52 protein-coding genes, 2 tRNA genes and 2 pseudogenes (1 of these 56 only partly in view) are annotated in these 56,803 nt (G+C 60.9%); 33 read left to right on the forward strand and 23 right to left on the reverse strand.

The features are described 5' to 3' along the window. Together B3C1_RS00815 and B3C1_RS00820 are read left to right on the forward strand one after the other, a co-directional pair. Positions 1-447, forward strand: the 3' portion of a protein-coding gene (locus B3C1_RS00815) for a hypothetical protein (RefSeq protein ID WP_008482253.1). The gene continues 78 nt to the left of window position 1, outside the view; only the last 447 of its 525 coding nucleotides appear in the window; its start codon lies beyond the left edge, outside the window; it ends in the stop codon at positions 445-447. A gap of 251 nt (positions 448-698) precedes the next feature. Continuing rightward, a complete protein-coding gene (locus tag B3C1_RS00820; protein WP_008482254.1) occupies positions 699-2,024 on the forward strand; it encodes an SLC13 family permease in 1,326 nt (441 codons plus the stop codon). Here the strand turns inward: B3C1_RS00820 and B3C1_RS00825 are convergent. From B3C1_RS00825 to B3C1_RS00835, 3 genes are all read right to left on the reverse strand, one after another. Continuing rightward, positions 2,021-2,962, reverse strand: coding sequence for a DUF3187 family protein (locus B3C1_RS00825; protein ID WP_008482255.1), 942 nt, complete (start codon positions 2,960-2,962; stop codon positions 2,021-2,023). The two genes, B3C1_RS00820 and B3C1_RS00825, sit on opposite strands and share 4 nt — an antisense overlap. Positions 2,963-3,049: 87 nt before the next feature. Continuing rightward, the gene (locus tag B3C1_RS00830; RefSeq protein ID WP_008482258.1) at positions 3,050-3,550 is read right to left on the reverse strand and encodes a hypothetical protein; all 501 of its coding nucleotides are present in this window, start codon (positions 3,548-3,550) and stop codon (positions 3,050-3,052) included. Positions 3,551-3,580: 30 nt separating this feature from the next. Then, a complete protein-coding gene (locus tag B3C1_RS00835) occupies positions 3,581-4,621 on the reverse strand; it encodes a 3-deoxy-7-phosphoheptulonate synthase (RefSeq protein ID WP_008482259.1) in 1,041 nt (346 codons plus the stop codon). Between the two features lie 66 nt (positions 4,622-4,687). On the opposite strand from B3C1_RS00835, the gene B3C1_RS00840 reads away from it, so the two are divergent. After that, positions 4,688-5,653, forward strand: a complete 966-nt coding sequence (locus B3C1_RS00840) for a 2-dehydropantoate 2-reductase (RefSeq protein ID WP_192813326.1) — start codon at positions 4,688-4,690, stop codon at positions 5,651-5,653. Between the two features lie 32 nt (positions 5,654-5,685). Here B3C1_RS00840 and ppsR read toward each other — a convergent pair whose 3' ends face one another. Next, complete coding sequence (gene ppsR / locus B3C1_RS00845) at positions 5,686-6,498, reverse strand: posphoenolpyruvate synthetase regulatory kinase/phosphorylase PpsR (protein ID WP_008482261.1); 813 nt, start codon at positions 6,496-6,498, stop codon at positions 5,686-5,688. A gap of 123 nt (positions 6,499-6,621) precedes the next feature. On the opposite strand from ppsR, the gene ppsA reads away from it, so the two are divergent. Next, on the forward strand, positions 6,622-9,003 hold the full coding sequence (gene ppsA / locus B3C1_RS00850; RefSeq protein WP_336391099.1) for a phosphoenolpyruvate synthase: 2,382 nt from the start codon (positions 6,622-6,624) through the stop codon (positions 9,001-9,003). A gap of 101 nt (positions 9,004-9,104) precedes the next feature. Here the strand turns inward: ppsA and B3C1_RS00855 are convergent, their stop codons facing one another. Further along, complete coding sequence (locus B3C1_RS00855) at positions 9,105-10,856, reverse strand: cation:proton antiporter domain-containing protein (RefSeq protein WP_008482263.1); 1,752 nt, start codon at positions 10,854-10,856, stop codon at positions 9,105-9,107. 159 nt (positions 10,857-11,015) lie between these two features. On the opposite strand from B3C1_RS00855, the gene B3C1_RS00860 reads away from it, so the two are divergent. The 10 genes from B3C1_RS00860 to ilvC all read left to right on the forward strand — a co-directional run bounded on the left by B3C1_RS00860 (position 11,016) and on the right by ilvC (position 25,736). After that, positions 11,016-12,284, forward strand: coding sequence for a dicarboxylate/amino acid:cation symporter (locus B3C1_RS00860; protein ID WP_008482264.1), 1,269 nt, complete (start codon positions 11,016-11,018; stop codon positions 12,282-12,284). A gap of 112 nt (positions 12,285-12,396) precedes the next feature. Beyond that, positions 12,397-14,367, forward strand: a complete 1,971-nt coding sequence (locus tag B3C1_RS00865; RefSeq protein ID WP_008482265.1) for a methyl-accepting chemotaxis protein — start codon at positions 12,397-12,399, stop codon at positions 14,365-14,367. 110 nt (positions 14,368-14,477) lie between these two features. After that, entirely contained in the window at positions 14,478-17,474 is a 2,997-nt protein-coding gene (gene ydiJ, locus B3C1_RS00870; protein ID WP_008482267.1) for a D-2-hydroxyglutarate dehydrogenase YdiJ, read from the forward strand. Further along, the gene (locus B3C1_RS00875; protein ID WP_008482269.1) at positions 17,471-17,830 is read left to right on the forward strand and encodes a hypothetical protein; all 360 of its coding nucleotides are present in this window, start codon (positions 17,471-17,473) and stop codon (positions 17,828-17,830) included. Before ydiJ ends, B3C1_RS00875 begins: the two co-directional genes overlap by 4 nt. A gap of 351 nt (positions 17,831-18,181) precedes the next feature. Continuing rightward, positions 18,182-19,822 carry an acetolactate synthase 2 catalytic subunit gene (gene ilvG, locus B3C1_RS00880; protein WP_035480710.1) on the forward strand — a complete coding sequence of 547 codons (1,641 nt, stop codon included), beginning with the start codon at positions 18,182-18,184 and terminating at the stop codon, positions 19,820-19,822. A gap of 3 nt (positions 19,823-19,825) precedes the next feature. Continuing rightward, on the forward strand, positions 19,826-20,044 hold the full coding sequence (locus B3C1_RS00885; RefSeq protein WP_008482272.1) for an ACT domain-containing protein: 219 nt from the start codon (positions 19,826-19,828) through the stop codon (positions 20,042-20,044). Further along, entirely contained in the window at positions 20,041-20,976 is a 936-nt protein-coding gene (locus B3C1_RS00890; protein ID WP_008482273.1) for a branched-chain amino acid transaminase, read from the forward strand. Before B3C1_RS00885 ends, B3C1_RS00890 begins: the two co-directional genes overlap by 4 nt. Continuing rightward, positions 20,963-22,789 (forward strand): dihydroxy-acid dehydratase, encoded by a 1,827-nt coding sequence (ilvD, locus tag B3C1_RS00895; RefSeq protein WP_008482274.1) that lies wholly within the window; start codon positions 20,963-20,965, stop codon positions 22,787-22,789. The genes B3C1_RS00890 and ilvD overlap by 14 nt, the downstream gene beginning before the upstream one ends. Further along, complete coding sequence (ilvA, locus tag B3C1_RS00900) at positions 22,783-24,285, forward strand: threonine ammonia-lyase, biosynthetic (RefSeq protein WP_008482275.1); 1,503 nt, start codon at positions 22,783-22,785, stop codon at positions 24,283-24,285. The genes ilvD and ilvA overlap by 7 nt, the downstream gene beginning before the upstream one ends. 14 nt (positions 24,286-24,299) lie before the next feature. Continuing rightward, complete coding sequence (gene ilvC / locus B3C1_RS00905; RefSeq protein WP_008482276.1) at positions 24,300-25,736, forward strand: ketol-acid reductoisomerase; 1,437 nt, start codon at positions 24,300-24,302, stop codon at positions 25,734-25,736. 72 nt (positions 25,737-25,808) lie between these two features. Here the strand turns inward: ilvC and B3C1_RS00910 are convergent, their stop codons facing one another. Next, the gene (locus B3C1_RS00910) at positions 25,809-26,843 is read right to left on the reverse strand and encodes a Glu/Leu/Phe/Val dehydrogenase dimerization domain-containing protein (RefSeq protein WP_008482277.1); all 1,035 of its coding nucleotides are present in this window, start codon (positions 26,841-26,843) and stop codon (positions 25,809-25,811) included. Between the two features lie 251 nt (positions 26,844-27,094). Between B3C1_RS00910 and B3C1_RS00915 the strand changes: the two genes are divergently transcribed. After that, positions 27,095-27,562: a DUF4826 family protein gene (locus B3C1_RS00915; protein WP_008482278.1), complete on the forward strand. Its 468-nt coding sequence runs from the start codon at positions 27,095-27,097 to the stop codon at positions 27,560-27,562. 30 nt (positions 27,563-27,592) lie between these two features. Here B3C1_RS00915 and B3C1_RS00920 read toward each other — a convergent pair whose 3' ends face one another. From B3C1_RS00920 to B3C1_RS00945, 6 genes are all read right to left on the reverse strand, one after another. Continuing rightward, positions 27,593-28,714 (reverse strand): ribosomal protein uL16 3-hydroxylase, encoded by a 1,122-nt coding sequence (locus B3C1_RS00920; RefSeq protein ID WP_008482281.1) that lies wholly within the window; start codon positions 28,712-28,714, stop codon positions 27,593-27,595. Positions 28,715-28,813: 99 nt separating this feature from the next. After that, positions 28,814-30,181, reverse strand: a complete 1,368-nt coding sequence (purB, locus tag B3C1_RS00925) for an adenylosuccinate lyase (protein ID WP_008482282.1) — start codon at positions 30,179-30,181, stop codon at positions 28,814-28,816. Then, a complete protein-coding gene (gene hflD / locus B3C1_RS00930; protein ID WP_008482284.1) occupies positions 30,181-30,777 on the reverse strand; it encodes a high frequency lysogenization protein HflD in 597 nt (198 codons plus the stop codon). The genes purB and hflD overlap by 1 nt, the downstream gene beginning before the upstream one ends. A gap of 8 nt (positions 30,778-30,785) precedes the next feature. Next, positions 30,786-31,901: a tRNA 2-thiouridine(34) synthase MnmA gene (gene mnmA / locus B3C1_RS00935; RefSeq protein WP_008482286.1), complete on the reverse strand. Its 1,116-nt coding sequence runs from the start codon at positions 31,899-31,901 to the stop codon at positions 30,786-30,788. Positions 31,902-31,958: 57 nt separating this feature from the next. Further along, positions 31,959-32,378: an NUDIX domain-containing protein gene (locus B3C1_RS00940; protein ID WP_008482287.1), complete on the reverse strand. Its 420-nt coding sequence runs from the start codon at positions 32,376-32,378 to the stop codon at positions 31,959-31,961. Further along, complete coding sequence (locus tag B3C1_RS00945) at positions 32,375-32,989, reverse strand: pseudouridine synthase (protein ID WP_008482288.1); 615 nt, start codon at positions 32,987-32,989, stop codon at positions 32,375-32,377. Before B3C1_RS00945 ends, B3C1_RS00940 begins: the two co-directional genes overlap by 4 nt. 256 nt (positions 32,990-33,245) lie before the next feature. Here B3C1_RS00945 and B3C1_RS00950 point away from each other — a divergent pair, with 256 nt between their 5' ends. Then, entirely contained in the window at positions 33,246-35,474 is a 2,229-nt protein-coding gene (locus B3C1_RS00950) for an NADP-dependent isocitrate dehydrogenase (RefSeq protein WP_008482289.1), read from the forward strand. Between the two features lie 98 nt (positions 35,475-35,572). On the opposite strand, the gene cspD is transcribed toward B3C1_RS00950, so the two are convergent. Continuing rightward, positions 35,573-35,782 carry a cold shock domain-containing protein CspD gene (cspD, locus tag B3C1_RS00955; RefSeq protein WP_008482290.1) on the reverse strand — a complete coding sequence of 70 codons (210 nt, stop codon included), beginning with the start codon at positions 35,780-35,782 and terminating at the stop codon, positions 35,573-35,575. Positions 35,783-35,969: 187 nt separating this feature from the next. On the opposite strand from cspD, the gene clpS reads away from it, so the two are divergent. Both clpS and clpA read left to right on the forward strand, forming a co-directional pair. Beyond that, entirely contained in the window at positions 35,970-36,284 is a 315-nt protein-coding gene (gene clpS, locus B3C1_RS00960) for an ATP-dependent Clp protease adapter ClpS (RefSeq protein ID WP_008482291.1), read from the forward strand. A gap of 27 nt (positions 36,285-36,311) precedes the next feature. Next, positions 36,312-38,573: an ATP-dependent Clp protease ATP-binding subunit ClpA gene (gene clpA, locus B3C1_RS00965; RefSeq protein WP_008482293.1), complete on the forward strand. Its 2,262-nt coding sequence runs from the start codon at positions 36,312-36,314 to the stop codon at positions 38,571-38,573. Positions 38,574-38,615: 42 nt separating this feature from the next. On the opposite strand, the gene infA is transcribed toward clpA, so the two are convergent. The 5 genes from infA to ald all read right to left on the reverse strand — a co-directional run bounded on the left by infA (position 38,616) and on the right by ald (position 42,538). Further along, positions 38,616-38,834 (reverse strand): translation initiation factor IF-1, encoded by a 219-nt coding sequence (gene infA, locus B3C1_RS00970; protein WP_008482294.1) that lies wholly within the window; start codon positions 38,832-38,834, stop codon positions 38,616-38,618. Positions 38,835-38,881: 47 nt separating this feature from the next. After that, the gene (locus B3C1_RS00975; RefSeq protein ID WP_008482295.1) at positions 38,882-39,601 is read right to left on the reverse strand and encodes an arginyltransferase; all 720 of its coding nucleotides are present in this window, start codon (positions 39,599-39,601) and stop codon (positions 38,882-38,884) included. Beyond that, on the reverse strand, positions 39,592-40,293 hold the full coding sequence (gene aat, locus B3C1_RS00980; protein WP_419177186.1) for a leucyl/phenylalanyl-tRNA--protein transferase: 702 nt from the start codon (positions 40,291-40,293) through the stop codon (positions 39,592-39,594). The genes B3C1_RS00975 and aat overlap by 10 nt, the downstream gene beginning before the upstream one ends. An 80-nt stretch (positions 40,294-40,373) precedes the next feature. Beyond that, the gene (gene trxB / locus B3C1_RS00985) at positions 40,374-41,321 is read right to left on the reverse strand and encodes a thioredoxin-disulfide reductase (RefSeq protein ID WP_008482297.1); all 948 of its coding nucleotides are present in this window, start codon (positions 41,319-41,321) and stop codon (positions 40,374-40,376) included. Between the two features lie 98 nt (positions 41,322-41,419). Continuing rightward, a complete protein-coding gene (gene ald, locus B3C1_RS00990) occupies positions 41,420-42,538 on the reverse strand; it encodes an alanine dehydrogenase (protein ID WP_008482298.1) in 1,119 nt (372 codons plus the stop codon). Positions 42,539-42,672: 134 nt separating this feature from the next. Here ald and lrp point away from each other — a divergent pair, with 134 nt between their 5' ends. From lrp to B3C1_RS01035, 10 genes and pseudogenes are all read left to right on the forward strand, one after another. Further along, positions 42,673-43,164, forward strand: coding sequence for a leucine-responsive transcriptional regulator Lrp (gene lrp / locus B3C1_RS00995; protein ID WP_008482299.1), 492 nt, complete (start codon positions 42,673-42,675; stop codon positions 43,162-43,164). Between the two features lie 55 nt (positions 43,165-43,219). After that, positions 43,220-43,750: pseudogene (locus B3C1_RS20825) on the forward strand (DNA translocase FtsK 4TM domain-containing protein); the annotation flags it as partial. Positions 43,751-43,912: 162 nt separating this feature from the next. Then, positions 43,913-45,649, forward strand: a pseudogene (locus tag B3C1_RS01000) (DNA translocase FtsK); the annotation flags it as partial. A gap of 1 nt (position 45,650) precedes the next feature. Beyond that, complete coding sequence (gene lolA, locus B3C1_RS01005; protein WP_008482302.1) at positions 45,651-46,253, forward strand: outer membrane lipoprotein periplasmic chaperone LolA; 603 nt, start codon at positions 45,651-45,653, stop codon at positions 46,251-46,253. Continuing rightward, a complete protein-coding gene (locus tag B3C1_RS01010; protein WP_008482303.1) occupies positions 46,250-47,593 on the forward strand; it encodes a replication-associated recombination protein A in 1,344 nt (447 codons plus the stop codon). The genes lolA and B3C1_RS01010 overlap by 4 nt, the downstream gene beginning before the upstream one ends. A gap of 19 nt (positions 47,594-47,612) precedes the next feature. Further along, positions 47,613-48,899, forward strand: a complete 1,287-nt coding sequence (gene serS, locus B3C1_RS01015; RefSeq protein WP_008482304.1) for a serine--tRNA ligase — start codon at positions 47,613-47,615, stop codon at positions 48,897-48,899. Between the two features lie 55 nt (positions 48,900-48,954). Beyond that, entirely contained in the window at positions 48,955-49,794 is an 840-nt protein-coding gene (nadE, locus tag B3C1_RS01020) for an ammonia-dependent NAD(+) synthetase (protein WP_008482305.1), read from the forward strand. Between the two features lie 58 nt (positions 49,795-49,852). Further along, a complete protein-coding gene (locus B3C1_RS01025) occupies positions 49,853-50,140 on the forward strand; it encodes a GIY-YIG nuclease family protein (protein ID WP_051012862.1) in 288 nt (95 codons plus the stop codon). Positions 50,141-50,169: 29 nt separating this feature from the next. Next, a complete protein-coding gene (locus B3C1_RS01030) occupies positions 50,170-50,628 on the forward strand; it encodes a hypothetical protein (RefSeq protein WP_008482307.1) in 459 nt (152 codons plus the stop codon). A 105-nt stretch (positions 50,629-50,733) separates the two neighbouring features. Next, positions 50,734-50,907: a rubredoxin gene (locus B3C1_RS01035; protein WP_008482308.1), complete on the forward strand. Its 174-nt coding sequence runs from the start codon at positions 50,734-50,736 to the stop codon at positions 50,905-50,907. A gap of 156 nt (positions 50,908-51,063) precedes the next feature. Here B3C1_RS01035 and B3C1_RS01040 read toward each other — a convergent pair whose 3' ends face one another. From B3C1_RS01040 to B3C1_RS01060, 5 genes are read right to left on the reverse strand one after another with little or no spacing between them, the layout of a single operon-like run. Beyond that, the gene (locus B3C1_RS01040; RefSeq protein ID WP_008482309.1) at positions 51,064-51,381 is read right to left on the reverse strand and encodes a TusE/DsrC/DsvC family sulfur relay protein; all 318 of its coding nucleotides are present in this window, start codon (positions 51,379-51,381) and stop codon (positions 51,064-51,066) included. After that, positions 51,382-51,642: a DsrH/TusB family sulfur metabolism protein gene (locus B3C1_RS01045; protein ID WP_008482311.1), complete on the reverse strand. Its 261-nt coding sequence runs from the start codon at positions 51,640-51,642 to the stop codon at positions 51,382-51,384. A gap of 2 nt (positions 51,643-51,644) precedes the next feature. Further along, positions 51,645-52,007 (reverse strand): sulfurtransferase complex subunit TusC, encoded by a 363-nt coding sequence (gene tusC / locus B3C1_RS01050; RefSeq protein WP_008482313.1) that lies wholly within the window; start codon positions 52,005-52,007, stop codon positions 51,645-51,647. After that, on the reverse strand, positions 52,001-52,369 hold the full coding sequence (gene tusD, locus B3C1_RS01055) for a sulfurtransferase complex subunit TusD (RefSeq protein ID WP_035480654.1): 369 nt from the start codon (positions 52,367-52,369) through the stop codon (positions 52,001-52,003). The genes tusC and tusD overlap by 7 nt, the downstream gene beginning before the upstream one ends. Before the next feature lie 49 nt (positions 52,370-52,418). Next, a complete protein-coding gene (locus tag B3C1_RS01060; protein WP_008482316.1) occupies positions 52,419-53,078 on the reverse strand; it encodes a Bax inhibitor-1/YccA family protein in 660 nt (219 codons plus the stop codon). A 179-nt stretch (positions 53,079-53,257) separates the two neighbouring features. Here B3C1_RS01060 and B3C1_RS01065 point away from each other — a divergent pair. The 5 genes from B3C1_RS01065 to B3C1_RS01085 all read left to right on the forward strand — a co-directional run bounded on the left by B3C1_RS01065 (position 53,258) and on the right by B3C1_RS01085 (position 56,749). Next, positions 53,258-53,347, forward strand: a tRNA-Ser gene (locus B3C1_RS01065). A 173-nt stretch (positions 53,348-53,520) separates the two neighbouring features. Next, positions 53,521-54,165 carry a UvrY/SirA/GacA family response regulator transcription factor gene (uvrY, locus tag B3C1_RS01070; RefSeq protein ID WP_008482319.1) on the forward strand — a complete coding sequence of 215 codons (645 nt, stop codon included), beginning with the start codon at positions 53,521-53,523 and terminating at the stop codon, positions 54,163-54,165. Between the two features lies 1 nt (position 54,166). Further along, a complete protein-coding gene (gene uvrC, locus B3C1_RS01075) occupies positions 54,167-55,975 on the forward strand; it encodes an excinuclease ABC subunit UvrC (protein WP_035480657.1) in 1,809 nt (602 codons plus the stop codon). A 19-nt stretch (positions 55,976-55,994) separates the two neighbouring features. After that, positions 55,995-56,543, forward strand: coding sequence for a CDP-diacylglycerol--glycerol-3-phosphate 3-phosphatidyltransferase (gene pgsA / locus B3C1_RS01080; protein ID WP_008482321.1), 549 nt, complete (start codon positions 55,995-55,997; stop codon positions 56,541-56,543). Positions 56,544-56,674: 131 nt separating this feature from the next. Further along, positions 56,675-56,749: transfer RNA gene (locus B3C1_RS01085), tRNA-Gly, on the forward strand. Positions 56,750-56,803 lie beyond the last annotated feature (54 nt).

Genomic DNA, 56,803 nt, shown 5'->3' on the forward strand with positions numbered 1-56,803 from the left:
CAGATCAAAGACGCCCTGATGGCGGGCCCGGCCGCCATCACCGGCGATGCCACCATCATGGCGTGGTCCGGTGAGGTGCTGCGCCAAGGGCATAACGGCTGGGTCTGTTACCCCGGCCCCCATGTCAACGGCAAAAGCAGCATGTGCCTGGACGGGCTCTGGCAGCGCTGGGCCAAGGCCTGGATGGGCAAGACCGACTTTAAACCCGACGCCATGGGCATGGCCTACATGCTGGCCGGGGATGAAGGGTCCAGCAATACCGATCCCTTTGCCGAGTCGGCCACTGCCGACAACCAATGGGTGGTGGAAGGGCCGCACCTGATGATACTGGTACCGGATCCGGCCCTGCTGGAGGGGATAAGCACCGATCCCAACCAGGGTGGGCCCTATGTGATGTGGAAGGGCACCCCCTATGCCCACATCATGGTGCCGGTCGGCCCCAGGTAAGAAAAAGGCCAGTTACAGCGACCGTTTAGCCACAGGAGCTGGGCATTTTTGGCCCGCCCCTGTGGCAATCGCAAATTCCTCAGAAAGACACCGAACCGGCCTTGCTGACCACTCAGGGCTGTTTTGGCGCCACTGAGGCGGCAAAGGCCAGTCAAAAGACCACCAAGGGCCAGTGGGCAACAACTGGTCAGGCTCGATCCCCGGGGGGATCTTTGCCACTATTAGGCCCCCAATAATCATCTCCTACGCTTATGGTTTCTCGTCTTATCCAGTTGCTGGCCCTGCTGGTCAGCGCTTATCTGGTGGTGGCTACGCCACTTGCCGGGCAGGTCAATGCGGGCCTTGCCATCCTGATCCTGGCCGGTGTGCTGTGGATGACCGAAGCCTTGCCGGTCACCATCACCGCCTTGCTGATCCCGGTCCTAGCGGCCCTTTTGCATATTCTGGATGTCAAAACGGCTTTGGCCAGTTTTGCCGATCCCATCATCTTCCTGTTCCTGGGCGGTTTTGCCCTGGCCTCTGCCCTTAAAGAGCAGGGCCTGGATAAAGCCATGGCCTCGGCGGTGATGCGCCTGGCAGGCGGCCGCTTCTGGTTGTCGGTGCTGCTGCTGTTCGCCACTGCCGCCTTCCTGTCCATGTGGATAAGCAATACCGCCACGGCGGCCATGATGCTGCCCTTGGTGCTGGGCCTCCTTAAAAGGCTGGATGAAGAGCCGTCTCCCGGTACCAAGGTGTTCGTGCTGCTGGGGGTGGCCTACTCGGCGAGCCTGGGCGGTATGGGTACCTTGGTCGGCAGCCCCCCCAATGCCATTGCCGCTGCCTACCTGCACCAGGGCTTTGATGACTGGCTGAAGGTGGGCATGCCCATGGTGGCCCTGCTGTTGCCGGTGGCCTGGCTGCTGCTTTACTGGCAACTCAAGCCCAGCCTCAACCAGAGGGTTGAAGCCAAGCGTGAAGATTTCGTGTGGACCCGTGCCCGGGTGCTGACCCTGGTGGTCTTTGCCGTCACCGTGGTGTGCTGGATTGGTTCTTCACCCCTGAGCAAGGCCTTGGGCGGTATCAAGGGCCTAGATAGCCTGGTGGCCCTGGGCGCGACCGTGTTGGTAGGCGCCCTTGGCCTGTCTTCCTGGAAGGCCATAGAGCGGGACGTGGACTGGGGTGTATTGCTGCTGTTTGGCGGTGGCCTAACCCTGTCGACCATCCTCAAGGTGACCGGCACCAGTGCCTGGCTGGCCCAGGGCCTGTCTGAGGTGACCCAAGGGGCGCCGGTCTGGCTGCTGTATGGCCTTATCGCCCTGTTCGTGGTGTTCCTGACCGAACTGGCGTCCAACACCGCCAGTGCTGCCTTGTTGGTACCGCTCTTTGGCGGCATTGCCGCCGAGCTGGGCCTGCCGGTTGAGAACATGGCGGTGCTGATTGCCATTGCGGCGTCCTGCGCCTTCATGCTGCCGGTGGCCACGCCACCTAATGCCATCGTCTTCGGTACCGGCCTGGTACCCCAGAAGACCATGATGCGCACCGGCCTGTGGCTGAACCTGGCGGCGGTGGTGATCCTGACCCTGGTGTTTGGGACTTAAAGCTGCCAGCGGTAGGCCAGGGTAAAGGCAATATCGGCACTGTTGTCATGGGAGACGGCGTTTTCCGTCATCGTCAGCTCCAGTGCCGAATCCTGCCATTGGTAGCGATAGCCCAGCATCAGCTCGTGGACTTCGTCACTCAGTTGCCCCATGTCCTTGGCCAGCCCCTGGGATAAGTGGTATTCCACCAATACGCTGTGGGCCTGGGCCAACTGGTAGCGATAGCCCACAGCGGCGTTCCAGTTGGTGTCCCTTAGGGGGATCCCCAGGTAATCGTCGTCATTCCTGTGGCTGACCCCTGCCATCAGATGCAGCCTGTGCCCTGCCAGGGGGGTCAGGCTGTAGTTAAGCTGCAGGCCCTGCTCGAAGCGGCTCTGGGAAAAAGGTCCACCTACGTCATTCCAAAAGAGGCTGCCCCCCAGGCTCAGGGCCTGGCGCTCGTACCCCCAGAGATAATGTTCCAGGTACAGATCCAAGGTGCGGTCCAGGCTTTCGCCGTTAAAGCCGCGCCATTCCCTGTCGCCGATACGCAGGTGGCTGTCGTGGCGGGGAACATCGTCACGGCCGTTCTGGCTTATGCCCAGGGTGCGGTGGAAGGCCTTGGTCAGGCTATCGAGATGGTTGTTACCCACCCAGTGATAGGCGGCGCTGCCGTGCAGGCGCCAGTCCTCGGCCAGGTTGGTAGCCGCGCTCAGGGCCACTTCGTTCTGGTAATAGTCGAAAAAGTAACTGCCATCCTGGGCATCGTCCCAGATGGAGGCGATGGCGGCCCGGGCCGAAAAACGGCTGGGGCCCTGGTGGGCGTCGGCTGCTTCGTGGAGCTTGGGTACCAGGGTGCTTGACAGTATGGGAGATTGGCTGGCGACGTCCAGAGGACCAAAGTCGGCGGCCATGGCGGGGCTCAGCAGTAAGGCGAGACAGCAATAGGCTTTCTTCATAGTACAACTCCCTGTGAAACCGTTGTGGCTATTTTCCCACCCTGAAGTAGGGCTAGAAAGGCTTTTCAAACAAACAGTTAGTTTCCGTTAAAAACGTCTACGGAAAGACAGGGACAAGGCAACCTCCTTGTCGGCGGGCAGGGACTGGTCGCTGAGGTTCAGTTCCAGACTGTTGCCTTGCCAAAGGTAGCGATAGCCCAGGGTGCGTTGCACCAGGGGAAGGGGGGTGGGACTGGCAGGGTCGAGCTGGCGCCTTTTGTATTCGGCCAGCCATTCCTGGCTGGTACCGGCTCGGTAGCGGTATTGCACCCCTTCGTTTTCAAAAGGCTGACCCAGCAGCAGCACCAGTTTGTGGCGAAGGGGGCGGACCGGTTCAGGGGTCACGTGGTTGCTGGCAGCCAGGCCAAAACCCAGACCTTCTTGCACCCCTTGGGTGCGGGCCTGCCAGAGGAAGACCAGGCTGGTTTCCCGGCTGTGCAGGGGTTGTGACAAGCTATAAACGCCACCCGAGGGTGGCGCCAGGGGCGCATCGTCCATGGCGCAGACTGGCAGGGCCAGGGTCCAGAGCAAGCAGCAAGCAGCGCGCATGGGGCTGCCCCTTTTTTGTTATGACCTTATTTATGCTTTAGCACATTGGCGCCGCCCTTGGACGGCTTTTGCCAGTCCGTCGAGCAATACCAGACTTTCGTCCCAGCCCAGGCAGGCGTCGGTAATGGACTTGCCGTAACTCAGGCTGGCCTTGGGGCCTTCAGGCTGGCTGCCCGCTTCCAAAAAGCTCTCCACCATTACCCCAAAGATCCGGTGCTCACCGGCGGCCAACTGGGCGCCGATGTCGGCAGCCACCTGGTGCTGGCGCTGGTATTCCTTGCGGCTGTTGCCGTGGGAGCAGTCCACCATCAGCCGCTCGGGCAGGGCGGCGTGACGAAGGGCTGCGCAGGCCGCCTCTATCGCCTGTGCCTGGTAGTTGGGTTGCAGGCCACCGCGCAGAATCAGGTGGGTCTGGGCATTGCCGGCGCTGGCCAGGGCCTGGAGTTGGCCCTGGTCGTTGGGGCCGAACAGCAGGTGGCTATCGGCGGCTGCGCGAATGGCGTCGATGGCGATACGCACGTTACCGTCGGTACCGTTCTTAAAGCCCACAGGGCAGGGCAGGGCCGAGGCCAGGGCCCGGTGTACCTGGGATTCGGTGGTGCGGGCGCCGATAGCGCCCCAGCTCACCAGATCGGCCAGGTAATGGCCTGTGGTGAGGTCCAAAAATTCGGTAGCCAGGGGCAGGCCCAATTGGTGCAGGTCCAGCAGCAACTGGCGGGCTTGGGTCAGGCCCTGGTTGACGTCAAACTGCCCGCAAAGCTCCGGGTCGTACACCAGGCCTTTCCAGCCGTGGCGGGTACGGGGCTTTTCAAAATAGACCCGCATCACCAGCAGCAGTTGCTTCTGGTAGCGGGCTTGGATGGCGGCCAGGCGCTGGCCGTATTCCAAAGCGGCCTTGGGGTCGTGGACGGAGCAGGGGCCTATGACCACCATCAACCTGTCGTCCTTGCCGGTGAGAATATCGCTAATGGCCTGGCGTTTGGCGGCCACGGCCGCCGGGTCGGTCAGCGCCAGGGACGCTTTGAGTGCCCCAGGGCTGACCAGGGGCAGGGGGGTTCCGAGGAACGTCATGAAAATCCTGTTCTTTCCCCGGCGCCACTTGTACGCTGGGGCAAATATTTGTACGGCATTATATGCGTGATCATCGATAAGACGAATGTTCTGGTGGCCGGTGCCGGCTGTATCGGTACCTGGTTGGGTGCCAGGCTGCAGGCAGCGGGGGTGGATGTCACCTATCTGGGCCGCGCCGCCACCCAGGCGCGCCTGGCCAAAGGGCTGACCATCAGTGGCCTAGGGGACCCCTTGTCCCTTGCCGAGCTCAAGGTGGTGCAGCAGGCCGATGGGCCCTTCGATTGGGTGATCGTGGCCTGCAAGCGCACCGACACCGAGGCCCTGCTTGGCGCCATAGCCCCGGCGTTGGCCTCGCAGCCCACCCTTATCGTGGCGCAAAACGGTCTGGGAGCCGCCGAGCGGGTGGCGGCGCTATCTGGCTGCAATGCCCAGCCCATCATGGTGCCTTTTAACCTGGTCTGGCGCGGCCAGGGCCAGCTGCACCAGGGCACCGGCGGCCAGGTGATGGTGCCCAAGGCCTTGGGGGCCTTTGCCCACGCCTGGGGCGCCCAGGCGGTGGAGGATATCCAAGGGGTATTGGCCGGAAAGCTGCTTTTAAACCTCAATAACGCCATTAACGGCCTCTGTGGCTTGCCGCTGGTGGAAGAGTTGTCCCAGCGAGGCTATCGCCAGGTGTTGGCCGGCGCCCAGAAAGAAGCCTTAAAGGTGTTTAAGGCCATGGGGGTTAAGCCGGCCAAGCTCACCGGGGCACCACCGGCGCTGCTCCCTTATGTGCTGGCTTTACCGGACGGCGCCTTTAGCCGCCTGGCCAAGGAGCTGCTGGCCATGGACAGCCAGGCCCGCTCTTCCCTTTATGACGATCTGGCCGCCGGCCGGGCTACCGAAATTGCCTTTCTCAACGGCTATGTGGTGGCCCAAGGGGAAAAACTCGGTGTTGAGACCCCCATCAACCGCCATCTGCAGGCCCTGGTCAGGGAGGCGGAAAGGGCAGGGCAATGCCCCGGCCTTGGGGCCGACGCCTTGCTGCCTTGATAAAAAAGCCCGCGTAAGCGGGCTTTTTCGTGTCAGTACTTGTGCCGTTCCAGGCCGGTGTCCTGAAGGATATGGGCGCTGATCTCTTCCACCGAATGGCGGGTGGTGTTGAGGTAGGGGATCCGTTCCTTTTGGAACATCAACTCCACTTCCTTGGTTTCCAGCCGGCATTGGCGCAAGGACGCATAACGGGTACCGGGGGCCCTTTCGTTGCGGATCTGCGCCAGGCGATCCGGGTCTATCACCAGGCCATAGAGCTTGTGCTTGTGGTCTTTGAGGGCGCTGGGCAGCTTGAGGTGATCCATGTCCTCTTCGGTGAAGGGGTAGTTGGCCGCCTTGATGCCGTATTGCAGAGCCAGATAGAGGCTGGTGGGGGTCTTGCCGCAGCGGGAGACGCCAATCAGGATGATGTCGGCGTCGCTGTAATACTTGGTGACGGCGCCGTCGTCGTTGGCCATGGCGTAGTTCACCGCCTCGATGCGGTGATGGTAGGCGTCGTCCATCATGCCGTGGGAGCGGCCTATCTTGGGTTCGGCCTTGACCCCCAGTTGCGCCTCAAGGGGGGTGACGAAGGTGGAAAGGATGTCATAACAGATGCCATCACCTTCGTCGAACAGGGCGCGCAGCCGGGTATCCACCACAGTGTGGAACACCAGGGGCCGCTGTCCTGTTGTAATAAAACTACGGCTTATTTTATCGAGAACGCGGCTGACCTGGCGCTCATTGTCCACGAAAGGTTCGGTAAATTGTTTAAATTTAACAGGGAATTGCGAAAGGAGTGCGTGACCGAACACTTCGGTGGTAATGGCTGTTCCATCTGAAACAAAATAAACGTGCCTTTCCATTCAAACGCCTTTTTGTAGACTGTTAACAACGCGCAAGACAAACGTTTTACCGCTTGCCGGACGGCAGTGTAGAATGGCCGCGCTCTAATGCACAAACCCTTCTGCTGGAAAATCTAGGGAGTCCTGACAGTGCAAGAATATGTACTCTGGTATCAAGACCTTGGCATGAACGATGTCAATCGTGTAGGTGGCAAAAACGCCTCGCTGGGCGAAATGATCAGCCACCTTTCAGGCCTGGGTGTACAGGTGCCGGGAGGCTTTGCCACCACTGCCCACGCCTTTAACGAATTCCTGGAGCAAAGCGGTGTCAACGCCAAAATTTATGAGCTCCTCGACAAACTGGACGTCGACGATGTCAGCGCCCTGACCAAGGCTGGCGCGCAAATCCGCCAGTGGGTCATCGACACTCCTTTCCAGCCGGAGTTGGACAAGGCCATTCGTGAGGCCTACGCCGCCCTTACCGGTGAACATGGCGACGCCGTGTCCTTTGCGGTTCGTTCCTCCGCCACTGCCGAAGACATGCCCGACGCCTCTTTCGCCGGCCAGCAGGAAACCTTCCTGAACGTGCGCGGCATCGATGCGGTGATGGAAGCCATCAAGCACGTTTTTGCCTCTCTCTTTAACGACCGCGCCATCTCCTACCGTGTGCACCAGGGTTATGACCACAAAGGCGTGGCCCTGTCTGCCGGTATCCAGCGCATGGTGCGCTCCGACATCGCCTCTAGCGGCGTGATGTTCACCATCGACACCGAGTCCGGCTTTGACAAGGTAGTCTTTATCACCTCCGCCTACGGCTTGGGTGAAATGGTGGTGCAAGGGGCCGTCAACCCCGACGAATTCTACGTGCACAAGCCGACCCTGGCCGCCGGCCGCCCGGCTATCTTGCGCCGCACTCTGGGCTCCAAAGCCGAGCGCATGATTTACTCCGGCGACGAAGCCCACGGCAAACAGGTCAAGGTTGAGAAGGTAGAGGCCAGCGATCGCCTGCGCTTCTCCGTCACCGACGCCGAAGTCGAAGACTTGGCCAAACAGGCGATGATCATCGAGAAGCACTACGGCCGCCCCATGGACATCGAGTGGGCCAAAGACGGCCTGGACGGCAATCTCTACATCGTCCAAGCCCGCCCCGAAACCGTGCGCTCCAACGAGTCCGGCCAGGTGCTGGAGCGTTTCAGCCTCAAGGGTAAATCCCAGGTGATCGCCGAAGGCCGTGCCATCGGCCACAAAATTGGTGCCGGCACTGCCCGGGTGCTGGCATCCATCAAGGACATGGATCTCGTCAAGCCCGGCGACGTGCTGGTGACCGACATGACCGACCCCGATTGGGAGCCGATCATGAAGCGCGCCAGCGCCATCGTCACCAACCGTGGCGGCCGTACCTGCCACGCCGCCATCATCGCCCGTGAACTGGGGATCCCGGCGGTAGTGGGCTGTGGCGATGCCACCGACCACATCCAGGACGGCCAGGAAGTGACCGTCTCCTGCGCCGAAGGGGACACCGGCTTTATCTACCAGGGCAAACTGGACTTCGTGGTGGAAACCTCCGAAGTGGGCAAGATGCCGCCCCTGCCCATGAAGGTGATGATGAACGTGGGCAACCCCGACCGCGCCTTCGATTTCTGCCGCCTGCCCCACGCCGGTATCGGCCTGGCCCGGGTGGAATTCATCATCAACCGCATGATCGGTGTGCACCCCAAGGCGCTGTTGAACCTGGACCAGCAACCCGCTGCCCTGAAGGCCGAAATCGAAGAGATGATGGCCGGCTACGAAAGCCCCCGCGAGTTCTACATCAGCAAGCTGGTGGAAGGTATCGCCACCCTGGCCGCCGCCTTCAGCCCAGAGCGGGTGATAGTGCGGATGTCCGACTTCAAATCCAACGAGTACGCCAACCTGGTGGGCGGTGAGGCTTACGAGCCCCACGAAGAGAACCCCATGATCGGCTTCCGTGGCGCCAGCCGTTACATCAGCCCCGAATTCCGCGATTGCTTCGCCATGGAATGTGAAGCTCTCAAGCGGGTGCGTAACGACATGGGCCTGACCAACGTGGAAGTGATGATCCCCTTCGTCCGTACCTTGGGCGAAGCCGAGAAAGTCATCGAGCTGCTGGCCGAGCAAGGCCTCAAGCGCGGCGAGAACGACCTCAAGGTGATCATGATGTGCGAACTGCCGTCCAACGCGCTGTTGGCCGACCAGTTCCTTGATCACTTCGACGGCTTCTCCATCGGCTCCAACGACCTGACCCAGCTGACCCTGGGCCTGGACCGCGACTCCGGCATTATCGCTCACCTCTTTGACGAGCGTAACGAAGCGGTCAAGGCGCTGCTGGAAATGGCCATCAAGGCCGCCAAGGCCCGTGGCAAGTACGTGGGGATCTGTGGCCAAGGCCCCAGCGACCACGAAGACTTTGCCGCCTGGCTGGTGGAGCAGGGCATCGACTCGGTGTCCCTCAACCCCGACACCGTGGTGGATACCTGGCTGTATCTGGCCGAGCAACACAAGGCCTGATAATAGCGATATAAAAAAACCCGGCGAAAGCCGGGTTTTTTATATCTTCAGTCGCTTGATGCTCAAGAGTGCAAGGCCTCCTTTGGGAGGCCTTGGCGCCCTTAGAGCTCGGCGTCCTGGCGCAGCAGTTTGGCCAGTTCCTGGCGACTGGCCCTGACCATGCGGATCCGCGCTTCTTCGTCGTCCAGGTGCTCTACGGCAGAATCCAGCAATTTTTCGTCGTGCTCGCGGAATTTGCTTATGATATCCAGCACTTCCGACTCGGGGATCCCCAGTTCCATCAGGGTGGCATGGGTGGCCTGCAGGCCGGCGTTGAAGGTTTCCCTGAACACCTTGTGTATCCCTTTTTCCTTGAGTTCTATGGCATGGAGGCGGTCTATGGCCCTGGCCAGCAGCTTGAGGTGGGGGAAGCGGGCCTGGCACAGGGCGATAATGGCCATGGAATCGCGCTTGTCGTCCACCGCCACCACCAGGATGTCAGCCTCGTGGGCCCTGGCCTGATCCAGCAGATCATACTCGGTGGCGTTGCCCAGGAAGACCTCGGCGCCGTAGCGGCGCACCAGGGACACGTGGGTGGCATTCTTATCCAGGGCGATAAAGGGAATGCGGTAGGCGGCCAGTACCCGGCCGACTATCTGCCCAAAACGGCCAAAACCGGCCACGATGACCCTGGGCTTGTTGCTGGGAGCAGGGCCAGGTGCCTCTTCGGTGGGTTGGACCTTGTTGCAGGCTTTTTTGACCCAGCCAAAGAGCCAGGGGGTCAGCACCATGGAAAGCCCCACCACCAACACCAGCAGCTCTTGCTGGTCCGGGCTCAACAGGCCTCGGTTGCCGGCCTGGCTGGCCAGCACGAAGGCAAACTCACCCCCTTCGCTCAGCAGCACCGCCAGTTGCAAGGCATTGATACCCCCATGGCCCCAGAGCCTTGCCAGCAGCCACAGCACCGCGACTTTGACCACCAGGAACAGCACCATGGCCACCAGCACCTTCTGCGGCGCCGTCCACAACAGGTCGAGTTTGAGCATCATGCCGATGGCCATGAAGAAAAGCCCAAGCAGCAGGCCCTTGAAGGGCTCGATGTCGGCATGAAGCTGGTGGCGGTAGGAGGAATTGGCCAGCAGGGTGCCGGCCAAAAAGGCGCCCATACCGGCCGACAACCCCAGCTCCTCCATCATCCAGGCGCTGCCCAATACCAGCAGCAGCGCCAGGGCGGTCAACACTTCCCGTACCTTGGATGCCACCACCGCTTCCATCAGCCTGGCCAGGCCAAAACGGGCAAAAAGCCCGATACCGACCAGGGCGCCCAGTATCCAGTACCAGGGGGCCAGGTGGGTTTCTTCACCCCCTGGGGCAAGAAAGGCCAGCATCAGCATCAAGGGCACTACCGCCATATCCTGGAACAGCAAAATGGCAAAGCTGTCCTGGCCACGCTTGGAAGCCAGCAGGCCATGTTCCTTAAGCAGCTGCACTGCAAAGGCGGTGGAGGACAGGGCCAGGGCCGCCCCCAGCACCAGGGCCGTTTTCCAGCCAAGGTCAAAGGCCATGCCCACGCCGGTAAAGGCGGCCATGGTCAACAGCATCTGGCCGCTGCCCAGCACAAAGATGGCGCTTTTGAGCTGGATGACCCGGGCCGGAGACAGCTCCAACCCCAGCACAAACAGCATCAGGATAATGCCCAGCTCGGAAAAATGCAGCAGTGTCTCGGCGTCACTGACCAGGTTGAGCACTGAAGGGCCCAGCACCAGCCCGGCCGCCAGGTAGGCCAGCACCGGGCTCATGCCCAGACGGTTAAAGAGGGGAACGCCAACGACGGCGGCAAGGAGAAACAGCAACACCAGCTCGGGATTGGACATGGTAGCTTCCGGGGTGTGGAGCGGATTGGAGTAAATATGGCCATTCTCGCCAAGAATGGCCTGCGGGACAACAAGATGTGAATTGGATCACGGGTATGTTTTGGCGACTTTGGTTATAGTCCCGAGCCATTACCAAAACACTACAACAAGAGTGAGAGTATGCAGTACTCCCTGACAACCAAGATTTTCATCGCCCTGGTGGCGGGCCTGGCGGTGGGGGCCGCCAGCCGACTGTTCCCCGGTATCGAGTTTTTGCACCAGACCCTGATCCACGATCTGTTCGGTACCGCCGGCGGCCTGTTCGTGTCATTGATCAAATTGCTGGTGGTGCCTCTGGTCTTTATTTCCATCGTCAACGGCGTTTGTTCCCTGGAAAACCTGGGGCAATTTGGGCGCCTTGGCACCAAGACCTTCTTGCTGTACCTGTTCAACACCGTGCTGGCCATCGCCGCCGCCCTGGCCATAGGCCTGATGTTTGCACCCGGTAGCGGTGCCAACCTGACCCTGGACGGTAAGCCGTTCGAGCCGGCCCTGACCGAAGCCCCGTCTCTGCTGCAACTGGTGGCCTCAGTGGTCCCCTCCAATCCCTTCCAGGCCTTTGCCGAAGGCAACATGCTGCAGATCCTCTTTATGGCTATCATCACCGGCATCGCCATTAAGGGCCTGGGCAGGGATGAGTCAAAAGCCGCCGCCAAGGGTTTTGCCATCGCCAACAACGTGATGATGAAGCTGGTGGTAATGGTGATGTCCCTGGCGCCGTTCGGCGTGTTTTTCCTCACCACCGGCCTGGCTGCCACCCTGGATACCCATTCCATTCTGTCGGTGGGCGCCTATGTGGGCACCAACATCTTCGTGATGCTGCTGTGGATCCTGCTGTTCTATCCCTTGGTGATCTGGGGTTTCACCGGTATCAACCCGATACTCTATCTGGCCAAGCTGCGTGAACAGATCTTCTTTTCCCTGTCCACTGCCAGCTCCAATGCCACCATTCCGGTGACCTTCAAAACCCTCACCGAGAAGCTGGGCGTCGATAAAACCGTGGCCGGTTTCGGGGTGCCTCTCGGGGCCACCATGAACATGTCCGGTTCTGCCATCTACATGACGGTGGCCACCATCTTCGTGGCCAACGCCTATGGCCATGGTCTGGCCGAAGGGCAGCTCATTACCCTGGGTGTGACCGCCTTCCTGCTGGCCATCGCCACCGGCGGTGTGCCGGGGGGCGCCGCCGTTACCACGGGGGTGTTGTTGCACCAATTGGGCCTGCCTATGGAAGCCATGGCCATCATCCTGGCGACCGACCGGATCTGCGACGCCTTCGTTACCACCACCAATGTGGTGGGCGACACCGCCGTGTCCACCCTGGTGGCCAAAACAGAGCAGTCCATCTGCCAAGATACCCTGCACGACAAGGCTGTGGTGGAAGGTTGACAGCGGAAGGTTTGAAAGAAGGGGCCCCAGGGCCCCTTTTTCATGGCGGCCGCTAAGGGGACTGCTAGACTGCTAAAGCCAAGAAGGCGAACGGTACGTTCAGGGAGGAACCATGAGTTTTCGCCAACGTGTCACCCTGCTCATCCTGGCCATAGGACTGTTGCCGGCCCTGCTGGTGGCCATCAGTTTAAGTACCCTGGCCGCCAAGGCCTTGAAACTGCAAATTTTTGACCAACTCACTTCCATCCGTAGCCTCAAAGAAAGCGAGCTTCACACCCTACTGGACAGCAAACGGCATCAGTTGATGACGCTGCGGCAGATGATGACAGGGCTGTCAGGGCAGGGACCCGGCCACTGGCAGCAATACCAACCCTTGTTCCGGCACTTTATCGACGAGATCCGCTTTTACGACATGTTCGTTATCGACGAGCAGGGCCAGGTGGTTTACAGCGTCATGAAAGAGGCGGACTACCAGAGCAACCTGTTGGCCGGTCCCTACCAAGAAAGCGGCCTGGCCCGCCTCTTTAACCAGGTGCGCCAGGGCAGTGAGCTGGCCTTCGAGGACTTCAGTCCCTACGCCCCCAGCCAGGGGGAACCGGCAGCCTTTTTTGGTTTACCCCTGGTCCAAGGGGGTCGGCACTGGGTGCTGGCGGTGCAACTGGACCCAAGCGAGGTCAATCAGATCATGCAGCTCAGGGCCGGCATGGGGCAAACGGGAGAGTCTTACCTGGTGGGCGCCGACATGCGGATGCGCTCCGACTCCTTCTTGGCACCGGACAGCCATTCCCTCAAGGCCTCCTTTGCCGGGACCCTGTCAGCCAATGGCGTCGATACCCCGGCCAGTCGCCAGGCCCTGGCGGGAAGCAGCGGCACTGAGGTCCTAACCGACTATAACGGCCATGCGGTGCTTTCCTCCTATGCCCCTGTGGACGTGCTGGGGGTGCGCTGGGCCCTGATTGCCGAGATGGACCTGGCCGAAGCCCTGGCTCCGGTAAAACGGATGCAACTGGTGGCCGCCCTGGTACTGCTGGCCATGTTGGCGGTGGTGATACTGGGGGTGCTGTTGGTCAATCGCTGGGTTCTCAGGCCTCTTGGCAACGAACCCGACGCCATGCAGCGGCTGGCCAACCGCATTGCCTCAGGGGATTTGACCGAACCCCTTGCCAGCCGGGGCCAGGGCGCCAATGTACACAATGGCCTGGCCAAGCTGCAGGCCATGTTTATCGAGCTATTGGGCCGAGTCCGCCAAGCCAGCCAACAGCTGCGCCAGGAGTCCGGAACCACCACCCGTATCGCCGATGAAACCTCCAGCAGCATTGTCAGCCAATCTCAGCAGGTGGAACTGCTGGCGGCCGCCATCGAACAGATGAGCCTGGCCGCCAATGAGATCAGCCAGAATGCCGTTCACGCCAGCCAGCGGGCCGACACCATGACCAAGACCCTGGCACAGATGGACAAACAGGTGGCCAACACCAGCCAGCAGGTGGCCATGACCGCAAGCCACTTTGACGCCATAGCCAGGGACATAGAGCAGTTGGATCAGGAAAGTCAGCAAATTCGCCAGGTGGTGGAGGTGATTGCCAATATTGCCGAACAAACCAATCTGTTGGCGCTCAATGCCGCCATCGAGGCAGCCAGGGCCGGGGAGCAGGGCAGGGGTTTTGCCATAGTGGCCGACGAGGTACGCCAACTGGCGACCCGGGTTCAGGAAGCCACCACCGACATCGATGGGCGTATCACCCGGGTTTCGGGCCGCACCTCGGCCTTGACCGGGTCCATGCACCAATGTCGGCAACTGGCTGGCCAGAGCCTGGAAGATGCCGAAGCCATGGCCCAAAGCCTGCCGCAGATCCATGGCGCCCTCAAAGACATGGGGGATGCCATCAGCCAAACCGCCACGGCGTCGGAGCAGCAGTCCCAGGTATCCAAGGAAATCGCCCAAAACGTATCCAACATCAGTGTGTCGGCCCAGCAAAACTCTCGTGCAGCCGGCCAGGTGTCGGAAGCCAGCCAGCACCTGGCCAGGCTGTCTGACGAACTGGCGGCGCAGCTGGAGCGTTTTCGCCTGCCGGCCCAGGGATAAAATCTTGAGTTGCCCTTATAACGTATTGGCAAAACAGCGAAAAAAGACCCCGGCTTGGCCGGGGTTTTCTTTGATATACTGGCCGAAAGTGTTAACGCCAGCTTGCCTTTATGATCCCAAGACTCGACGCGGTACCCCAGCTGTCCAGCCCCTACCAGGCTTACCTTGACGACCTCAGGGCCCAAGGCTTTCAAGGGGATATCGAGACCCGTTACAGCGAGCGGCTGGCGGTGGCCACCGACAACTCCGTCTACCAGTTGCTGCCCCAGGCCATAGTGCTGCCAAGGCATCATCAGGACGTATTGCTGCTGGCCAAGGTGGCAAAAGCCCACCCGGCGGTGGCCTTTAGCGCCCGTGGCGGCGGCACCGGCACCAACGGCCAGAGCCTCAATACCGGCCTGGTGGTGGACCTGTCCCGCCATATGCGCGATATCATCGAATTTAACGCCGAAGAAGGCTGGGTGCGGGTCCAGGCCGGGGTCATCAAGGACGAGCTCAACGCCTTTTTAAAGCCCCACGGCTTTTTCTTTGCCCCGGATCTGTCCACCTCCAACAGGGCCACGGTCGGCGGCATGATCAACACCGACGCCTCGGGCCAAGGGTCCCTGGTGTACGGCAAAACCTCTGACCATGTGCTGGCGCTCAAAGCGGTGCTGGTGGACGGCAGCGAACTCCATACCCAGGCCAGGGCGGTCGAAGACCTTAGCCTGCTGGAAGGGCGCAGCGGCCAGCTGCACCGGGACATTGCCGAGCGGCTCAAGGCCAAGCGTCAGGCCATTTTGGCCACCTTCCCGCGCCTTAACCGCTTTTTGACCGGTTACGATCTGGAACATGTCTTTGACGAGGCCCTCAGCCAGTTCGATCTTGGCCGCCTTATCTGCGGCTCCGAAGGCTCCCTGGCTTTCGTCACCGAAGCCAAGCTCCATGTAAACCCCATCGAGCCCTTCAAGACCCTTATCAACATCAAGTACAGCAGCTTTGAAAAGGCCCTGCGCAACGCCCCCTTCCTGGTGGCGGCTAAGGCCACCTCGGTGGAAACCGTGGACTCCAAGGTGCTGAACCTGGCCCGGGAAGACATCATCTGGCACCAGGTCAAAGACCTTATCAGCGACGTGCCCGGCGTCGACATGCAAGGGCTTAACATCGTCGAGTTCAACGACGTAGATCAGGGCGCCCAAGACGCCAAGGTACAAAGCCTTTGCGCCCGTCTCGATAAGGCCATTGGCGGCGAAGAAGGCATTATCGGCTACCAGCTCACCAATGACCTGGGGGAGATTGGTCGTATCTATGCCATGCGTAAAAAAGCCGTGGGCCTGCTTGGCAATGCCCCCGGCCGGGCCAAGCCCCAGCCCTTTGCCGAAGACACGGCAGTGCCGCCCCAGAACCTGGCGGACTTTATCCTCGAATTTCGCGCCCTGCTGGACGCCAAGGGCCTCCATTACGGCATGTTCGGCCATGTGGACGCCGGCGTGCTGCACGTGCGCCCGGCGTTGGACTTGACCGACCCTGAGCAGGAAGTGCTGATGCGCAGCCTCTCTGACCAGGTGGTGGCCCTGGTGGCCAAATACGGCGGCCTGATGTGGGGGGAGCACGGCAAGGGTTTTCGCTCCGAATACGCCCCCACCTTTTTCGGTGAGCTGTGGGACGAGCTGCGCTGGGTCAAGACTCAGTTCGACCCGCAAAACCGCATGAACCCCGGCAAGATCTGTGTGCCATTGGCAGGGGACCACCAACTGGTGTCCGTGGACGGCCCCAAAAGGGGCGCCCAGGACCGCCAGATCCCTATCAGCGTGCGTGACAGCTTTAACGGCGCCATGACCTGTAACGGCAATGGCCTGTGCTTTAACTATGATGCCAGCACTCCCATGTGCCCCAGTTACCGCATCACCAAGGACAGGCGCCATTCCCCCAAGGGCCGGGCCGGCCTGATGCGCGAATGGCTAAGGCTACTGGCCGAGCGCGGCGTCAACCCGGACACCCTGGAAGAGCGCAACCAAAAGCTGCCGTTTTTCAACCGCCTGCGAAATAACTTCAGCCACGAGTATGACTTCTCACGGGAAGTCAAAGAAGCCATGGACGGCTGCCTGGCCTGTAAGGCCTGCTCCAGCCAGTGCCCCATCAAGGTGGATGTGCCCAACTTCCGGGCCCGCTTCCTAAATCTCTATCACCAGCGCTACCTGCGCCCCCTCAAGGACCACCTGGTGGCCAACGTGGAGCAAAGCGCGCCCCTGATGGCCCGCTGGCCCAGGCTGGTCAATGGCCTGTTGGAGCAGCGCTGGGTGCAGGCTTTGGTAAAGCTGGGCACAGGAATGGTCGATACCCCCTTGATGTCGGTGCCGACCCTGGCCCAGCGCCTGGAGGGCCACAGCGCTCTGGACTGGCAGCTCGAGCAGCTGGCAGACCACCCGGACAAGGACAAGCTGGTACTGGTGGTGCAAGACCCCTTTACCAGCTATTACGACGCCGACCTAGTGGCGGCCCTGGTGCTGCTGTTGGAAAAGCTCGGCTATGTGCCTAAGCTGGTGCCCTTTAAGCCCAACGGCAAACCGGCCCATGTGAAAGGCTTCCTGGCCCGTTTTACCCAAATGGCCCAGGACGGCGCCGCCTTTTTCAACCAGCTCCATGCCCTGGGCCTGCCCCTGGTGGGGGTCGACCCCTCCCTGGTGCTTTGCTACCGGGACGAATACCAAAAGGCCCTTGGCGCGGCGCGGGGGGACTTTAAGGTGCAGCTTATTCAGGAGTGGCTGGCCCAGGTGCCGGAGGCGGCTTTTGCCGGCCTGCGCGGTCAGGGCCAAGCCACCCTCTTTGCCCACTGCACCGAGAAGACGGCCCTGCCCACAGGGGAGATGCTCTGGCAACAGATCTTTGCCCGGGCCGGCCATCAGCTCAAGGTGGCCAATGTGGGCTGCTGCGGCATGGCCGGTACCTACGGCCATGAGGCCGAGCACCTGGAGACCTCCAAGGGCATTTATGGGCTGAGCTGGAGCCAGTCGGTGGCGCAGGCCGACACCGTGCTGGCCACCGGTTATTCCTGCCGCTGCCAGGTGGGACGAATGGAAGGACAAAAGCCCCTGCACCCGGTGCAGTGGTTGTTGGAGAACGCATGACAAGATGGTTAAGAGCGGCCCTTTACCTGCTGGTGCTGGTGGGGCTGGACCGGGAATTGGACCCGGGTTGGCATTGGCCAACGGCGGTGTTGCTGGGCTTTGTGTTCCTGGTGGTGCTGACCGAATGGGCCCTGGCAGTGCGCCGGGGTCATTCTCTGGGGCCGCTGCGCACTGCCAACTGGGAAGGAGAGAGCCTGGTACTGGTCTTTGACGGCCTACAAATACGGCTGCCGGCCTCGGCTTTGCAACCCGTCCACGGCGGTTTTCGGGTCAAGGCCGCACCCTTTTCCTTGTTCCTGGCTAGCAAGAAACTGCCAGTAGAGCTCCTCAACACCCTGCAACGCCCCTTCCTTTGACGTAAGCGTAAAGATTTTTGCTGTGCCATGGTCTTCGTAACTCAATGATTTTCATGGCATTAAAAAACTTGCAAAAAGTCCTTGTCTTATTCTTTTTCACTGTGCTAGTTCTATTAGCAATTCGATAACTTGATTGCAGAACGCTCATCGTGAACGCCTTTACTCAAAAAGCAATTCTTCTCGTCCTCGTGCTCGTGGTGGTGATTATTAGCCAACCGCGCGGGGTGCTTTTGTGTAAACGCTAAACGAAGCAAGAAGCCAAAACCCCCCGCGCTGAGAAGCCCGGGGGGTTTTTCGTTTTAGGGCCAAGGAAAATCAGTCATGAACCAAGCCAGACCAGTAGAGGACAGCATCACAGGGGCCCAGGCCCTGGTGGAATGCTTGCAGGACCAAGGGGTGCAGACCCTGTTCGGTTACCCGGGTGGGGCCATCATGCCCATCTATGACGCCTTGTATGAAGCCGAGCTGACCCACGTGTTGTGCCGGCACGAGCAGGGCGCGGCCCTGGCCGCCATCGGCCATGCCCGCGCCACCAACGGCGTAGGGGTGGTGATGGCCACCTCCGGGCCCGGCGCCACCAACCTCATCACCGGTTTGGCCGACGCCATGATGGACTCCATTCCCATTGTTGCCATTACCGGCCAGGTGGCCCGGGCCGCCATGGGCACCGATGCCTTCCAGGAGATCGACGTGCTGGGCCTGTCCCTGGCTTGCACCAAGCACAGCTACCTGGTGGAAGACCCCGAAGACTTGCCCCGCATCATCGAAGAGGCCTTTGCCCTGGCCAAGAGCGGTAAGCCCGGCCCGGTACTGGTAGACATTCCCAAGGACGTGCAGCAGGCTGCCATCAGCCGCAAGCCGAAGGCCAAGGCCGCGCCCAAGACCACCCAGGTGGACTTTGCTGCCCTGAACCGGGCCGAAACCTTGCTGCGCACCGCCCAAAGACCCATCGCCTATATCGGCGGCGGCGTCGGCATGGGGGATGCCATCGACGAGCTGCGCGACTACCTGGCCTCCACCGGCATGCCGGCGGTGGAGACCCTCAAGGGCCTGGGCAGCTGCGGTTTGGACTATCCCTACAATCTGGGCATGCTGGGTATGCACGGCAGCCGTGGCGCCAACATGGCGGTGCAGGATTGCGATCTGCTGCTGGTGGTCGGTGCCCGTTTTGATGACAGGGTGACCGGCAAGCTGGACGAGTTTGCCCCCAAGGCCCGGGTTATCCATGTGGACATCGACGCTGCCGAGATGGGCAAGCGCCGTCATGCCGACGTGCCCCTGGCCATGGACGCCAAGGCCGCCTTAAAGCACCTGGCCCGGGTTCCGGTAGGCAACGACTGGCAGCGCCACTGTGCCACCTACAAGGCCGAGCATTCCTTCACCGCGCCCCGGGCCCCGGACCATATCCATGCCCCCTGGCTGCTGAGCCAGCTGTCGCAAAAGGCTGGCCGCGACGCGCGGGTCTGTTGTGACGTAGGCCAGCACCAGATGTGGGTGGCCCAGCACATGCAGTTTGACCATCCCAGTCGCCATATCTCATCTGGGGGCCTGGGTACCATGGGCTTTGGCCTGCCAAGCGCCATCGGTGCCAAGCTGGCCTGTCCCGGCACCGAGACCATTCTGGTCACCGGCGATGGCTCCATCATGATGAATATCCAGGAGCTGGCCACCATCAAGCGCATGAACCTGGCAGTGAAAATTCTGCTGCTGGACAACCAGCGCCTGGGGATGGTGCGCCAGTGGCAAACCCTGTTCTTTGAAGGGCGCCACAGCGAAGTGGACCTGTCCGACAACCCCGATTTTCTGACCATTGCCAGTGCCTTTGGCATCCAGGGCGAGCGCCTGTGCCACCCGGACCAGGTGGACGGCGCTCTGGACCGATTCTTGGCTGCCAAGGGCAGTTATTTCCTGCACGTAGCCATTCCCAGTGAAGACGGGGTTTGGCCCTTGGTCCCGCCCGGCAAGGGCAATCACCAGATGATGGAGGCCTGAGCGGTGACCGAGAGCACGCTGTACATCACCTTGAGACCCGCCCCTGCGGCCCTGGAGCGCCTGTTGCGCCTGGTTCGCCACAGAGGATTTCAGTTAACCCAGGTGCAATGGCACCCCCAAGGGGTACGCCTGAGCGTCAAGCACGAACACCCCTTATCCCATTTGACCCGCCAGTTGGAAAAACTGGCTGACGTGGTATCCCTGACGGAGGAAGCAGTATGACCCGCGCCGATTTTATTTGGATGGATGGACACATGGCCCCGTGGAACGAGGCGCAGGTGCACCCCATGAGCCACAGCATGCATTACGGCACAGCCTTTTTTGAGGGGATCCGCGCTTACGACACGCCTACAGGCCCCGTGGTTTTTCGCCACCGCGAGCACATGCAGCGGCTCAAGGACTCGGCCAAGATCTACCGCTTCACCATTCCCTACAGCGTTGACGAGCTGATGGGTGCGGCCCGGGCCGTGCTGAACGCCAATAACCTCAAAAGCGCTTATATCAGGCCCCTGGCCTACCTGGGGGAAGTGGGCATGGGCATAGTGCCGCCGGAAAGCCAGATGTCGGTGCTGATCGCTGCCTTTTCCTGGGGCCGGTACCTGGGGGCCAGCGCCATCGAAGAAGGGGTGGACGCCTGTGTCGCTTCCTGGGCCCGCAGCGCTCCCAACACCCTGCCCACCGGCGCTAAGGCTGCCGGCAACTACCTGTCTTCCTTGCTGATCGCCAGCGAGGCGCGCCGTAACGGCTTCCATGAGGGCATCGCCCTGGACAGCCGTGGCCAGGTGTCCGAAGGGGCAGGGCAGAACGTCTTTATGGTCAAAAACGGCGTGCTGTACACGCCGCCGGCCACCGCCAGCATACTGCCGGGCCTGACCCGGGACGCCATCATCACCCTGGCCCGGGAAGAGGGTATCGAGATCGTTGAAGCCCCCATCGCCCGCGAGGCCCTGTACATCGCCGACGAGATCTTCTTCTCCGGCACCGCTGCCGAGATCTCCCCGGTACGCTCCATCGACCGCCTGGCGGTGGGCAACGGCAAACCCGGCCCCATGACCCAGCTGCTGCAGCAGCGTTTCTTCGGCCTATTTACCGGCCAAACCCAAGACAAATGGGGCTGGTTGGACCCGGTGGAGGTCAAGCATGCCGCAGCGTAGAAGTGACACCACCTTAAAGGGCCGCCGCAACGCCGGCGCCCGTGCCCTGTGGCGGGCTACCGGTTTGGGCGATGGTGACCTGAAAAAGCCCATTATCGCCATTGCCAACTCCTACACCCAATTCGTGCCCGGCCATGTACATTTGAAAGACCTGGGCGATCTGGTGGCAGGGGCCGTGCGCGAAGCGGGCGGCACCCCGCGCGAATTCAACACCATAGCCGTGGATGACGGTATCGCCATGGGCCATGACGGCATGCTCTATTCCCTGCCGTCTCGCGAGCTCATCGCCGACGCGGTGGAAACCATGGCCAACGCCCACTGCGCCGACGCCCTGGTGTGCATCTCCAACTGCGACAAGATCACCCCGGGCATGCTGAATGCGGCGCTGCGGCTGAACATCCCCACCATCTTTGTCTCCGGCGGCCCCATGGAAGCCGGCAAGACCAAGCTGTCGGACCAGATCATCAAGCTGGATTTGGTGGACGCCATGGTCAAAGCGGCCGACCCGAATGTGTCCGACGCCGATGTCGAGCAGGTGGAAAAATCCGCTTGCCCCACCTGCGGCGCCTGTTCCGGGATGTTTACCGCCAACTCCATGAATTGCCTGACCGAGGCCCTGGGCCTGGCCCTGCCCGGTAACGGCTCCATGCTGGCCACCCATAAAAAGCGTGAGGGCCTGTTTTTGGAAGCGGGCAAGCGCATCATGGAATTGGTTGAAGCCTGGTACGACAAAGGCGATGAGCGGGCCCTGCCGCGTACCATCGCCAGCCGCCCAAGCTTTATGAACGCCATGGCCATGGACATCGCCATGGGCGGCTCTACCAATACCATCCTGCACCTGCTGGCTGCCGCCCAAGAAGGGGAAGTGGATTTTGGCCTGACCGATATCGACGCCCTGTCCAAGAAGGTGCCGCAGCTGTGCAAAGTGGCCCCGGCCACCAACAAATACCATATGGAAGACGTGCACTGCGCCGGCGGCGTCATGGGCATACTGGGCGAGCTGGCCAAAGGCGGCCTGCTGGACACCAGCACCCCCAACGTGCGTGGCGAAACCTTAAAAGACACCCTGGCGGCCTTTGAAACCGCCAAGCAAGCCGAGTTCTATCTGGCCGGTCCGGGTGGGATCCCCTCCAGTACCGCGTTTTCCCAGAACAGTTACTGGCCCACCCTGGACCTGGACAGAGACAACGGTTGTATCCGCAGCGTCGAAGGCGCTTACCGCCAAGACGGCGGCCTGGCGGTACTGCGCGGCAACCTGGCCCCCAATGGCGCGGTGGTGAAAACCGCCGGGGTTTCTGACGAGCAGCTGCATTTTGAAGGCCCGGCCCGGGTCTTTGACAGCCAAGACAGCGCCGTGGAGGCCATCCTGGCCGGGCAAATCAAGGCCGGTGACGTGGTGGTCATTCGTTATGAAGGCCCCCGTGGCGGCCCGGGCATGCAGGAGATGCTCTATCCCACCAGTTATCTGAAATCCATGGGCCTGGATAAAGACTGCGCCCTGATCACCGACGGCCGTTTCTCCGGCGGCACCTCTGGGCTGTCCATCGGCCACATGGCGCCGGAAGCGGCCGCCAAGGGCCCGCTGGCGCTGGTGGAAGAGGGCGATACCATCATTATCGACATCCCCAGCCGCGAATTGTCGGTGAAGTTGACCGACGAGGCGCTGGCCGAGCGCGCCAAAACCGCCACCTATCGCCCTGGCCCGCGCCAGCGGCAGATCACCGCCTGGCTGCGCACCTACTCCCTGCTGGCCACCTCCGCCGACAAGGGCGGCGTGCGCGACAAAGACATACTGTCGGGGGCGCCATGCTAGACGGCTACGGTTACCTGCGCGAAGCCCTGTGCTCGCCGGTGTACGAGGTGGCCAAGGCCACCCCGGTCAACCGGCTGGCCCGGCTGTCTGAACGCCTGGGCCAGGATGTCTGGCTCAAGCGCGAAGACCTGCAACCTGTACACAGCTTCAAGTTGCGCGGCGCCTACCACAAGATTGCCAGCCTGCCTCGGGACTGCCCCGGGGTGGTGGCCGCTTCCGCCGGTAACCATGCCCAGGGGGTGGCGCTGTCGGCCCGGGCCCTGGGCTTTAAAGCCATTATCGTGATGCCCACCCAGGCGCCGGCCATCAAGGTGGACGCCGTTAAGGCCCTGGGCGCCGAGGTGGTGCTGTTTGGCGATAACTTCGACGCCGCCAAGGACCATGCCCAGACCTTGAGCAGCCAACAGGGCTTTGCCTTTGTGGCGCCCTTTGACGATGAAAAGGTCATCGCCGGCCAGGGCACCCTGGGCCTGGAGCTTATCAAGGAGCTGCCGAAGCTGGATGTGCTGTTCCTGCCCGTTGGCGGCGGCGGCCTGGCCGCCGGTGTGGCGGCGGTTATCAAGCAGCTTAAACCTGAGATTCGCGTAGTGGCCGTCGAGCCCGATGACGCCGCCTGTTTCAAGGCCGCTTTTGAAGCCGGCGCCCCCGTTACTCTCGACGAAGTGGGCACCTTTGCCGACGGTGTGGCCGTCAAACGCATCGGCACCGAGACCTTTAGGGTGATGAGCCAGTTTGTGGACGAAGCCATCACCGTCAGCAACGACGCCATCTGCGCCGCCATCAAAGACATCTTTGAAGACGTGCGGGCCGTGGCCGAACCGGCCGGCGCCCTGTCCTTGGCCGGCCTTAAGGCCTGGTGCGAACAGCACCCCGAGTTCAAGGGCCAGGTAGGGGCGGTGCTGTCTGGCGCCAACCTCAACTTTCACCTGCTGCGCCAGGTGTCGGAGCGCTGCGATCTGGGGGAGGGCACCGAAGCGGTATTGGCGGTGACCATACCCGAGCGCCCCGGCAGCTTCCTGGCCCTGTGCCGTACCTTAAAGGGCCGGGCGGTGACCGAGTTCAGCTACCGCTACCGCGACACTGCCGAGGCGCAAATCCTGGTGAGCGTGCGTACCGGCGGCGTCCATGAACGCACCGCCCTGGTGGCCGACCTGGAGCAAAGCGGCTTTGACGTGTTGGACTTGTCCGACAACGAACTGGCCAAGCTTCATGTGCGCTACATGGTGGGGGGTAAGCCCCCCGTGCACCGGCCGGAATTCTTGTACAGCTTTGCGTTTCCCGAGCATCCCAGGGCCTTGCTGACCTTCCTGGAGACCCTGGGCAGCCACTTTGATATTTCCCTGTTTCACTACCGCCATCATGGCGCCGACGTCGGCCGGGTCATTGCCGCCTTCGCCGACGCCGATAAAAACAGCCTGGTCAGGCACCTCGATTCCATCGGGTACCCCTACCGGGCAGAAGATGCCAATCCCGCTTACAGCCGATTTTTATGTTGAAGGAGCAAGAACCCATGACCGCATTTCACCAAAAGCCCCTGCGCCAGCAATTGCAGGCCCTGCGCCACTGTCACCCGGTACCTAAAAGTGCCTTCAGTGATGGCGTAGAGGCCCTCAAAGGCAAGCAGATCGTTATTCTGGGCTGCGGCGCCCAGGGCCTGAACCAGGGCCTGAACCTGCGCGATAGTGGCCTTAATGTGGCTTATGCACTGCGCCAGTCGTCCATCGACAGCCAGAACAGCTCCTATCAGCGGGCCAAGGACAACGGCTTTTACGTGGGCAGCTTCGAAGAGCTGGTGCCCAAGGCCGACCTGGTGATCAACCTGACCCCCGACAAACAGCACGGCCCGGTGGTCAACGCCATCATGCCCACCATGAAGGCGGGGGCGGCCCTGGGTTATTCCCACGGCTTTGACGTGATTGAAGCCCAGCGGGAAATCCGTGACGACATCACCGTGATCATGGTGGCCCCCAAGTGCCCCGGCACCGAAGTGCGGGCCGAATACCTGCGCGGCTTCGGGGTTCCGACCCTGATCGCCGTCCACCAAGACCCCGAAGGCAAGGGCCTGGCCTGGGCCAAGGCCTGGTGCGCCGGTACCGGCGGCCACCGCGCCGGGGTATTGGAGTCGAGCTTCGAAGCGGAAGTGAAATCCGACCTGATGGGTGAGCAAACCGTGCTGTGCGGCTTGCCGCAAGCGGTGTGTGTGGCGGGCTTTGAGCGCCTGGTAGCCCTGCAGGTACCGGCCGAGCAGGCCGCCGCTTTCTACCAATTCGGTATCGAGCAGGTGTCCGAGAGCATGAAGGCCGGTGGCGTGCGCCTGGCGTTTTCCAAACTGAGCCCGGCGGCAAGGGTCCATGCCCGCCGGCAGGCCGACAAAATCAAGGCAGCCTTTCGCCCGCTTTTTGAAAAGCACATGGACGACATCGTCGCCGGCCGCTTTGCCGAGCGCATGATGACCGACTGGCAGAACGACGACGTGGAGCTGCTGACCTGGCGCCAGCAAAGCAGCGAGAGCGCCTTCGAGCAGGCGCCCCCCAGCCAGAGCTTCACCCTGGACTTTGACCGGGCCACCGGCCTGGTGGCTATCTTTGCCGCCGGTGTGGAACTGGCCTTTGAAGTGATGGTGGAAGCAGGGGTAAGCCCGGCCTCGGCCTACTACGAGTCCCTGCACGAGCTGCCCCTTATCGCCAACACCCTGGCCCGTCGCCGCCTGCACGAGATGAACCTGGTGATAAGCGACACCGCCGAGTACGGCAACTACCTGTTTGCCGGCCCGGCCACCGACATCCTCAAGGATATCCTGGCCACCTGGACCCTGCGGGAACTGGGGGAAGGCGGCCAGTTTGATGCCGTGGACGACACCAGCCTGTCACTGGTGGACGAGCAGAACCAAAGTCATCCCATCGAAGCCGTTGGGGCTTCCCTTCGCGCCTATATGCGCGAGCGTTAAGGCGACTAAGGCAAGGACCCTTAAAATGCCAAAGGCCCCTTTCGGGGCCTTTTTTTATTGCCGGGGCGGGGCTTATTTACCGCCGCGGGCGATGATCTCGCGAGCCATCTGGTCGGCGATGATGCCGGTGGGCTTTTGCTGGGCATCGGCGCGCTGGAAGATATCCAGCAGGGTGGCGTAAATCTCTTCCACCTTGGCGGTGGCTGCGGCCTTGTCGTAATCCTTCTCGAAGGACACGTTGATGATGCCGCCGGCGTTGATCACGTAGTCGGGGGCGTAGAGCACGCCTTGGTCACGGAGCAGCTGGTCGTGGCGGGCCTCGGCCAACTGGTTGTTGGCGCAACCGGCGATGATGCCGGCCTTGATGCGGCCAATGGTGTTGTCATTGACGGTGGCACCCAGGGCGCAAGGGGCGTAGACGTCCACGTCCTGGTCGTAGATCTCGTCCAGGCCAACGATGGTGGCGCCCAGCTCGGCTTCTGCCTTTTTAAGGGCCGCTTCGTTGATGTCGGTGACATACAGCTTGGCGCCGGCGCGGTGCAGGTGCTCGCACAGGTAGTAACCTACTGAGCCCAGGCCCTGAACCGCCACTTTCAGGCCTTCCAGGTCGTCGCGGCCCAGCTTGTGCTTAACGGCGGCCTTGATGCCAAGGTAGGTGCCCAGGGCGGTGAAGGGGGACGGATCGCCGGACAGGCCTTCGATACCGGCCACAAAGTCGGTTTCCATCTGGATGTGGGCGATGTCTTTGGTGGAGGTGCCCACGTCTTCGGCGGTCACGTAGCGGCCACCCAGGGAATTGAGGAAACGGCCGAAGGCACGAAACAGGGCCTCGGACTTCATGGTCTTGGCGTCGCCGATGATCACAGATTTGCCACCGCCGAAGGGCAGGCCGGCCATGGCATTTTTATAGGTCATACCACGAGACAAACGCAGCACATCGGTCAGAGCTTCGTCGTCAGAGGCATAGTTCCACATCCGGCAGCCACCGACGGCGGGGCCGCAGTTGGTGTTGTGGATGGCCACTATGGCCTTGAGGCCGGTTTCCGGGTCATGGCAGAAGACGACCTGCTCATGGCCATCGAACGCAGTGTGATTGAATACAGCCACGTCGTTGTTCTCCGTAATGGGTGATTTAATGCACCAGTGGCTCGCTATGGTAATTTACGTTGCCGTAAACGTAAACCAAAGGTGGTCGTGACGGCGCACATACTAGAGAGTTCTGGCCGTGCTTTCCAGACGGCCAGAAGGTTACAGGGGGTGCTCCAACCAGTAAAGCAATCTGGACAGCCAGCCTCTTGCCAAGGTCTCAAGGCCCCGCTATCGTAGGCCGCAAGCCGTACTGATAAAGAGAATTTAACATGGCCGAACAAGACCAAAACGCCCAGGCCCAACAGGCTCCCCTGAGCGATGAACAGCGCCGCGAAATGGAAAACCAGTGGGTGCGCCAGAGCTTCCAAAAAGCCAATGCCTACCTGGCCTCCAAGGGCATACTGCCCCAGGGGGTACGCCAGGCCGACAGCCGTATCCTGCCGCCTTTGGTGGGGATCTGGCGTATCAAGGCCAAGGAAAACAACAAGGTCGCCGATTACTGGGTGGTAACAGGCAATCTGCCTGCCGACCATGTGGCGCTGAGCACCGCCCCCAGCGCCCGTGACGCCCTGCGCCACTTTTCCCTGCAATGGCAATTGCAGGCCGAAAACATCGCCCAGGGCCCGGGCCGCGCCGACAAAATGCAGATGGACTTTGCCCGCCTGCTGGTGGACAGGGCCGAAGGCCTCTACCGCCTCTACACGGATGAAAAACTCTGGGGCCAGCAGCCCGCCTGATAAAAAAAACCGCCCCTAGGGGCGGTTTTTTTAGGCTTCTTCGAAGAAGAAGTACCCTCGGTTGATAAGCCGGGTCAGCACCTCTAAGGCCTGGGGCTGGGCTGCCAGCAGCGCCGTATCGGGGGCGTCGCTATTGGCCAGAGCCTCGGCTACCCCTTGGGGCAGGGCAAAGGCTTCACCGTCTACAAAGAGGGTGTCGGCAACCCCGGCCAGGTACAGGGCACGGGCCCCGGCCAGGCGGTACAGGGGCACACCGGCCTCCAGCAGCTGGGACACTTCCTCTTGGTGGTAGGCCGGCTCGCAGGGGGCCAGGTCCAGCTCGTGCTTGGCTTCGGACAGGTAGAGCCCGAAGAAGCGATAGAGGGTGGCTTCGTCGTCGAAGATCTGGGTCAGGTTGGACTTGAGGCGATTAAGCTCGGGCAGGGTTATTTCCCCGGTCTTGTCCCTTGGCCGCAGATCCGGATCGCTGTAGCGGTGGTTGTAGCGCTCTTCGTCGATGGCCAAGTCGGCAAAGTGGGTCAGCAGATCCCGCCCGGACGGCGCCCTAAAGCCCACCGAATAGTTAAGGGCCGGGGTAATGGCATAGCCCTCGTGGGGAAAGCCCGGGGGAATGTAGAGAATGTCACCGGGCGCCATTTCCGCGTCGATAAGGGCCGTTTCGAAAGGCTCTACCTGCAGCAGGCTGGGGTGGGGGGTCTTGGATTTAAGGGGCTGCTTGTCCCCGACCCGCCAGCGGCGCTTGCCTTCCCCCTGGATGATAAAGACGTCGTACTGGTCCACATGGGGGCCAACACCGCCGCCGGGCACCGAAAAGCTCACCATCAGATCGTCAATGCGCCAGCGGGGCATGAAGTCGAACAGCCCCATCAGGGCCTGGCTCTGCTCAAACCAATGGTCCACCGCCTGAACCAGCAGGGTCCAGTCCTTGTCGGTGCTGGGGAAGGTCTCGAAGGGGCCGTGTTGCACGTCCCAGTTCTCACCCATTCTCACCACCAGCCGCGATTCGACTTCCGCTTCCATGGCCAGGCCCGCCAAGTCGTTGGCGTCCAAGGGATCGGCAAAGTTTTGGATGCCGCCCTTGATAAGGCAGGGTTTCTTTTGCCAGTACTCGGCCAAGAAGGCCTGGGTACCGCCAGGTAATGCCAGTTTCATAAGACCTCTATCGGTCAACAACAGATGGCGTAATGCTAACGCAACTGGGCCGCTGCTGCTTGATGGGGAACAAAAAAAGCGGCCCTTGGGCCGCTTCTGTCAGAGCTCGCGGGTGAGCTGTTCGGCAATGCCGATGTAGTTGTCCGGGCGCATCAGTTTCATCTCGGCTTTGACCTGCTCGGGCAGGGCCAGGCCGTCGATAAAGGCGTGCATGCCAGCCTGGTCGACGCGGCGGCCACGGGTCAGCTCTTTGAGCTTCTCGTAGGGTTTTTCGATGCCGTAGCGGCGCATCACGGTCTGAATGGGCTCGGCCAGCAGTTCCCAGTTCTGGTCCAGTTCATTGAGCAGGCTCTGCTCGTTTACTTCCAGCTTGGAAATACCCTTGAGGGTGGCTTCGAAGGCGATAACCGAGTGGGCCACGCCTACCCCCAGGTTACGTAGCACAGTGGAGTCGGTCAGATCGCGCTGCCAGCGGGACACCGGCAGTTTGGCGGCCAGGTGGCTGAACATGGCGTTGGCGATACCCAGGTTGCCTTCGGAGTTCTCAAAATCGATGGGGTTGACCTTGTGGGGCATGGTGGAGGAGCCAATCTCGCCGGCCACGGTCTTTTGCTTGAAGTGACCCAGGGCGATGTAGCCCCAAACGTCCCGGTCAAAATCAATCAGTATGGTGTTGAAGCGGGCCAGGGCGTCGAACAGTTCGGCGATGTAGTCGTGGGGCTCGATTTGGGTGGTGTACTTGTTCCACACCAGGCCCAGGCCGGACACGAAACGCTCGGACAGGGCCGGCCAGTCGACGTCGGGGTAGGCGCTGTAGTGGGCGTTGAAGTTACCCACGGCACCGTTGATCTTGCCCAAAAACTCCACGGAGGCGATCTGCTTGCGCTGGCGCTCCAGGCGCACCGCCACGTTGGCCATTTCCTTGCCCATGGTGGTGGGGGAGGCGGGCTGGCCGTGGGTGCGGGCCATCATGGGTACGGTCAGGTACTTGTCGGCCAGGGTCTTAAGGGCGGCGACCAGCTTGTCGCAGTAGGGCAGGATCACCTGCTCACGGGCCTCTTTGAGCATCAGGCCGTAGGACAGGTTGTTGATGTCTTCGCTGGTGCAGGCAAAGTGGATGAACTCGGTGACCGCGTTCAGTTCGGCATTGCTTGCCACCTTTTCCTTGAGGAAGTACTCCACCGCCTTGACGTCGTGGTTGGTGGTCTTCTCGATGTCCTTGACCCGCTGGGCATCGCTCTCGCTAAAAGCGGAAACGATTGCGTCCAGGGCCGCGTTAGCGGCGGCGGACAAGGCCGGAACCTCGGCGATTTTCGGTTCGGCGGCCAGCAGTTGCAACCAACGGACTTCCACTTCTACCCGGTACTTGATCAGACCGAATTCGGAGAAGATGGGGCGCAGTAGGTCGGCCTTGCTGCCGTAGCGGCCGTCGACGGGGGAGATGGCTGTCAGGGCGGACAGTTCCATTATTGGGGGCTCCTTAAGGATTGGCGGGCCTCGTCGACTAGGGCGCGACGCTTGAACAGTAACTGCCAGCGGCTGCCCCCCAGTTGACGCCACAATACCAGGGCGCGGATGCCGGCCAAAAGGGCGGCCCGTACCTTGTGTTGGTTGAGGCTTTGTTGCAGATGGATAGGGGATCCGGCCACCTGGATGCGGGCACCCAGGGGGCTGATAAGTTCCACGTAGATGTCGGCCAGGTTGGCCAGCACCTTTTCGTCTTCCAGGCCGTAATGGCCGACCTGGCGCTTCACCTGTTCGATGCGCTCACCCATCAGGGCCAGCACGTCCCGGCGCTTGGCCAGGCGCCGCTCCAGGGCCAACAGGCCAATCAGGTAGCGGGTCAGCTCCGGGTCCTTGTTGCTGGAGGCATCCCCCAGCAGTTCAATCACCAGGCGGTAGCCGGCATCGAGGTTACTGTCTTTGTAGACGTCGCTGGGCTGCTGGGGGTGGGTAATGAGCACCCCTTTGATGACGCTGTACAGGTCGTCATTGTCGCAGCTGCCCTGGCGGGCCAGTTTTTGAACCAAGCTCACCGCCTGGGCGGCGGCGGCCAGTGCCATGGCGCGGCTCATTGCTCACCCCGGATGTAGCGTTGGATGATGCCGCCGCCAAGGCAGACTTCGCCGTCGTAAAACACGGCGCTCTGGCCCGGGGTCACGGCGATCTGCGGCTGGTCGAACAGCACTTTGACGTCGCCGTTGGCCAAGGGCTCGACGGTGCAGGCAATGTCCTGCTGGCGATAGCGGGTCTTAACGGTGATCTTGACCGGGGCCTGTGGCCCTTGGCGGTCAACCCAGTCGAGCTGGGTGGCAATCAGGCCGTTGGAGAACAGCAAGGGGTGGTCATGGCCCTGGGCCACCACCAGCACGTTGCGCTGCACGTCCTTGTCCACCACGTACCAGGGTTCGTCCGAGGCGTTTTTCATGCCGCCGATGCCAAGGCCCTTGCGCTGGCCCAGGGTGTGGTACATCAGGCCTTCGTGGCGGCCAATCACCTCACCTTCCGGGGTTTGGATATCGCCGGGCTGGGCCGGCAAGAAGCGCTGCAAGAAGTCCTTGAACTTACGCTCGCCGATAAAACAGATACCGGTGCTGTCTTTTTTCTTGGCGGTAATAAGGCCTTGCTCTTCGGCGATGCGGCGCACTTCGGGCTTGGGCAGCTCCCCCACCGGGAACAGGGTCTGGCCCACTTGCTCTTCCCCCAGGGCATAGAGGAAGTAGGACTGGTCCTTGTTGTCGTCCAGGCCGCGCAGCAGTTGCCAGTGGCCGTCCACAAGGCCCTTACGCACATAGTGGCCGGTGGCGATAAAGTCGGCGCCCAGGGCGTCGGCGGCGTAGTTGAGGAAGGCTTTGAACTTGATTTCCTTGTTGCACATGATGTCCGGATTAGGGGTCCGGCCCGCCTTGTACTCGGCCAGGAAATACTCGAAGACGTTGTCCCAGTACTCGGCGGCAAAGTTGATTTTGTGCAGCTTGATGCCGAGCTTGTCGCACACCGCCTGGGCGTCCGCCATGTCTTCGGCGGCGGTGCAGTAGTCGGTGTCGTCGTCCTCTTCCCAGTTCTTCATGAACAGACCTTCCACCTGGTAGCCCTGGGCCTGAAGCAGGTAGGCGGAAACAGAGGAATCCACACCGCCGGACATGCCGACGATGACCTTGGTCTGGGAAAGGGGTTTGTCGCTCATGGGACGTCAAATAACCTTGGCGAAAAAAGTGGGGCGCATTGTAGCAAAAGCCAGGGGTTAGCGCAGCACAGAGAGCGCATGACCACAGCCGGCGGCAAAATCGTCAATGGCGGCCTGCACCAGGTGGCTGCGAAGGGGATAGTGGGCCAGCTCTTCGGCGGTCAGCCAGAGGCAGCGCACTATGTCCTTATCCTGGGGGGCGGTGGCCAAGGGCGCGTCGATGCGTGCGTAAAAAACGTGGCGCCAAAAGGTCTTGTGGGGTAGCTCAAGGCAATAGAGGCCCACCAGGCCTTGGGGGTCAAGGCGAAGGCCGGTTTCTTCCCACAGCTCGCGGCGCGCAGCGTCAAGGAGGCTCTCGCCTGTTTCCCAGTGGCCGGCGGGCTGGTTGAGGGTCAGCACCCCTTGGATGTCTTCTTCGACCAACAGGTAACGGCCCTGGGCTTCGATAACCCAGGCAACGGTGGCGGCCTGGATCACGGGGTTATCTCCTTATAATGGCCGCTGGCCAAATCCCCGAGCTTGTAAGGGCCGATGGCGACCCGCACCAAGCGCAGGGTGGGAAAGCCGATATGGGCCGTCATTCGCCGCACCTGGCGGTTACGCCCCTCGGTGATGCTGATCTCCAGCCAGGTGGTGGGAATATGCTGGCGAAAGCGTACCGGCGGCTGCCTGGGCCAAAGGGCGGGCTCTGCCATGACTTTGACCTTGGCGGGCAGGGTAGGGCCGTCCTTTAACACCACTCCCTGACGCAGGGGCTCCAGGTCCTGGTCGCTGGGGGCGCCTTCCACCTGCACCCAGTAGGTCTTGGCGGTTTTCTTGCCCGGTTGGGTCAGGCGGGCGTTGAGCTTGCCGTCATTGGTCAACAGCAATAACCCTTCCGAGTCACGGTCCAGGCGGCCGGCGGCATAGACGCCTGGGATGTCGATAAAGTCCTTGAGGGTCTGGCGGCCGGCTTCGTCGGTAAATTGGCAAAGCACGTCAAAGGGCTTATTGAAAAGCACCAGTTTAGCGGGGCCGGCGGGCTGGGCCGGGCGGCTGGGTTTACGGGGGGCAGGGCGGCCGGCCGGCCTTTTCTTGGCAAAGGACAAAAGGCGATGACCTCAATCGGTTCTCAGAGGGGCAAAGCCTAGCACCGGCCACAGCCCAGGCCAACGGACGGCAAAGCCATTGGCGTTTTTTTGGTCAACTGGTCTTACCCGCAAGCCAGTGCAGCAAAAAGGATGACGTTATTGTTATAATCCGCGCACCGTTTTCATAACGGCCCCAAAAAAGTCGGCCTTAGAGCCGGTGTTGGGCGCCCCCGTGCGAAGCCGCTTCGCCACACAACGCTTAGGAAGTTGTACTATGACAACAGGCAAGTCGAAGATCATCTACACCATCACCGACGAAGCACCGGCCCTGGCTACCTGGTCGCTGCTTCCTATCATCGAAGCCTACGCCGCCAAGGCCGGGGTTGCGGTGGAAACCCGGGATATCTCCCTGGCTGGCCGTATTATCGCCACCTTCCCGGAATGCCTGACCGAAACCCAGCGCATCGGTGACGACCTGGCCGAGCTCGGCGAGCTGGCCAAGACCCCTGAAGCCAATATCATCAAGCTGCCCAACATCTCCGCCTCCGTGCCGCAGATGAAGGCCGCCATCAAGGAACTGCAGGCCAAAGGTTACGACCTGCCTGACTATCCCGAAGAGCCCAAGTCCGACCAAGAAAAGGCCATCAAGGCCAAGTACGACAAAGTGAAAGGCTCTGCCGTAAACCCGGTGCTGCGTGAGGGTAACTCCGACCGCCGCGCCCCCGCTTCCGTCAAGCAGTATGCTCGCAAGCACCCCCACTCCATGGGTGCCTGGTCCAAAGACTCCCAGTCCCACGTGGCCAGCATGACCGGTGGCGACTTCTACGGTTCTGAAAAGTCTGTGACCCTGGCTGATGCCACCAACGTCAGCATCGAGCTGGTGCAGGACAACGGCGATAAGGTTGTGCTCAAGGACAAACTGGCCCTGCAGGCCGGTGAAGTGATTGACGCTTCCACCATGAGCCAAAAAGCCCTGCGCGCCTTCTTTGCCGAGCAAATCGAAGACGCCAAGGCCAAGGGCGTGCTGTTCTCCCTGCACATGAAAGCCACCATGATGAAGGTGTCCGACCCCATCATCTTCGGCCACGCCGTCACCGTCTTCTATAAAGACGTATTCGAAAAGCACGCCGCCCTCTTTAAAGAGCTGGGTGTGGATGCCAACAACGGTATCGGTGACCTCTACGCCCGCCTCGAGCAGCTGCCCGCCGACCAGCGCGCTGCCATCGAAGCCGAGCTCAACACCGTTTACGCCAGCAGCCCTGACCTGGCCATGGTGGACTCCGATCGCGGCATCACCAACCTGCATGTACCTTCCGACGTCATCATCGACGCCTCCATGCCGGCCATGATCCGTACCTCCGGCCAGATGTGGAACAAGGCCGGTGAGCAGCAGGACACCAAAGCGGTGATCCCCGACCGCTGCTACGCCGGTGTCTACGAAGAGACCATCAACTTCTGTAAAGAACATGGCGCCTTCGACCCCCGCACCATGGGTTCTGTGCCCAACGTCGGCCTGATGGCCCAAAAGGCAGAAGAGTACGGCTCCCACGACAAGACCTTCGAGATCCCCGCCGCCGGTACCGTGCGTGTGGTGGATGCCGCCGGCACCGTGCTGCTGGAGCACAAAGTGGACGCCGGCGACATCTGGCGCATGTGTCAGACCAAAGACGCCCCCATCCGCGACTGGGTCAAGCTGGCCGTCAACCGCGCCCGCGCTACCGGCACTCCTGCCGTGTTCTGGCTGGATGAGAACCGTGCCCACGACGCAGAGCTGATTAAAAAGGTACAGCAGTACCTGGGCGATCACGACACCAGCGGCCTGGAACTGCTGATCAAGTCCCCGGTTGAAGCCACCCGCTTCTCCCTGGCTCGTCTCAAAGACGGCAAGGACACCATCTCCGTAACCGGCAACGTGCTCCGTGACTACCTCACCGACCTGTTCCCGATCCTGGAGCTCGGTACCAGCGCCAAGATGCTGTCTATCGTGCCTTTGATGAACGGCGGCGGCCTGTTTGAAACCGGCGCCGGCGGCAGCGCGCCCAAGCACGTGCAGCAGTTCCAAAAAGAGAACTACCTGCGTTGGGACTCCCTGGGCGAGTTCCTGGCCCTGGCCGCCTCCCTGGAGCACCTGAGCCAGTTCGAAGGTAACCCCAAGGCGCAAGTGCTGGCCGACACCCTGGACCTGGCCACCGCCAAGTTCCTGGATAACAACAAGTCGCCGGCGCGCCGCGTGGGTCAGATTGACAACCGTGGTAGCCACTTCTTCCTGGCCCAGTACTGGGCCCAGGCCCTGGCCGCCCAGGACAAGGACGCCGATCTCAAGGCTGCCTTCGCTCCTTTGGCCAAGACCCTGACCGAACAGGAAGAGGCCATCGTTGCCGAGCTTATCGCCGTACAGGGCAATGCCGTGGACATCGGCGGTTACTACCAGCCGGTAGTGGCCCTGGCTTCCGACGCCATGCGCCCCAGCAGCACCCTGAACGCCGCCCTGGCCGCGCTCTGAGGTTAGCGACATGAAAAAGGCCGTCCTAGGACGGCCTTTTTTGTCATTACGAACAAGGCCCCAAAAGGGGCCTCGACGTGGAACCGGCAACTACCGGATCATTTTTCTTGGGGTTTGATGTTCACTGCGTGGTAGCCCTTGGGGCCCTGGCTCATGTCGAAGTTGACTTCCTGGCCGGCCTTGAGGGTCCTGTAACCATCCATTTGGATGGTGGAGTAGTGGGCGAAGACGTCTTCGCCGCCCCCTTCAGGACAAATGAAACCAAAACCCTTGGCGTTGTTGAACCATTTGACTGTTCCGATAGCCATACGTCATTCCCGTCGTCTGTTAACCTGTTTACGACCGTCGGTTCGCTGCAATAGTGGTGACCCGACTTACCTCAAAGTACAATTTAGTGTAGAAAAAAACTGAGTCAAGTTTTTTTAACAGTGAGTTAACAACTGCGCTGCGTTGGATCATAGTGAAGAAAAAATGCAGACATAGGACTTGAAAAGCATGGCCGGCAGTACCGATATTCAACATAAAGAGAAAACGCAAAATGCAGATCCGGCGCTCAAACGGGCGCCTATGTATAAGGTGGTGTTGATGAACGACGACTACACCCCTATGGACTTCGTGATATTGGTCTTGCAGCGTTTTTTCACCATGGACCATGAGAAGGCTACTCAGGTAATGTTGTCCGTACACTACGAAGGAAAGGGGGTGTGTGGCATTTACAGCGCCGATGTCGCTGAAACCAAAGTGGCTCAGGTGAACCGCTTTGCAAGGGACAATGGTCATCCCTTACTTTGTGCCATGGAACCGGCTTGACCCAAGTTGTAACTCAAGGGGGCGCACATGCTGAATAAAGAGCTCGAGCAAAGCCTGAACGACGCGTTCCGTCGTGCCAGGAGCGAACGCCACGAATATCTCACAGTGGAGCACCTCCTGATGGCGCTGTTGGACAATAGCGCTGCGTCAGAGGCCTTGACGGCCTGCGGTGCTGACCTGTCGCAGCTGCGCTCGGAACTGAGCGGCTTTATCGACCAGACCACGCCGCGTATTCCCGATGATGACGATGACCGCGAAACCCAGCCGACCCTGGGCTTTCAGCGCGTGCTGCAGCGGGCCGTCTTTCACGTGCAAAGCTCCGGCAAGGAAGAAGTCACAGGGGCCAATGTACTGGTGGCCATTTTTGGCGAACAGGAAAGCCAGGCCGTTTATATCCTGCGCAAGGCCGATATCACTCGCCTTGACGTGGTCAATTACATCTCCCACGGGGTGCGCAAGCACGAAGACGAGCCCGGTAGCGGCGGCGAGGCACCGCAAAAGGACCTCGACAGCGAAGGCAACAAGGCCGAAAGCTACCTGGAGATGCTGACCGTCAACCTCAACGAGCAGGCCCGTGTTGGCCGTATCGACCCCTTGATCGGCCGTGAAGCCGAGCTGGAGCGCACCGTCCAGGTATTGTGCCGGCGCCGTAAGAACAACCCGCTGTTCGTGGGTGAGGCCGGGGTGGGCAAAACCGCCATCGCCGAAGGCTTGGCCAAGCGCATTGTCGACGGTGACGTGCCTGAGCTTATCCAGCACTGCACTGTTTACTCCCTGGACATGGGAGCGCTGCTGGCCGGCACCAAATACCGGGGCGACTTTGAAAAGCGCTTTAAAGGGCTGCTCAAAGAGCTGCGCGAGGAAGATGGCGCCATCCTCTTTATCGACGAGATCCACACCCTGATAGGGGCTGGGGCGGCCTCTGGTGGCCAGACCGATGCCTCCAACCTCATTAAGCCACTGCTGGCCTCTGGCAACATCAAGTGCATGGGCTCCACCACCTATCAGGAATACCGTGGCATCTTCGAAAAGGACGTGGCTCTGGCCCGCCGTTTCCAGAAGATTGATATTGCCGAACCCTCGGTGTTTGACACCATCAAGATCCTCCAGGGCCTGAAAAGCCATTACGAGGAGCACCATGATGTGCGTTACACCCAGGGAGCCTTGAAGGCGGCGGCCGAATTGTCGGCCAAGTACATCAACGAGCGCCATCTGCCCGACAAGGCCATAGACGTCATCGACGAGGCCGGCGCCCGTGCCCGCCTGATGCCCAAGCGCCGCAAGACGGTCAACGAAGCGGACATTGAGTCCGTGGTGGCCCGTATGGCGCGGATCCCGGAGAAATCCGTATCCAGCTCCGACAAGGACACCCTGGCGGCCTTGGACCGCAACCTTAAGCTGGTGGTGTTCGGCCAGGATGCCGCCATCGACGCCCTGTCGTCGAGCATCCGCCTGAGCCGTGCCGGCCTGGGTGTTGAGCACAAGCCGGTGGGCTCCTTCCTCTTTGCCGGCCCCACAGGGGTAGGGAAGACCGAGGTCACCCAACAGCTGGCTCGCCAGATGGGGGTGGAGCTGATCCGCTTCGACATGTCCGAGTACATGGAGCGTCATACCGTGTCTCGCCTTATCGGTGCCCCTCCGGGTTACGTGGGCTATGACCAGGGCGGCCTGCTGACCGAGGCAGTGATCAAGCATCCCCACTCGGTGGTGTTGCTTGACGAGATTGAGAAGGCCCACCCGGATGTCTTCAACCTGCTGCTGCAAGTGATGGACAACGGCACCTTGACCGACAACAACGGCCGCAAGGCGGACTTTCGCAATGTGATCCTGGTGATGACCACCAACGCCGGGGTGCGGGAAACCGAACGCAAGTCCATGGGCTTTAAGGTGGTGGAGCACGACGACACCGCCATGGCCGAAATCAACCGGGTGTTCTCACCGGAGTTTCGTAACCGCCTGGACGGCATCATCTGGTTCAACCATTTGAGCCCGGCCGTTATCGCTCAGGTGGTGGAGAAATTCCTGGCCGAACTAGAAGCCCAGTTGGACGCCCGTGGTGTGGCCATGGAAGTGGATGCCGAAGCCAAGACCTGGCTGGCCGAGAAGGGCTATGACCATGCCATGGGGGCAAGGCCCATGGGCCGGGTGATCCAAGAGCACCTGAAAAAGCCCCTGGCTAACGAGCTGCTGTTTGGCAAGCTGGCCGAAGGCGGCCGGGTGCGGGTCGGGGTCAGTGGCGGCGAGCTCAAACTCGACGTGGAAGGACAAGCGGCGGCCACCACCGCCTAAAACAAAAAACCCGCCGAGAGGCGGGGTTTTTTAGTTTTGTCATCAACGTTGCCGAAAGACGATGCGGCCTTTGCTCAGGTCGTACGGCGTCATCTGCACGGTAACGGTATCCCCGGTCAGGATGCGGATGTAGTTCTTGCGCATTTTACCGGAGATGTGGGCGGTTACCACGTGGCCGTTCTCGAGCTCGACGCGGAACATGGTGTTGGGCAGGGTTTCCAGGATTGTACCCTGCAACTCAATCACGTCTTCTTTCGACATTTAGATGCAAAACCTCTTATAACCAAGAAATCGGCGCCAATCTTGCCTTAACTGGCGGCCCCTGTAAAGCGTTGCCACGCGCCGCCACTGTATCGCTCGTAGGGCATGAACTGGGTTTTGTAGTTCATCTTCTGGCACGCATCGATTTGATATCCCAAGTAAAGCCACTGTTTTCCCCTGGCTTTTGCCGCCTCCAGCTGCATCAATACCCCTTGTGTGCCCAGTGAGCGGGCCTCTTCGTCCGGGTCAAAAAAGGTGTAAAGGGCCGAATAGGCGGCCGGGGTTTCGTCGGTGACGGCGCAGGCCATCAGCTGCTTGCCCCGGTACAGGCAGATAAGGCTAAGGGGCAACCAGGCGGCCTTGGCAAAGTGGGCCAGCTGGCTTTCTGACGGTGGATACATGCCCCCGTCCCGGTGCCGGGCATTGATGTAACGGCAGTAGAGATCGAAATGCTCTGGGGTAAAGCTGTGCTCGATACGCAAGGTCAAGTCGCTGTTCTTGCGAGCGACACGCCGCTGGCGTCGGTTGGGACTGAAGGCGTCCACGTCCACCCGTACCGACTCGCAGGCATGGCAGTGGTGGCAATAGGGCCGGTAGACGTCTGAGCCGTTGCGGCGAAAGCCCATGGACAACAGCACTTCGTAGCGCTCGGCGTCCATGGGGGATTGGGTGACCACCAGCAGCTGTTCGTCCTTGTCAGGCAGATAGGCACAGGGAAAAGGCTTGGTCAGGCCGCAATAGAGGCCTTTTAGCAGGTTCACGGACATGGCCAGTCTCCCGGTGTCCAGAGCCCTTCGGCCATGGGCCTGTCCCTGTGCTCGGCCAAGAGGTGCAGATAGTCGGACCTTGGCATTTCCCGCACGCCAAGGCGCTCCAGGTGCGGATTCATCAGTTGGCAATCGATAAGGACTGCGTGGTCCAACAGATGATGGTGCAGAGCGGCAAAAGCCGCCTTGGAAGCGTTGGGTTGGCGGTGGAACATGGACTCACCGCAAAAAATACTGCCGACACTGACCCCATAGAGGCCACCGGCCAGGGCGCCGTCCAGCCAGACTTCCACGCTGTGGGCAAAACCCAGCTCATGAAGGCGCTGGTAGGCGCTGCGCATCTGCGGACTCAGCCAGGTGCCGCCCTGACCGTCTCTGGGAGCAGCGCAGCCTTCCAGCACCTCGGCAAAAGCGGTGTTGCAGCGGTACTGATAGGGGGTCTTTCTCAGCCATTTTTGCAAACTGGCCGACAGGTGAATTTGCCCTGGCACACAAACGCCACGGGGATTGGGGGACCACCAGAGAATGGGTTCACCGGGGTTGAACCAGGGAAAAATACCCAGGCGGTAGGCCGCCATCAAGCGGGTAGGGGAGAGATCACCGCCAAAGGCCAGCAAGCCGTTCGGCTGGTCCAGTGCATGCACGGGATCGGGGAACAGACACGGATTGTCGGGCAGTTCGGGGAGCGCTATGGTCATCGTTTCTTAAAATGCTCTCAGTATCCCTTTGAGTGTAGCGCTAACTAAAAGGGCCGCGAAAGCGGCCCTTTGGCTTAGTTGTCCAGACTGTCGAGATAACGCTCGGCATCCAGGGCAGCCATACAGCCGGTACCGGCAGAGGTGATGGCCTGGCGGTAGATGTGGTCCATGACGTCGCCACAGGCGAAAACGCCGGGGATGGAGGTCTGGGTGGCGTTGCCTTCCAGGCCACTTTGCACCTTCAGGTAGCCGTCTTTCATCTCCAGCTGGCCGGCGAAGATGTCGGTATTGGGCTTGTGGCCGATGGCGATAAAGCAGCCGGCAACCGCCAGTTCCTGGGCGCCTTCACCCAGGGTGGAGGCCAGGCGCACGCCGGTCACACCCATGTCGTCGCCCAGCACTTCGTCCAGGGTGCGGTTCAGGTGCAGCACGATTTTGCCTTCTTCAACCTTCTTGTAGAGACGGTCTATCAGGATCTTCTCGGCACGGAAGCTGTCGCGGCGGTGCACCAGGTGCACCTCACTGGCGATGTTGGCAAGATACAGGGCTTCTTCCACGGCGGTGTTGCCGCCGCCCACTACCGCCACCTTCTGGTTGCGATAGAAGAAACCGTCGCAGGTGGCACAGGCGGACACGCCACGGCCGGAAAAGGCGGTTTCGGACTCCAGGCCCAGGTACTTGGCTGAGGCGCCGGTGGCGATGATCAGGGCGTCACAGGAGTACTGGCCGTTGTCACCGGTGAGGATGAAGGGGCGCTGGCTGAAGTCCACCTGGTTGATGTGATCGAAGAGGATCTCGGTGTTGAACTTCTCGGCGTGACGTTGCATGCGCTCCATCAGCAGCGGGCCGGTCAGATCGTCGGCGTCACCTGGCCAGTTTTCCACTTCGGTGGTGGTGGTGAGCTGGCCACCCTGCTGCATGCCGGTAATGAGCACGGGGTTGAGGTTGGCGCGGGCGGCGTACACGGCGGCGGTGTAGCCGGCAGGGCCGGAGCCCAGGATCATCAGGCGAGCGTGTTTCATAAATACTCCTCGAAAGTCGTTGCCACGCATTCTAGGGAAAAGGGCAGCAACAAAAAACCCCCGCTTGCGCAGGGGTTTGTCGATTCAGTCAATCGCCCTTAGGCACCCAGTAGGGCCTTGGGATCAACGTAGGCCAGGTTGTGGGCTTCGGCCACTTCCTTACAGGTGACCTTGCCGTGCATCACGTTCAGACCGGCCAGCAGGTGCTTGTCGTCCAGCAGGGCTTGTTTGTAACCCTTGTTGGCCAGTTTGATGATGTAGGGCAGGGTGGCGTTGTTCAGGGCGAAAGTGGAGGTACGGGCCACGGCGCCAGGCATGTTGGCCACACAGTAGTGCACCACGTCGTCAACGATGTAGGTGGGCTCGGCGTGGGTGGTGGCCTTGGAGGTCTCGAAGCAGCCGCCTTGGTCGATGGCAACGTCAACGATGGCCGCGCCTTGCTTCATGCGCTTGATGTGGTCGGCAGTAACCAGTTTGGGGGCGGCGGCGCCGGGGATGAGGACGGCACCGATCACCAGGTCTGCTTCCAGCACGTGGCGCTCCAGGGCGTCAGCAGTGGAGTAGACCACTTTGGCGCGGCCACCGAACTCGGCGTCCAGGCGACGCAGGGTGTCGATGGAACGGTCCAGGATGGTCACGTCGGCACGCATACCAACGGCGATACGGGCGGCGTTGGAGCCAACCACGCCACCACCGATCACTACCACTTTGGCCGGATCGGTACCGGGCACGCCGGAGATCAGCACGCCACGGCCGCCACGGGATTTTTCCAGGGCCTGGGCACCGGCTTGGATGGACATGCGGCCAGCCACTTCGGACATGGGGGCCAGCAGCGGCAGGCCGCCACGGTCATCGGTCACGGTCTCGTAGGCGATGCAGACGGCACCGGATTTGACCAGATCTTCGGTCTGGGGCAGATCGGGGGCCAGGTGCAGGTAGGTAAACAGCAGTTGGTCTTGGCGCAGGCGGGCGCGCTCGTTGGCCAGGGGTTCTTTGACCTTGACGATCATCTCGGCCTTGGCGAACACCTCTTCGGCGCTGGCCAGGATGGCGGCGCCGGCAGCCACGTAGTCTTCGTCGGTAAAACCGATGCCCAGGCCGGCGTTGGTTTCAACCACTACCTGGTGGCCGTGGTTGACCAACTCGCGGACGGAGGCGGGAACCATGCCGACACGGTACTCGTGGTTCTTAATCTCTTTAGGTACGCCAATGATCATCTGCTGTTTCCTTTTGTTATCAATCCGGTAGCGGAATTGGCGGCTAGTATAGGGAGGGGGTTAGAGAATAGGTTGCTTTATTTGGTGATTTTTCAGTATTTTCTGCTGATAGGAATGGGTCTGCTAGAGGATTTATGCTGTCATCTGCGCGAAAAGGGGTCAAAGAGCTAGACCGTATTGATCGCAACATATTGAAAGAGCTGCAAAATGACGGTCGCCTTTCTAACGTGGAATTATCCAGGCGTGTGGGACTGTCCCCAACACCTTGTTTGGAAAGGGTAAAACGGCTCGAACGGCAAGGCTTTATTCAGGGATATACCGCCATCATTAACCCGAGGTATTTGGGGGCGGCGCTGCTGGTCTTTGTGGAGGTCACCCTGGAGCGTACCTCTTCCGAGGTCTTTGACCAGTTCAACCTGGCGGTGCAGAAGCTCGACATCATCCAGGAGTGCCACCTGGTCTCTGGTGATTTCGACTACCTCCTCAAGACCCGGGTAGCAGATATGTCTGCCTACCGTGAATTATTGGGTGAGACCCTGCTGCGTTTGCCGGGGGTCAAGGAGACTCGAACCTACGTGGTAATGGAAGAAGTGAAGGGTGTTTCCAAGGTACTGATTAATGGGTGAGGCTGGTATCATCACGAAGATAAGAAATAAGTTTGGAGTGGGATCTTTGGAGCGCATGGAGCTCAGACGCTTGTCCGGGGTACAACGGCTCTTGGAAGCCGGTTTGGTGCTTTGCACCCTTTTCTCGTTGTTTTTGCTGGTGGCCCTTGCCACCTTCAATCCTGCCGACCCCGGCTGGTCCCAAACCGGCGTGCCCGGCCAAATCCAAAACGCCGCCGGCACCATAGGGGCCTGGGTGGCGGATATTCTGCTGTTCGGCACCGGCCTGTTGGCCTACCTGCTGCCCTTTATGGTGGCCCTTGGCGGCTGGTTCTGCTTTCGCCACTATCGCTCTTTGATGGACATTGACTACCTGGCGGCAGGGCTGCGCCTGATCGGCGTGGTGTTGAGTCTGCTGGGCCTGGCGGGCCTGAGTTCGGTTTACCTTGGGGACATCCACACCTACTCTGCCGGCGGCCTGATTGGCGATCTGGTGGCCACGGCCCTGCGTCCCTGGTTCAGCTTTGTGGGCACCTTCCTTATCTTGCTGGCCCTGACAGCGGCCGGCATTACCATGGTCACAGGCTTGTCCTGGGTGGCGCTGGTGGACCGTCTCGGTGCCCTGGTGGTCGAGGGGGCCCTGTGGTGCTGGGACCGCATCCAGCAGATAGGCAGCCAGTCCCGCGCCGACAAACGCGTCTCTTTCGATGACGACGAAGACCATGAGGACGACGAAGAACCGGCTGCCAAGACCCTGCCTAAAGCCTTACCCAAGGCCAAAGAAGCCAAAGAGCCGGTACTGTCCTTAAAGGACAAGGTAGAGCCTGCCCAGCCCAAAGAGCCGGTGCTGTCCATTCCCATGGATGACGACGAAGACGATCTGGATCTCCCTTGGCTGGACGAGCCTGATACTGCCGTTATTTCGGCGCCCAAGGCCGCGCCGACCCAGGCCAAGGCGTCGTTCCCCGAGGTGCTGGACGACGCCATGGGCGCAGCAGGGGAGCCGGCAACCACCATGACGCCGTTGCCGTCCATGGGCCTGCTGGACCGCCCCGACAAGAACCGCAATCCCATCAGCCAGGAAGAGCTGGACATGGTGTCCCGCCTGGTGGAAGAAAAGCTGCTGGACTTTGGGGTGCAGGCCAATGTGGTGGACGTGCACCCGGGCCCTGTTATCACCCGTTTCGAGCTGGACTTGGCCCCCGGGGTGAAGGTCTCCAAAATTTCCAACCTGTCCAAAGATTTGGCCCGGGCCCTGTCGGCCATTTCGGTGCGGGTGGTGGAAGTCATTCCCGGCAAATCGGTTATCGGCCTCGAGGTGCCCAACAAGCACCGGGAAACGGTGTATCTGTCCGAAGTCATCAACGACGACAAATTCAACGATAACGCCTCGCCGCTGGCCATGGTGCTGGGCAAGGACATTGCCGGCAACTCGGTGGTGGTGGACCTGGCCAAGATGCCCCACCTGCTGGTAGCCGGTACCACCGGCTCCGGTAAGTCAGTGGGGGTGAACGTCATGCTGGTGTCGCTCCTTTATAAGAGCACCCCGGAAGACGTGCGCCTGATTATGATTGACCCGAAAATGCTGGAATTGTCGGTCTATGAGGGCATTCCGCACCTGCTGGCCGAGGTGGTCACCGACATGAAGGACGCCGCCAACGCCCTGCGCTGGTGCGTAGGGGAAATGGAGCGGCGCTACAAGCTGATGTCCATGATGGGGGTGCGTAACCTCAAGGGCTTTAACCAGAAGGTCAAAGACGCCATCAAGGACGGCGCGCCCCTTAAAGACCCCTTGTGGAACCCCAACAGCTCCATGGAGCCCGAAGCTCCCAACCTCGAGCCCCTGCCACGCATCGTGGTGGTGGTGGACGAATTTGCCGACATGATGATGATCGTCGGCAAGAAGGTGGAAGAGCTGATTGCCCGTATCGCCCAGAAGGCGAGGGCGGCCGGTATTCATCTGATTTTGGCTACCCAGCGCCCCTCGGTTGACGTGATAACCGGCCTTATCAAGGCCAACATTCCCACCCGTATCGCCTTTCAGGTGTCCAGCAAGATAGACTCGCGCACCATATTGGACCAGCAAGGGGCCGAGAGCCTGCTGGGCCAGGGCGACATGCTGTACCTGCCGCCGGGCTCCGGCGTGCCGACCCGGGTCCACGGTGCCTTTGTAGACGACCATGAAGTGCACCGGGTGGTGGAAGACTGGAAAAAACGCGGCAAGCCCCAATACATTGAGGCCATCCTGGCCGGGGAAATGACCCAGGAAACCCTGCTGCCCGGCGAGTCCATGGACGAAGACGGCGAACAAGACCCCCTCTACGACGAGGCGGTGGCCTTCGTGATCGAGTCCCGCCGGGGCTCCATATCCAGCGTGCAGCGCAAGCTGAAAATCGGCTACAACCGCGCTGCCCGCCTGATTGAACAGATGGAAATGGCCGGCATAGTGTCCTCCGCCGGCCACAACGGCAACCGCGACGTGCTGGTGCCCCACCACGGAGATTAATATGCGAATTTTGCCCCTGGCGCTGCTCCTGGCGAGCGGCGCCGCCTTTGCCGACGACGCCGCCGACCTCAAGGCCAAGCTGGCCCAGTTCGACAGCTTCTCGGCCCACTTCAGCCAGAAGGTCACCGACAGCGACGGTAACCTGGCCATGGAAGCCGAAGGCCAGATGGCGGTAGAGCGCCCGCAAAAGCTCTACTGGCATACCCAGTCGCCGGACGAAACCCTGCTGGTTTCCGACGGCAACACCCTGTGGCTCTATAACCCCTTTGTGGAGCAGGTGACCCTTTACTCTCCCAAAGAGGCGGTGGGCCGCACCCCCATGCTGCTGCTCTCCAGCCAAGACCCGTTGGTATGGAGCCAGTTCACCATCAAGGCCAAGGGCGGTAATTACGACATCACCCCCAAGGATGAAAAGGACGCCTATGTCACCGCCCTGACCGTTAAATTCAGCGGCGACAAGGTGGCGGGGCTGGTGATCCACGACGCCTCCGGCCAGCTCAATACCGTGACTTTTTCAGGCTTCGAGGCGCCCCGCAGCCAGGACGGCCAAGTGCAGTTCAGCTTTACCCCTCCCCAAGGGGTGGCGGTCGACGACCAGCGATGAGCAACCTGGGTTTTGATTTTGGGGACGGCCCGGTAGAACCCCTGGCCGCGCGGATGCGGCCCAAGCAGTTTGACGACTATGTAGGCCAGCAGCACCTGGTGGGGCAGGGCAAGGCCCTGCGCCGCGCCCTGGAGGCCGGTAAACCCCACTCGATGATCCTCTGGGGCCCACCCGGCACCGGCAAAACCACCTTGGCCGAGCTCATTGCCCGCTATTCCGACGCCGAGGTGGAACGCATCTCGGCGGTGACCAGCGGCATCAAGGATATTCGCGCCGTGGTGGAAAGGGCCCACAGCCGGGCCCGCAAAACCCTGCTGTTTGTGGACGAAGTGCACCGCTTTAACAAAAGCCAGCAAGACGCCTTTTTGCCCCATATCGAAGACGGCACCTTTATCTTTATCGGCGCTACCACCGAAAACCCCTCTTTTGAACTGAACGGCGCCCTGTTGTCCCGGGCCAGGGTCTATGTGCTCAAAAGCCTGGAAAACGACGACATCAGCGGCCTTTTGCAAAGGGCGCTGGTGGCCCCCGAGGGCCTAACCGGTATCAGCCTGGATGAAGACGCCTTGGACGTGCTGACCCAGATGGCCGGCGGCGATGCCCGCCGGGCCCTCAATTACCTGGAAATGCTGTCCGATATGGCCGACGACGGCCGTATCACCAAAGATCTTATTGCCTCCACCCTGGGGGCCGAGATCCGCCGCTTCGACAAGGGCGGGGACCTTTTCTACGACATGATTTCCGCTTTTCACAAGTCGGTAAGGGGCTCGGCGCCGGACGCCGCCCTCTATTGGTATTGCCGGATGCTCGAAGGGGGCTGCGACCCCTTGTATGTGGCCCGGCGCCTGCTGGCCATCGCTTCAGAGGACATCGGCAATGCCGATCCCAAGGCCCTGACCATAGGCCTTAACGCCTGGGACACCTTCACCCGGGTCGGCCCGGCCGAGGGAGAGCGGGCCATAGCCCAGGCCGCCGTTTACATGGCCTGCGCCCCCAAATCCAACGCCGTCTACACCGCCTTTAAGGCCGCCCGCCAGGACGCCCGCCAGGCAGGGGACTTGCCGGTGCCACTGCACCTTCGCAACGCCCCCACCAAGTTACTGGAATCCCTGGGCCACGGCAGCGACTACCGCTATGCCCATGACGAACCCGGCGCCTATGCCGCCGGCGAGAACTTCTTCCCCGAAGCCCTCAAGAACAGGCGCTACTACCAGCCGTCCAACCGGGGTCTGGAACTGAAGATCGGTGAAAAGCTCGACTATCTGGCCGAGCGGGACCGCCAAAGCCCGGTGCAGCGCTACTCCAACGCCCAGGGCTTTGATACACTGCCCGAAGACTGAATGGACCTGAACAACTACCATGCTGGATAACAAATTTCTGCGCGCCGAGCTGCACACCACTGCCGAGCGCCTCGCCACCCGCGGCTTTAAGCTGGACGTGGCTGCCCTTGAAGCCCTTGAAGAAAAACGTAAAGCCCTGCAGGTGCGTACCCAGGAGCTGCAAAACGAGCGCAATACCCGCTCCAAGGCCATAGGCCAGGCCGCCCGCAGCGGCGAAGACATCGCCCCTCTCAAGGCGGCGGTTACCCAGATCAACGAGGAATTGGACAGCGTTAAAACCGAGCTGGACCAGATCCTGGCCGAATGGGACGCCATCACCCTGGCCATCCCCAATCTGCCTCACGACTCTGCCCCTGTGGGTAAAGACGAAAGCGAAAACGTGGAAGTGCGCCTCTGGGGCACCCCCCGCACCTTCGACTTCGACGTCAAGGACCACGTGGATATCGGCACCCGCCTTGGCGGCCTGTCTTTCGAGCAGGGCGTGAAGCTGTCCGGCGCCCGCTTCGTGGTGATGCACGGCGAAATGGCCAAGCTGCACCGCGCCCTGGCCCAGTTCATGCTGGACCTGCACACCGAAGAGCACGGCTACCAGGAAACCTACGTTCCTTACCTGGTGAACGAAGACAGCCTCAAAGGCACGGGCCAGCTGCCCAAGTTCGGTGAAGACCTCTTTAACATCAAGCCGGCCACCGAAGAGCGCCAGCACCTGTCGCTGATCCCCACCGCCGAGGTGCCGCTCACCAACCTGGTGCGCGACGAGATCGTCGAAGAAGGTAGCCTGCCCCTGAAGTTTACCGCCCACAGCCCCTGTTTCCGCTCTGAAGCCGGGTCTTACGGCCGTGACACTCGCGGCCTTATCCGCATGCACCAGTTCGACAAGGTGGAGATGGTACAGATTGTTCATCCGTCCAAGTCCTTCGAGGCCCTGGACGAGATGACCCGCCACGCCGAAACCGTGCTGGAAAAACTGGGCCTGCCGTACCGCACCATGGCCCTTTGCACCGGCGACATGGGCTTTGGTGCCACCAAGACCTTCGACCTGGAAGTGTGGCTGCCGGCCCAGAACACCTACCGGGAGATCTCCAGCTGCTCCAACGTGGGTGACTTCCAGGCCCGGCGCATGCAGGCGCGGTTCCGTAACAGCGAAACCGGCAAGCCGGAACTGGTGCACACCCTCAACGGCTCCGGCCTGGCCGTCGGCCGTACCCTGGTGGCCATCATGGAAAACTACCAAACAGCCGACGGGCGTATCGAAGTGCCAGAAGCACTGCGCCCCTACATGGGCGGCAAGACCCATATCGGTTAATAGCAGGGCGCCTTCGGCGCCCTTTTACCTTGAACAGTCGGAAGGATGTTGACCTATGTCCATTGAAAATGAGATCCGCCTCGAGATGCGTGTCCAGCCGCAGATCGACGTGGAGCAGGAAGTGCGCCGCCGGGTGGACTTCATCAAACGCACCCTCAAAAGCGCCAACCTCTCTACCCTGGTACTGGGGATCAGCGGCGGCGTCGACTCCACCACCTGTGGCCGCCTGGCGCAATTGGCTGTCGACGAACTCAATGACGAGTCCAGCGAAGACAAGGCTTACCGCTTTATTGCCGTGCGCCTGCCTTATGGGGTGCAAAAGGACGAAGACGAAGCGCAACTGGCGGTGCAGTTCATCCAGCCCAGCCACGCGGTGTCGGTCAACATCCAGGCCGGGGTAGACGGCCTTTCCGCCGCCGCCCACGACGGCCTGGCCCCCACCGGCCTGGTGCCGGAAGACGACTTCCACCGGGATTTCGTCAAAGGTAACGTCAAGGCCCGTTCGCGGATGATTGCTCAGTATGAAATTGCCGGCCTGACCCATGGCCTGGTGCTGGGTACCGACCACAGCGCCGAGAATATCACCGGTTTCTACACCAAGTGGGGTGACGGTGCCTGCGATCTGGCGCCGTTGTTTGGCCTGTCCAAACGCCAGGTGCGAGCCTTGGCCAAGCATCTGGGTGCCCCGGATCTGCTGGTGGGCAAGGTGCCCACGGCCGACCTTGAAAGCCTTACCCCACAAAAGGCCGACGAAGCCGCCCTTGGCCTGACCTACGACGAAATCGACGATTTCCTCGAAGGCAAGTCGGTGTCCGATGACGTGCGCGACCGCCTGGTGCAGATTTACCTGCGCACCCAGCACAAGCGCAAGCCTATCCCCACTCTCTATGACTGAAAAGGCCTGTGGGGCCGACTCAGCCAAAACTGACCGTATCGGGGCCGAAAGGCCCCTTTTGTTAGGGGATAAAGCCTGGTTTTTGTATCTGGTGCGCACCGCCAAGGGCCACCTTTATACCGGCATCACCCTGGATGTGGCCCGGCGCTTTGCCGAGCATCAGGCGGGGAAGGGCGCCAAGGCGTTGCGCGGTAAGGGGCCGCTGACCCTGGTTTACTGGGAGCTGGTGGGGGCGCATTCGGCGGCCTTGAAACGGGAACTGACCGTCAAGGCCCTGTCCAAGGCCCGCAAAGAGGCCCTGGTCAGCGCCTTTTGCGGCTCTGGCAGCAAGGCTAAGGATTGCTAAGGCCCCATTGTTGAAGGATACCGTCGACCATGAAAAGAGACCGACCAGACCCTCTCTTTCGGAAGGTCAATACCAAGGCACGTGGAGTCCACCACCGGTTTGGGGGCCACTACCGGCACCTGCGTAACAGCAAGGGTGCCGGGTCCACCAAGATGGCCAAGGATGTGGAGCGGGGGCTGGACTACACCCCGCTTTTTCGCTTCCTGCTGGCCAAGGTAGGGCAGCTTTGGGACCCGGTGTTTGCCGAGGCCGTTGCCAGGCTCGACAAAAAAGAACCCATTTTTTGGCTGGTGGCCTCGGATCTTGCCCATGGCGAACCCTATGTGCGGATAGGGGAAAACAGCTATTTCAGCGGACTCTATGTGGATGACAACGGCATCTTGCAAAGGGTGGCCCCAGAGCTTGACGAAACCAGCCTTGCGCCCAGCTGTCATTGCTGCACTCATACTTTCAATGGCAAAACCTTCACCCAAGAGTACCCGTTCTGAGGCTGTATTGGGCATTGGCGGTTTGGGTAAAAGGCATGGCTATGGGAGAAGACGGCCCGAACTTCTATGCTGAGGAGAAGCCAATCGCAGGGCAGGACCGCTACCATGAAATACCGCAAATTCGAATGCACCGTCTGTGGTCACATCTATGACGAGGAGCAGGGGGAACCCGAGGAGGGCATTGCTCCTGGCACCCTTTGGGACGACATTCCCGATGACTGGGTCTGCCCCGAGTGCGGTGCAGCCAAGGCCGATTATGTGGAGATCGCGCCGGCGTAAAAGTCCGTCAACAACGAGTGGGGGTCCAGTCGTGTATTCGAACGCGACAGCCTTGTCCGCAACAGCCTTAGCTGGCCCTCTGGGCGGGACCATGGATGGTCGGCATCAGCCCGGGCTAGCCAACCTCCATGGCACACTAGCTCAATGCAGTATTTATCACAGACACTTCGCCGGTTTGGGCAAGCCCGCTATCTTGGTGGCCTGCTTGGCGGGGCCTTCGGGGAAGAGCTTGAAAAGGTAGGGGGAGTTGCCCTTTTCCTCGCCGTACTTTTCTTTCACGGATTTGACCAGCAGCCGCACGGCAGGGCTGGTTTTGTATTCGGCGTAGAAGTCCCGCACGAAACGTACGATCTCCCAATGGGCTTCGGTCAGTTCTATGCCTTCTTCGGCGGCCAGTAATGGGGCCAGCTCTTCACGCCAGTCGGCGGTGTTGAGCAGGTAGCCTTGCTTGTCGCGGGGTATGGTGTCGAGCATTTACCAGGTTACCGTTTTGTCGTATTCGAGGGTCAGTGCCACCACTTTGGGCCAGTCTATGGCGGTGACCGCCTCCGGGCAGCGCGAACCCAGGGCGCGGGCGCGGGCGTCGGCGGCTACCCAGTAGCAGGGCAGGGAGGGTAGAGCGTCCAGGGCCTGATAGCAACCGTCCCCTTGGAACAGGACGGCGTCACAGCCTTCCATCAGTTCCTGGGCACGGGCAAAGGCCTGGCGGTTGGCAATGATATGCAATGTGCTCATGGTCAAAACCTGTAGATGCAATCTTGGGCGGCCAGCACCTGGCGCAGCCCGTCGTTATTCAGCACCTTGACCTCAAGGGCCAGGTCGTCCTCGGTCAGCTGCCGGGCCGCAAGGGCTTCGCCACTGACGTAGATGTCATCCACCTCGTACAGGGGCAGGGCCCTGAAGGTGGAAAGATAGTCTTTGCTGTGGGCTTGTAAAGGGTCTTGGCCCTTCACCAGTTGCCACACGCCATCACCGATAAACAGCAGGCTCAAAGGTGCCTCGTAGGCCGAGGCGGCCAGTACCGCGTCCAGGGCTTCGCGGCCTTGCTGGTTTTCAAAGGGCAGGGCGCTGAACAAGACCCCTATCTTTTTCTCTACCATTGCACTGTCCTGTTCGATTGCGCCGAGGCGGTGACCAGCTCCCCAAGGCCGGCTTGGCGAAAGGGCGCGGCCATGGCGCAGGCCAGATCGTGGGCCTGGGCCTGCTCTTCATCCAGGATGCCACGCCGTTCGGCGGCCGCGACACAGACCGCCAGCTCCAGGCCCTGGGCCTTGGCAAAATCGCGCCATTGATGGCCGATATGGGGCTCGTCCCCCACCGCCGGTATCAGGGCATTGGCAGCGCGGACTGCCTCGCCGTAAAAAAAGACAGAGGTCAGCCGGTGGCCCTGGGCCAGGGCCGCCTCGGCAAAGGCCAGGGCTGCCTGGGGAGAGTCAGTTATCAATAAGGTAAAAGTTGCCATGCAATAAAAAAGGCCCCAACCGGGGCCTTTTGCTCGTCGGTTGCGATGATTAGTCGTCGTTCATGATACCCAGAATGTTCAGCAGACTCACAAAGATGTTGTAGATGCTGACAAAGAGGGTGACGGTGGCGCGGATGTAGTTGCGCTCGCCGCCTTGGATGATGTCGCTGGTTTGATAGAGGATGACGGCGCTGGAGAACATGATGAACAGGCCGGACAGCACCAGGTGAAAGGCTTGAGCCTTGACGAAGAAGCTGGCCACTATCATCAGCAGCAGCACCCAGAAACCGGCTTGCAGCATGCCGCCCAGGAAGGACATGTCCTTACCGGAGATCAGCACATAGGCCGAAAGGGCAAAGAAGACGGTGGCGGTGCCGGCCAGGGCCAGGGCCACAACGTCGCCCAGGCCTGCGCCCAGATACAGGCTGATGATGGGGCCCAAGGTGTAGCCCATAAAACCGGTCAGGGCGAACACCGACAGGATACCGGCGCCGGAGTTGGCGGTTTTGTGGGTCAGGAACAGCAGGCCGTAAAAGCCCACCAGGGTGATCAGAATACCCGGGGGTGGCAGCTTAAGGCTCATGGCGACATAGGCGACCAGGGCGCTGAAGGCCAGGGTCATGCCCAGCAGCCAGTAGGTGTTGCGCAGCACCTTGTTGGTACTGACCACGCCCGGGGCCGTTTGGGTATGAACAGAATATTGCTGCATAGAATCGCTCCTTTGCGATGGTTATCCCTTTGAACAGCGTCATCTTAGCAAAGTTCAACGGCCGGGTTTATTCGGATTTGGTTGGGAATTAGGCAAACAATTCAAAGGCCTCTTTACAGCCCCATGGCATCTGGCTATAGTGCTCGCCGTCAGCAACGATACCGCTTTGTTGCTGGCATGGAAGGTTGGCAGAGCGGTTGAATGCACCGGTCTTGAAAACCGGCATGGGTTAACGCCCATCCAGGGTTCAAATCCCTGACCTTCCGCCAAATCAAAGAAAAGGCCGCCCTTGGGGCGGCCTTTTTGCATTCAGAGCCTCCCTCCACTGCCTTTTTGCTTTATTTATCGGCACTTGTCCTCATTACCGGCGCGAATGCCTTGCCTGGCCCGCAGCCATTGCTTAGATTGTGGTGCAGAGAACTTGGCGTATTTGGGGGCCTCATTGATTAAGGTGCTGCTGGTCGATGACCACGATCTGGTACGGACAGGGATCCGCCGGATCATCGAAGACACGAAAGGCCTGAAGGTAGTGGGGGAAGCCCAGACCGGGGAAGAGGCCATCAAGCTGTGCCGGGAAGATGCCCCGGACGTGGTGCTGATGGATATGAACATGCCCGGTATCGGCGGCCTGGAAGCCACCCGCAAACTGGCCCGTTACTGCCCCGACACCAAGATCATCGTGCTGACCGTGGTCACCGAAGATCCCATCCCCCAAAAGGTGATGCAGGCCGGCGCTGCCGGTTACCTCACCAAGGGCGCCAACCCCGAAGAAATGATCAAAGCCATCAGGGCGGTTAGCGTCGGCCAGCGTTACCTGGCCCCGGATATCGCCCAGAAGCTGGCCTTGCGCCAGTTCAGTGGCACCGACGAAAACCCCTTTAGCCAGCTGTCCGACCGGGAGCTGCAGATCATGATGATGATCACCAAGGGGGAGAAGGTGCAGGATATCTCCGAAAAGCTGAGCCTGAGCCCCAAAACGGTCAACAGCTACCGCTATCGCCTCTTTGACAAGCTGGATATCACCAACGACGTGGAACTGACCCACCTGGCCATTCGCCACGGGATGCTCGATACCAGCAAGCTTTAAGATGTTTGACCACAAGGCGTTTTTAAAACACCTCACCGGCCAGCCCGGTGTCTACCGCATGTACGATGCCGATGGCACCGTTATCTATGTAGGTAAGGCCAAGGACCTGAAAAAGCGGGTGTCCAGCTACTTCACCCGCTCCCAGCAAAGCCCCAAGACCCTGGCCCTGGTAGCCAACATCGCCAATATCGAGGTCACGGTGACCAACACCGAGACCGAGGCGCTGATCCTCGAAAACCACCTTATCAAGGCCAACAGGCCCAAGTACAACGTGCTGCTCAGGGACGACAAGAGTTATCCCTATATTCTGGTGTCCGGTCATCGCCACCCCCGTATCGGCGTGCACAGAGGCGCCCGCAAGGAAAAGGGCGATTACTTCGGCCCTTATCCGTCCGCCGGGGCGGTACGGGAATCCCTGAAATTAATGCAGCGGCTGTTTCCGGTTCGCCAATGCGACGACAGCGTCTATCGCAACCGCTCCCGGCCCTGCCTGCAATACCAGTTAAAACGCTGCCTGGCCCCCTGTGTGGCCGGTTACGTGACCGACGAGGCCTACGCCGAACAGGTCAAGCTGGCCCGGCTGTTTTTGGCCGGCAAGAACCAGCAGGTGATAGCCAGCCTGGTGGCCAAGATGGAAGAGGCGGCCCAGGGCCTGGCCTTTGAGGCGGCGGCCCGTTTTCGCGATCAGATCCAGGCCCTTCGCACCGTTCAGGAGCGCCAATGGGTGAGCGGCGACGCCGAAGAGCTGGACATCATCGCCACCGCCGAGCGCCAGGGGGTACTGGCCGTGCAGGTGCTGATCGTTCGCGACAACAAGGTGCTGGGCTCGCGCAGCTATTTCCCGAAGATCCCCAAGGACACCGACAGCGCCGAGGCCCTGACCGCCTTTTTGCAGCAGTTCTACCTGGGGGGCATGCACGGCCGCCAGGTGCCAGCCGAAGTGCTGCTGGACCAGAACCTGGACGAACTGGCGCTACTGGCCGAGGCGGTCAGCCTGGAGGCGGGGCGCAAGGTGCAGTTCAAGGTCAAGGTCCGGGGCGAGCGGCGCCGCTACCTGGAGCTGGCCCGCAAGAACGCCGAAACGGCCCTGGATGCCCAGCTGGCCCACAAGGGCACCCTGGCCGGCCGCTACAAGGCCCTCAAGGGCTTTTTGGCCCTGGCCGAACCCATAGAGCGGATGGAGTGCTTTGATATTTCCCACACCCAGGGCACCCATACGGTGGCGTCCAACGTGGTGTTCGGCCCTGAAGGGCCGCTGAAATCCGACTACCGGCGCTTCAATATCGACGGCATTACCCCAGGGGACGACTACGCCGCCATGGCCCAGGCCATGGCCCGGCGCTTTAAGAGCCCGGAAGACACCTTGCCCGACATCCTCTTTATCGACGGCGGCAAGGGCCAGCTGGCCCAGGCCGAAGCCCATTTTGAGGACTGGCCAAGGGCGCCGCTGCTGGTGGGGGTAGCCAAGGGGGTGGACAGGCGGGCCGGCCAAGAGGTGCTTATCCTCGGCTACAGCCACAAGGAACTGACCCTGCCTCCGGACAGCCCGGCCCTGCACCTGGTGCAGCATATCCGCGACGAGTCCCACCGTTTTGCCATTACCGGCCACCGGGGGCAGCGCGCCAAGGCCGCCCGCACCTCCACCTTGGAGGGTATCGAAGGGGTAGGGCCGAAAAAGCGCCAGGCGCTGCTGAAGTTCCTGGGGGGCCTGCAACAAGTCAAGGCGGCCAGTATCGACGAGCTGGCCAAAGTGCCCGGTATAAGTCGTTCATTGGCCGAAAAGATCCATGCTACACTGCACAGCCATTGAAGGGCCTCGCACGACCGCCATGACCATCCCAAACCTGCTTACGCTGTTTCGTCTTCTGCTTATCCCCATTTTCCTGGTGGTATTCTATTTACCCTATTTCTGGGCTCACTACGCCGCCGCTTTTGTGTTCTGGCTGGCCGCCATCACCGATTGGCTGGACGGCTACCTGGCCCGCAAACTCCAGCAATCCACCCCCTTTGGCGCCTTTTTGGACCCTGTTGCCGATAAGGTGATGGTCACCGCCGCCTTGGTGCTGATCGTCCAGCATTTCCAGAGCCTGTGGATCACGGTGCCTGCGGTGATCATGATCAGCCGCGAAATCGTCATCTCGGCCCTGCGCGAGTGGATGGCGGAGCTGGGCAAACGCTCCCATGTGGCGGTGTCCTGGATAGGCAAGGTGAAAACCACCGCCCAGATGCTAGCCCTGATTGGCCTGGTGTCCGGTTGGCAACCCTTCGTGTTCCTGGGCATGCCGCTGCTGTACGTGGCGGTGGTGCTGACCCTGTGGTCCATGATCAGCTACCTGGCCGCCGCCTGGAAGGATCTGTGGAGCAAAGCCGGGGCTTAATGTTCAAAACAGCAGCTACCTGTTTGTTTTTTGGCTAAACAGTCATAACAGAGGCTTTTGCCTTATTGACTCGAACCGGCAGACAGGTAGAATGGCTCGCACTTCAGGGCTGACCTGAAGTACATGAAAATGCGGGAATAGCTCAGTGGTAGAGCACAACCTTGCCAAGGTTGGGGTCGCGAGTTCAAGTCTCGTTTCCCGCTCCAAACAAAGATGATGGGCCATTCAGCCGGTCATCACATGGCGGGCCTGTAAGGCCG

The sequence above is a fragment of the Gallaecimonas xiamenensis 3-C-1 genome (genome assembly GCF_000299915.1).
GTDB classification, from domain to species: domain Bacteria; phylum Pseudomonadota; class Gammaproteobacteria; order Enterobacterales; family Gallaecimonadaceae; genus Gallaecimonas; species Gallaecimonas xiamenensis.

Coding starts and splice junctions, on each gene's coding strand:
- nadE (WP_008482305.1), top strand. CDS start 48,955: ATGTCCATTGAAAATGAGATCCGCCTCGAGATGCGTGTCCAGCCGCAG.
- serS (WP_008482304.1), top strand. CDS start 47,613: ATGCTGGATAACAAATTTCTGCGCGCCGAGCTGCACACCACTGCCGAG.
- B3C1_RS00890 (WP_008482273.1), top strand. CDS start 20,041: ATGACCCGCGCCGATTTTATTTGGATGGATGGACACATGGCCCCGTGG.
- tusC (WP_008482313.1), bottom strand. CDS start 52,007: ATGGTAGAGAAAAAGATAGGGGTCTTGTTCAGCGCCCTGCCCTTTGAA.
- B3C1_RS00830 (WP_008482258.1), bottom strand. CDS start 3,550: ATGCGCGCTGCTTGCTGCTTGCTCTGGACCCTGGCCCTGCCAGTCTGC.
- B3C1_RS00920 (WP_008482281.1), bottom strand. CDS start 28,714: ATGAAACTGGCATTACCTGGCGGTACCCAGGCCTTCTTGGCCGAGTAC.
- B3C1_RS00820 (WP_008482254.1), top strand. CDS start 699: ATGGTTTCTCGTCTTATCCAGTTGCTGGCCCTGCTGGTCAGCGCTTAT.
- B3C1_RS01040 (WP_008482309.1), bottom strand. CDS start 51,381: ATGCTCGACACCATACCCCGCGACAAGCAAGGCTACCTGCTCAACACC.
- hflD (WP_008482284.1), bottom strand. CDS start 30,777: ATGGCACTGGCCGCCGCCGCCCAGGCGGTGAGCTTGGTTCAAAAACTG.
- cspD (WP_008482290.1), bottom strand. CDS start 35,782: ATGGCTATCGGAACAGTCAAATGGTTCAACAACGCCAAGGGTTTTGGT.
- clpS (WP_008482291.1), top strand. CDS start 35,970: ATGGCCGGCAGTACCGATATTCAACATAAAGAGAAAACGCAAAATGCA.
- B3C1_RS00855 (WP_008482263.1), bottom strand. CDS start 10,856: ATGTCCAATCCCGAGCTGGTGTTGCTGTTTCTCCTTGCCGCCGTCGTT.
- B3C1_RS00825 (WP_008482255.1), bottom strand. CDS start 2,962: ATGAAGAAAGCCTATTGCTGTCTCGCCTTACTGCTGAGCCCCGCCATG.
- B3C1_RS01030 (WP_008482307.1), top strand. CDS start 50,170: ATGAAAAGAGACCGACCAGACCCTCTCTTTCGGAAGGTCAATACCAAG.
- trxB (WP_008482297.1), bottom strand. CDS start 41,321: ATGAAACACGCTCGCCTGATGATCCTGGGCTCCGGCCCTGCCGGCTAC.
- ilvC (WP_008482276.1), top strand. CDS start 24,300: ATGACCGCATTTCACCAAAAGCCCCTGCGCCAGCAATTGCAGGCCCTG.
- ppsR (WP_008482261.1), bottom strand. CDS start 6,498: ATGGAAAGGCACGTTTATTTTGTTTCAGATGGAACAGCCATTACCACC.
- uvrC (WP_035480657.1), top strand. CDS start 54,167: ATGTTTGACCACAAGGCGTTTTTAAAACACCTCACCGGCCAGCCCGGT.
- lolA (WP_008482302.1), top strand. CDS start 45,651: ATGCGAATTTTGCCCCTGGCGCTGCTCCTGGCGAGCGGCGCCGCCTTT.
- purB (WP_008482282.1), bottom strand. CDS start 30,181: ATGGAACTGTCCGCCCTGACAGCCATCTCCCCCGTCGACGGCCGCTAC.
- B3C1_RS01045 (WP_008482311.1), bottom strand. CDS start 51,642: ATGAGCACATTGCATATCATTGCCAACCGCCAGGCCTTTGCCCGTGCC.
- ydiJ (WP_008482267.1), top strand. CDS start 14,478: ATGATCCCAAGACTCGACGCGGTACCCCAGCTGTCCAGCCCCTACCAG.
- B3C1_RS01035 (WP_008482308.1), top strand. CDS start 50,734: ATGAAATACCGCAAATTCGAATGCACCGTCTGTGGTCACATCTATGAC.
- ilvA (WP_008482275.1), top strand. CDS start 22,783: ATGCTAGACGGCTACGGTTACCTGCGCGAAGCCCTGTGCTCGCCGGTG.
- B3C1_RS00875 (WP_008482269.1), top strand. CDS start 17,471: ATGACAAGATGGTTAAGAGCGGCCCTTTACCTGCTGGTGCTGGTGGGG.
- pgsA (WP_008482321.1), top strand. CDS start 55,995: ATGACCATCCCAAACCTGCTTACGCTGTTTCGTCTTCTGCTTATCCCC.
- mnmA (WP_008482286.1), bottom strand. CDS start 31,901: ATGAGCGACAAACCCCTTTCCCAGACCAAGGTCATCGTCGGCATGTCC.
- clpA (WP_008482293.1), top strand. CDS start 36,312: ATGCTGAATAAAGAGCTCGAGCAAAGCCTGAACGACGCGTTCCGTCGT.
- B3C1_RS01010 (WP_008482303.1), top strand. CDS start 46,250: ATGAGCAACCTGGGTTTTGATTTTGGGGACGGCCCGGTAGAACCCCTG.
- B3C1_RS00975 (WP_008482295.1), bottom strand. CDS start 39,601: ATGTCCGTGAACCTGCTAAAAGGCCTCTATTGCGGCCTGACCAAGCCT.
- ald (WP_008482298.1), bottom strand. CDS start 42,538: ATGATCATTGGCGTACCTAAAGAGATTAAGAACCACGAGTACCGTGTC.
- tusD (WP_035480654.1), bottom strand. CDS start 52,369: ATGGCAACTTTTACCTTATTGATAACTGACTCTCCCCAGGCAGCCCTG.
- B3C1_RS00860 (WP_008482264.1), top strand. CDS start 11,016: ATGCAGTACTCCCTGACAACCAAGATTTTCATCGCCCTGGTGGCGGGC.
- lrp (WP_008482299.1), top strand. CDS start 42,673: ATGCTGTCATCTGCGCGAAAAGGGGTCAAAGAGCTAGACCGTATTGAT.
- B3C1_RS00865 (WP_008482265.1), top strand. CDS start 12,397: ATGAGTTTTCGCCAACGTGTCACCCTGCTCATCCTGGCCATAGGACTG.
- B3C1_RS01060 (WP_008482316.1), bottom strand. CDS start 53,078: ATGCAGCAATATTCTGTTCATACCCAAACGGCCCCGGGCGTGGTCAGT.
- infA (WP_008482294.1), bottom strand. CDS start 38,834: ATGTCGAAAGAAGACGTGATTGAGTTGCAGGGTACAATCCTGGAAACC.
- ilvD (WP_008482274.1), top strand. CDS start 20,963: ATGCCGCAGCGTAGAAGTGACACCACCTTAAAGGGCCGCCGCAACGCC.
- B3C1_RS00835 (WP_008482259.1), bottom strand. CDS start 4,621: ATGACGTTCCTCGGAACCCCCCTGCCCCTGGTCAGCCCTGGGGCACTC.
- B3C1_RS00915 (WP_008482278.1), top strand. CDS start 27,095: ATGGCCGAACAAGACCAAAACGCCCAGGCCCAACAGGCTCCCCTGAGC.
- B3C1_RS00950 (WP_008482289.1), top strand. CDS start 33,246: ATGACAACAGGCAAGTCGAAGATCATCTACACCATCACCGACGAAGCA.